Origin of the sequence: Desulfovibrio sp. MES5 (assembly GCF_002237645.1) — a bacterium.
Classification (GTDB): domain Bacteria; phylum Desulfobacterota; class Desulfovibrionia; order Desulfovibrionales; family Desulfovibrionaceae; genus Desulfovibrio.
The window spans coordinates 1-57,509 of the sequence record NZ_MJUZ01000011.1 but is presented as its reverse complement, the minus strand read 5'-3'; the positions used below and the strand labels follow the sequence as shown (position 1 = coordinate 57,509).

53 protein-coding genes and 2 tRNA genes (1 of these 55 running past the window's edge) are annotated in these 57,509 nt (G+C 53.6%); 32 read left to right on the top strand and 23 right to left on the bottom strand.

Annotated features, from left to right (window positions below):
• Together glpA and BCS36_RS03715 are read right to left on the bottom strand one after the other, a co-directional pair.
• Positions 1-1,207, bottom strand: the 5' portion of a protein-coding gene (gene glpA, locus BCS36_RS03720; RefSeq protein ID WP_291301567.1) for an anaerobic glycerol-3-phosphate dehydrogenase subunit GlpA. The gene continues 401 nt to the left of window position 1, outside the view; the window shows 1,207 of its 1,608 coding nt (coding positions 1-1,207); its start codon is at positions 1,205-1,207; its stop codon lies off the left edge, out of view.
• A gap of 279 nt (positions 1,208-1,486) precedes the next feature.
• Positions 1,487-2,596, bottom strand: coding sequence for a LacI family DNA-binding transcriptional regulator (locus BCS36_RS03715; RefSeq protein ID WP_291301566.1), 1,110 nt, complete (start codon positions 2,594-2,596; stop codon positions 1,487-1,489).
• A 601-nt stretch (positions 2,597-3,197) separates the two neighbouring features.
• On the opposite strand from BCS36_RS03715, the gene BCS36_RS03710 reads away from it, so the two are divergent.
• Both BCS36_RS03710 and BCS36_RS03705 read left to right on the top strand, forming a co-directional pair.
• Entirely contained in the window at positions 3,198-4,559 is a 1,362-nt protein-coding gene (locus tag BCS36_RS03710) for an MFS transporter (protein WP_291301565.1), read from the top strand.
• Between the two features lie 14 nt (positions 4,560-4,573).
• Complete coding sequence (locus BCS36_RS03705) at positions 4,574-5,404, top strand: phosphodiesterase (RefSeq protein ID WP_291301564.1); 831 nt, start codon at positions 4,574-4,576, stop codon at positions 5,402-5,404.
• A gap of 189 nt (positions 5,405-5,593) precedes the next feature.
• On the opposite strand, the gene BCS36_RS03700 is transcribed toward BCS36_RS03705, so the two are convergent.
• From BCS36_RS03700 to BCS36_RS03655, 10 genes are all read right to left on the bottom strand, one after another.
• Entirely contained in the window at positions 5,594-6,079 is a 486-nt protein-coding gene (locus BCS36_RS03700; protein ID WP_291301563.1) for a YbjN domain-containing protein, read from the bottom strand.
• A 569-nt stretch (positions 6,080-6,648) separates the two neighbouring features.
• On the bottom strand, positions 6,649-8,217 hold the full coding sequence (locus BCS36_RS03695) for an APC family permease (RefSeq protein WP_291301562.1): 1,569 nt from the start codon (positions 8,215-8,217) through the stop codon (positions 6,649-6,651).
• A 999-nt stretch (positions 8,218-9,216) separates the two neighbouring features.
• Positions 9,217-10,224, bottom strand: a complete 1,008-nt coding sequence (locus tag BCS36_RS03690) for a proline racemase family protein (RefSeq protein WP_291301561.1) — start codon at positions 10,222-10,224, stop codon at positions 9,217-9,219.
• A 71-nt stretch (positions 10,225-10,295) separates the two neighbouring features.
• Positions 10,296-11,798 (bottom strand): aldehyde dehydrogenase, encoded by a 1,503-nt coding sequence (locus BCS36_RS03685; protein ID WP_291301560.1) that lies wholly within the window; start codon positions 11,796-11,798, stop codon positions 10,296-10,298.
• Between the two features lie 304 nt (positions 11,799-12,102).
• A complete protein-coding gene (locus BCS36_RS03680) occupies positions 12,103-13,491 on the bottom strand; it encodes an FAD-dependent oxidoreductase (RefSeq protein ID WP_291301559.1) in 1,389 nt (462 codons plus the stop codon).
• Positions 13,484-13,795, bottom strand: a complete 312-nt coding sequence (locus BCS36_RS03675; RefSeq protein WP_291301558.1) for a (2Fe-2S)-binding protein — start codon at positions 13,793-13,795, stop codon at positions 13,484-13,486. The genes BCS36_RS03680 and BCS36_RS03675 overlap by 8 nt, the downstream gene beginning before the upstream one ends.
• 11 nt (positions 13,796-13,806) lie before the next feature.
• Positions 13,807-15,012: an FAD-binding oxidoreductase gene (locus BCS36_RS03670; protein ID WP_291301557.1), complete on the bottom strand. Its 1,206-nt coding sequence runs from the start codon at positions 15,010-15,012 to the stop codon at positions 13,807-13,809.
• Between the two features lie 73 nt (positions 15,013-15,085).
• Complete coding sequence (locus tag BCS36_RS03665; protein ID WP_291301556.1) at positions 15,086-15,973, bottom strand: dihydrodipicolinate synthase family protein; 888 nt, start codon at positions 15,971-15,973, stop codon at positions 15,086-15,088.
• 181 nt (positions 15,974-16,154) lie between these two features.
• Complete coding sequence (gene uhpC / locus BCS36_RS03660) at positions 16,155-17,465, bottom strand: MFS transporter family glucose-6-phosphate receptor UhpC (RefSeq protein WP_291301555.1); 1,311 nt, start codon at positions 17,463-17,465, stop codon at positions 16,155-16,157.
• A gap of 189 nt (positions 17,466-17,654) precedes the next feature.
• Positions 17,655-18,503, bottom strand: a complete 849-nt coding sequence (locus BCS36_RS03655) for an inositol monophosphatase family protein (protein WP_291301554.1) — start codon at positions 18,501-18,503, stop codon at positions 17,655-17,657.
• Positions 18,504-18,859: 356 nt separating this feature from the next.
• Between BCS36_RS03655 and BCS36_RS03650 the strand changes: the two genes are divergently transcribed.
• From BCS36_RS03650 to BCS36_RS03590, 13 genes are all read left to right on the top strand, one after another.
• On the top strand, positions 18,860-19,924 hold the full coding sequence (locus BCS36_RS03650) for a PAS domain-containing protein (RefSeq protein WP_291301553.1): 1,065 nt from the start codon (positions 18,860-18,862) through the stop codon (positions 19,922-19,924).
• Between the two features lie 12 nt (positions 19,925-19,936).
• Positions 19,937-20,929: a sigma-54 interaction domain-containing protein gene (locus BCS36_RS03645; protein WP_367209191.1), complete on the top strand. Its 993-nt coding sequence runs from the start codon at positions 19,937-19,939 to the stop codon at positions 20,927-20,929.
• Between the two features lie 568 nt (positions 20,930-21,497).
• The gene (locus BCS36_RS03640; RefSeq protein ID WP_291301552.1) at positions 21,498-22,271 is read left to right on the top strand and encodes a DeoR/GlpR family DNA-binding transcription regulator; all 774 of its coding nucleotides are present in this window, start codon (positions 21,498-21,500) and stop codon (positions 22,269-22,271) included.
• 70 nt (positions 22,272-22,341) lie between these two features.
• A complete protein-coding gene (locus BCS36_RS03635) occupies positions 22,342-23,673 on the top strand; it encodes a four-carbon acid sugar kinase family protein (protein WP_291301551.1) in 1,332 nt (443 codons plus the stop codon).
• A gap of 189 nt (positions 23,674-23,862) precedes the next feature.
• A complete protein-coding gene (pdxA, locus tag BCS36_RS03630) occupies positions 23,863-24,864 on the top strand; it encodes a 4-hydroxythreonine-4-phosphate dehydrogenase PdxA (RefSeq protein ID WP_291301550.1) in 1,002 nt (333 codons plus the stop codon).
• 101 nt (positions 24,865-24,965) lie between these two features.
• Positions 24,966-26,330 (top strand): gluconate:H+ symporter, encoded by a 1,365-nt coding sequence (locus BCS36_RS03625; RefSeq protein ID WP_291301549.1) that lies wholly within the window; start codon positions 24,966-24,968, stop codon positions 26,328-26,330.
• 123 nt (positions 26,331-26,453) lie between these two features.
• Complete coding sequence (locus tag BCS36_RS03620) at positions 26,454-27,617, top strand: glycerate kinase (protein ID WP_291301548.1); 1,164 nt, start codon at positions 26,454-26,456, stop codon at positions 27,615-27,617.
• Positions 27,618-27,920 (top strand): hypothetical protein, encoded by a 303-nt coding sequence (locus tag BCS36_RS03615; protein WP_291301547.1) that lies wholly within the window; start codon positions 27,618-27,620, stop codon positions 27,918-27,920.
• A 256-nt stretch (positions 27,921-28,176) separates the two neighbouring features.
• Positions 28,177-30,429 (top strand): DUF4401 domain-containing protein, encoded by a 2,253-nt coding sequence (locus BCS36_RS03610; RefSeq protein WP_291301546.1) that lies wholly within the window; start codon positions 28,177-28,179, stop codon positions 30,427-30,429.
• On the top strand, positions 30,422-30,967 hold the full coding sequence (locus BCS36_RS03605) for a GDYXXLXY domain-containing protein (protein ID WP_291301545.1): 546 nt from the start codon (positions 30,422-30,424) through the stop codon (positions 30,965-30,967). Before BCS36_RS03610 ends, BCS36_RS03605 begins: the two co-directional genes overlap by 8 nt.
• Positions 30,968-32,176: 1,209 nt before the next feature.
• Positions 32,177-32,812, top strand: a complete 636-nt coding sequence (locus BCS36_RS03600) for a peroxiredoxin (protein ID WP_291301544.1) — start codon at positions 32,177-32,179, stop codon at positions 32,810-32,812.
• Between the two features lie 44 nt (positions 32,813-32,856).
• Positions 32,857-33,381 (top strand): V4R domain-containing protein, encoded by a 525-nt coding sequence (locus BCS36_RS03595; RefSeq protein ID WP_291301543.1) that lies wholly within the window; start codon positions 32,857-32,859, stop codon positions 33,379-33,381.
• A 66-nt stretch (positions 33,382-33,447) separates the two neighbouring features.
• Positions 33,448-34,434: a GGDEF domain-containing protein gene (locus tag BCS36_RS03590; RefSeq protein WP_291301542.1), complete on the top strand. Its 987-nt coding sequence runs from the start codon at positions 33,448-33,450 to the stop codon at positions 34,432-34,434.
• Here BCS36_RS03590 and BCS36_RS03585 read toward each other — a convergent pair.
• Positions 34,418-34,558 carry a hypothetical protein gene (locus BCS36_RS03585; protein ID WP_291301541.1) on the bottom strand — a complete coding sequence of 47 codons (141 nt, stop codon included), beginning with the start codon at positions 34,556-34,558 and terminating at the stop codon, positions 34,418-34,420. The genes BCS36_RS03590 and BCS36_RS03585 overlap by 17 nt on opposite strands.
• Positions 34,559-35,104: 546 nt before the next feature.
• Here BCS36_RS03585 and BCS36_RS03580 point away from each other — a divergent pair.
• Together BCS36_RS03580 and BCS36_RS14145 are read left to right on the top strand one after the other, a co-directional pair.
• Positions 35,105-35,851, top strand: a complete 747-nt coding sequence (locus BCS36_RS03580; protein ID WP_291301540.1) for a DUF421 domain-containing protein — start codon at positions 35,105-35,107, stop codon at positions 35,849-35,851.
• 296 nt (positions 35,852-36,147) lie between these two features.
• Positions 36,148-36,693 (top strand): GlsB/YeaQ/YmgE family stress response membrane protein, encoded by a 546-nt coding sequence (locus tag BCS36_RS14145; RefSeq protein WP_367209154.1) that lies wholly within the window; start codon positions 36,148-36,150, stop codon positions 36,691-36,693.
• A gap of 153 nt (positions 36,694-36,846) precedes the next feature.
• Here BCS36_RS14145 and BCS36_RS03570 read toward each other — a convergent pair whose 3' ends face one another.
• Positions 36,847-38,373 carry a MiaB/RimO family radical SAM methylthiotransferase gene (locus tag BCS36_RS03570; RefSeq protein ID WP_291301539.1) on the bottom strand — a complete coding sequence of 509 codons (1,527 nt, stop codon included), beginning with the start codon at positions 38,371-38,373 and terminating at the stop codon, positions 36,847-36,849.
• A gap of 59 nt (positions 38,374-38,432) precedes the next feature.
• Between BCS36_RS03570 and BCS36_RS03565 the strand changes: the two genes are divergently transcribed.
• Positions 38,433-39,413, top strand: coding sequence for a M15 family metallopeptidase (locus BCS36_RS03565; RefSeq protein WP_291301538.1), 981 nt, complete (start codon positions 38,433-38,435; stop codon positions 39,411-39,413).
• A gap of 161 nt (positions 39,414-39,574) precedes the next feature.
• Here BCS36_RS03565 and BCS36_RS03560 read toward each other — a convergent pair whose 3' ends face one another.
• Genes BCS36_RS03560 through BCS36_RS03550 form a run of 3 tightly spaced genes read right to left on the bottom strand, consistent with a single transcriptional unit; the run spans position 39,575 to position 41,547 of the window.
• The gene (locus BCS36_RS03560; RefSeq protein WP_291301537.1) at positions 39,575-40,000 is read right to left on the bottom strand and encodes a universal stress protein; all 426 of its coding nucleotides are present in this window, start codon (positions 39,998-40,000) and stop codon (positions 39,575-39,577) included.
• 26 nt (positions 40,001-40,026) lie between these two features.
• The gene (locus BCS36_RS03555) at positions 40,027-40,422 is read right to left on the bottom strand and encodes a biotin/lipoyl-binding protein (protein ID WP_291301536.1); all 396 of its coding nucleotides are present in this window, start codon (positions 40,420-40,422) and stop codon (positions 40,027-40,029) included.
• Between the two features lie 15 nt (positions 40,423-40,437).
• Entirely contained in the window at positions 40,438-41,547 is a 1,110-nt protein-coding gene (locus tag BCS36_RS03550) for a putative sulfate exporter family transporter (protein WP_291301535.1), read from the bottom strand.
• 825 nt (positions 41,548-42,372) lie between these two features.
• Between BCS36_RS03550 and BCS36_RS03545 the strand changes: the two genes are divergently transcribed.
• The 12 genes from BCS36_RS03545 to BCS36_RS03490 all read left to right on the top strand — a co-directional run bounded on the left by BCS36_RS03545 (position 42,373) and on the right by BCS36_RS03490 (position 52,177).
• Positions 42,373-42,447: transfer RNA gene (locus tag BCS36_RS03545), tRNA-Gln, on the top strand.
• Between the two features lie 11 nt (positions 42,448-42,458).
• Positions 42,459-42,535: transfer RNA gene (locus tag BCS36_RS03540), tRNA-Glu, on the top strand.
• Positions 42,536-42,717: 182 nt separating this feature from the next.
• Positions 42,718-44,052, top strand: a complete 1,335-nt coding sequence (locus BCS36_RS03535) for a site-specific integrase (RefSeq protein WP_179981371.1) — start codon at positions 42,718-42,720, stop codon at positions 44,050-44,052.
• 27 nt (positions 44,053-44,079) lie between these two features.
• The gene (locus tag BCS36_RS03530) at positions 44,080-44,271 is read left to right on the top strand and encodes a hypothetical protein (RefSeq protein WP_179981372.1); all 192 of its coding nucleotides are present in this window, start codon (positions 44,080-44,082) and stop codon (positions 44,269-44,271) included.
• Positions 44,272-44,407: 136 nt separating this feature from the next.
• Positions 44,408-45,409, top strand: coding sequence for a hypothetical protein (locus tag BCS36_RS03525; protein WP_179981373.1), 1,002 nt, complete (start codon positions 44,408-44,410; stop codon positions 45,407-45,409).
• A 123-nt stretch (positions 45,410-45,532) separates the two neighbouring features.
• On the top strand, positions 45,533-45,751 hold the full coding sequence (locus BCS36_RS03520; protein ID WP_179981374.1) for an AlpA family transcriptional regulator: 219 nt from the start codon (positions 45,533-45,535) through the stop codon (positions 45,749-45,751).
• Positions 45,744-47,543, top strand: a complete 1,800-nt coding sequence (locus BCS36_RS03515) for an AAA family ATPase (RefSeq protein ID WP_232088370.1) — start codon at positions 45,744-45,746, stop codon at positions 47,541-47,543. Before BCS36_RS03520 ends, BCS36_RS03515 begins: the two co-directional genes overlap by 8 nt.
• 204 nt (positions 47,544-47,747) lie before the next feature.
• Positions 47,748-49,046 (top strand): MobV family relaxase, encoded by a 1,299-nt coding sequence (gene mobV, locus BCS36_RS03510; RefSeq protein WP_179981375.1) that lies wholly within the window; start codon positions 47,748-47,750, stop codon positions 49,044-49,046.
• Positions 49,047-49,183: 137 nt separating this feature from the next.
• Positions 49,184-49,570, top strand: coding sequence for a protein MobC (locus BCS36_RS03505; RefSeq protein ID WP_179981376.1), 387 nt, complete (start codon positions 49,184-49,186; stop codon positions 49,568-49,570).
• A 171-nt stretch (positions 49,571-49,741) separates the two neighbouring features.
• Positions 49,742-50,089, top strand: coding sequence for a hypothetical protein (locus tag BCS36_RS03500; protein WP_291301534.1), 348 nt, complete (start codon positions 49,742-49,744; stop codon positions 50,087-50,089).
• A gap of 35 nt (positions 50,090-50,124) precedes the next feature.
• Positions 50,125-51,516, top strand: coding sequence for a TrkH family potassium uptake protein (locus BCS36_RS03495; protein WP_291301533.1), 1,392 nt, complete (start codon positions 50,125-50,127; stop codon positions 51,514-51,516).
• Between the two features lie 4 nt (positions 51,517-51,520).
• Entirely contained in the window at positions 51,521-52,177 is a 657-nt protein-coding gene (locus BCS36_RS03490; RefSeq protein WP_179981436.1) for a TrkA family potassium uptake protein, read from the top strand.
• 128 nt (positions 52,178-52,305) lie between these two features.
• Here the strand turns inward: BCS36_RS03490 and BCS36_RS03485 are convergent, their stop codons facing one another.
• Positions 52,306-52,530 carry a hypothetical protein gene (locus tag BCS36_RS03485; RefSeq protein WP_179981380.1) on the bottom strand — a complete coding sequence of 75 codons (225 nt, stop codon included), beginning with the start codon at positions 52,528-52,530 and terminating at the stop codon, positions 52,306-52,308.
• Positions 52,531-52,533: 3 nt separating this feature from the next.
• Complete coding sequence (locus BCS36_RS03480; RefSeq protein WP_291301532.1) at positions 52,534-52,794, bottom strand: hypothetical protein; 261 nt, start codon at positions 52,792-52,794, stop codon at positions 52,534-52,536.
• A gap of 321 nt (positions 52,795-53,115) precedes the next feature.
• Here BCS36_RS03480 and BCS36_RS03475 point away from each other — a divergent pair, with 321 nt between their 5' ends.
• Entirely contained in the window at positions 53,116-54,360 is a 1,245-nt protein-coding gene (locus BCS36_RS03475; protein ID WP_179981382.1) for a DUF2254 domain-containing protein, read from the top strand.
• A gap of 35 nt (positions 54,361-54,395) precedes the next feature.
• On the opposite strand, the gene BCS36_RS03470 is transcribed toward BCS36_RS03475, so the two are convergent.
• The 4 genes from BCS36_RS03470 to BCS36_RS03455 all read right to left on the bottom strand — a co-directional run bounded on the left by BCS36_RS03470 (position 54,396) and on the right by BCS36_RS03455 (position 56,722).
• Complete coding sequence (locus BCS36_RS03470; RefSeq protein WP_179981383.1) at positions 54,396-54,686, bottom strand: thioredoxin family protein; 291 nt, start codon at positions 54,684-54,686, stop codon at positions 54,396-54,398.
• Between the two features lie 17 nt (positions 54,687-54,703).
• Positions 54,704-55,825, bottom strand: a complete 1,122-nt coding sequence (locus BCS36_RS03465; RefSeq protein WP_291301531.1) for a permease — start codon at positions 55,823-55,825, stop codon at positions 54,704-54,706.
• 66 nt (positions 55,826-55,891) lie between these two features.
• On the bottom strand, positions 55,892-56,245 hold the full coding sequence (locus BCS36_RS03460; protein ID WP_179981384.1) for a helix-turn-helix domain-containing protein: 354 nt from the start codon (positions 56,243-56,245) through the stop codon (positions 55,892-55,894).
• A 162-nt stretch (positions 56,246-56,407) separates the two neighbouring features.
• Positions 56,408-56,722, bottom strand: coding sequence for a hypothetical protein (locus tag BCS36_RS03455; RefSeq protein WP_179981385.1), 315 nt, complete (start codon positions 56,720-56,722; stop codon positions 56,408-56,410).
• A 103-nt stretch (positions 56,723-56,825) separates the two neighbouring features.
• Between BCS36_RS03455 and BCS36_RS03450 the strand changes: the two genes are divergently transcribed.
• Complete coding sequence (locus BCS36_RS03450) at positions 56,826-57,086, top strand: helix-turn-helix transcriptional regulator (protein ID WP_179981386.1); 261 nt, start codon at positions 56,826-56,828, stop codon at positions 57,084-57,086.
• Positions 57,087-57,509: the final 423 nt, after the last annotated feature.

Sequence of the window (57,509 nt, the reverse complement as noted above, 5' to 3'; positions counted from 1 at the left end):
CGGCCATAAGGCGCAAGCCCTGCATGGGAAAAAAGCGGGCCGCGCGTTTGAGAGTGCTTTCATCCACATCGTGTACCAATGGCCCATCGGCGGTTTTGCACGGCGCGCTGTGACCGAGCTTGGCGCAAACCCTGTCGGTGACGCGTTCGGCCATGAGGCGGTAGGTGGTGAGCTTGCCGCCAAAGATGCTGATGAAGCCCTCAAGCCCTTCATCAGCATGATCGACAATATGAAAATTGCGGCTGGCCTTGCGCCCCGATGCTCCGCCCGGCGTATACAGGGGGCGTGTTCCGGCGAAGGCGCGCAAAATGCGGTACTGGCGCACCTGCGGAAAAAGCGGTTCGCCAATGTCGAGCAGGCGCAGCACTTCCTTGGTGGTGGGCGTCGTATCATCGGGTCTGTCTGTGGGGGCGGATGTGGTGCCCAGAATGGTAATGGAACCGTGGGGCACAAAAATATCGCCATCGCCGCTTGGATGCAGCCGGTTGATTACCCTGGAGGTAAAGCGGTGGTTGAAGACAATCAGGGTGCCCCTGTCGGGCGAAAGGGAAACGTCAAGCCCCGCCATGCCCGCAATGTGCCCGGCCCATGAACCGGCGGCGTTGACCACGACCTGACAGGCTATTTCAACTCGTTCTCCGGTGTGGCGGTTAACCGCCGTAACGCCTTGCACCCGGCCATTGCTCAGTTGTATGCCCGTGGCTTCATGGTAGGTGAGTACCTGCCCGCCATGCCTTTGTGCAGACATGGCGTTATGCAGAACCAGACGAAAACCGTCAACGCACGAGTCCGGCACTCGAAAAACGCGGCGCACTTGGGGCGAGAGGTTCGGTTCAAGACGCAAAGCCTCGGCAACCTCGACCTCCTGCGCGCTGATGCCTGCCGTGCGGCAGCCTTCAAGGAATTTCTCAACATAGGCCGGGTCGTCCTGAGGGGTGAGCGCGAAAAAGCCTTCAGTTTCCTCAACGCACTGTCTGCCGATGCGGCGCACGATCATGTTTTCTTCAATACATTCACGGGCGGACTCGTTGTCATTGACGACATACCGCGCGCCGCTGTGCAGCAGACCGTGGAAGCGCGAGCTGGTGCCGTGGGCTATGCCCCCCTGTTCCAGAAGGATGGCGGGAATGCCGCGCATGCTCAGATCGCGCAGCGCGCCGATGCCTGTGGCTCCGCACCCGATAACTACGACGGTGGTTTCCAGCATGTTATATCCTGCTATGTTTCCATATTGCGTAAACGACCCTGCGCTGTAGCTGCGCGCTCTGCAGAGCCGCAGCAACCAGAGCGGATTGTCTTTGCCAATATGTATGTCCGATGTTTGAAGACGCCCGTTCTGGCGCGCGACAGCGCAAATACCCGGCTGTTACGCCATCACCCGAGCGACGGCCTGCGGACTGCCACGGCAATTTCAAGTCGAACAAGCTGGCCGCCTGTGCCGAACCGTATTCGGGGATAATGGCGTCAGCTGGCCTACGTTTTTTCGCTATATGGGGCGCGTCCGGGGCAACCCTGTGGACGAGCGCACAATGAGTTTGTGGCTGATCTCAACCCTGGTGATGTTGCGGCTTGAGATCTGCCCGCCGATTCTTGCATGCAGCAGATCCAGGGCGTTGTGCCCTTTATCCTGAATATAGTGTTCCACTGTGGTCAGGGCCACTTTGCTGAACTGCGACGGCAAAAGGTTGTCGAAACCGCAAACGCTGTAATCTCCTGGTATGCTGAAGCCCGCTTCGAGCACTGCGTCCATGACGCCATAGGCGACCATGTCGTTTACGGCTATAAAAGCGGTGATCTTCTTGTCCTCGAAGCAGCCGCGGGCAAGCTCATGGCCAACGCTGTGCTCAATGAGCAGGTTATCCAGTTCAACCTTTGGCGAGATGGTGCGGCTTTTGACCAGCAGGGTCCCTTCGGGGCAAAGCTGGCTGATGGTGGCCTGAAGGCCCTTGAGGCGCTGCATGCGGATAGGGTTGCAGGAGTCCAGCGTTGTGGAAATGTAGGCCATATGCTTATGGCCCAGTTCGCACATGTGCCGGGCAATGAGGCTGCCTGTATCATAGTTGTTCAGCTCAACCGTGTCCACGCTGAGGTCCACGCGCCTGTCGCCCATGACCACTATGGGCATCTTGCTCCCCACGCGGGAAAGAACTTCATCCGGGTGAGCCAGCATGGCGAAGATGATGCCCGCCATACCGGTGGATTGCGCCAGTTGGACTGCGGCAAGTTCACTTTCAAGACTGCGGTAGGTAGTGGATATGCAGGTGGCGTAATTTTTTTCAGCGGCGGCCTGCTGTACGGCCTGGATGATGGTGGCGTAGTAGGGATTGGTGACGTTGGGCACGACAATCAGTATGACAGGCCCGCCCTCAATGACCGCTTTGGCCCGGCGCTCGCGGCCATAGTTCAGCTTGGCGGCGGCGGCCATAACCCCTTTCACGGTTTCTTCCGCAAAGGATACGCCTTCACGCCCATTGAGTATCATTGAAACCGTCGCGGAGGATACGCCCGCCATACGGGCTACGTCCTTCAGCGTGGTTTTTTTGGCGATTCTCGGGTTTTCACCATCAGGAGTCATCTTCTCTTCCTTTGTTCCCACGGCGTGTTGTATTTTTGAAAGATATTATCAAATTTTATCAGCGTGTTGACACATTTTTTCACAGCGCTGCAAGCAGCGGAGCAGGCATGCTCGCGCCCCCGATATTCTGCCTGGCAGCGTGGAGCGCAGTGGCCCCGTCAGCGGTTCGGGCAGACGGTGTGGACAAAATGCTGCGGCAGGCACTGCGTGCAGGGGTTGCGACTCTGCCCGGTCGCAGTCGACCGCATGCTGTGGCCAGAGCAATGCCAGGGTACAGTCGCTGGTTACAGGACATTGCCGCCGCAGAGATGCCGCCACAGGGCCGGGCAGGAGCGAATCGGGAATGGCCGCAACTTTCTATTGCTGTAACTTCCCATGTTGACCTTGGCGAGTCAATAAAATAAATTAAAAACTTTAATAATGTTTCAATTGACATAAAAATCTGCAGCGTGGTATTGCGAGTGCAAAGCGCTTTTTTGTCTGAGTAGTTTAAGTTTTGAGCTAATATTTAATTTTTTTAGCTCAAAAATTTAATTGTTTTTTCTGAGAGTTATAAAAATTATTAAAACTTTTAATTACCGTGCGGTAGGGAAAGCCCCCTGCCCGCAGCAGTGGAGGGAGCATGCCCAACGCAGGAATGGATAAACATACCACCAGCAAAAAAGAAATGCGCAAGGTGGTTATTGCCAGTTTGCTTGGCGCCACCATTGAGTGGTACGACTTTTTCCTTTATGGGGTCGTTGCCGGCATCGTTTTCAACAAGCTCTATTTCCCCACCGCAGATCCGTTCATCGGAACCATTCTGGCGTACAGCACCTTTGCCATCGGCTATCTGGCGCGCCCGCTGGGCGGCTTCATCTTCGGCCACTATGGCGACAAGCTGGGCCGCAAGCGTATGCTTATCCTGACCATGCTTATCATGGGCATCGCCACCGTGGGCATAGGGCTTGTGCCTACCTATGCATCCATCGGCATAGCCGCTCCCATCCTGCTGCAAACACTGCGCTTGTGCCAGGGGCTTGGCCTTGGCGGCGAGTGGGGCGGGGCGGTTCTTATGACGTATGAATATGCCAATGAACGCGAAAAGGCTTTTTATGCCAGTATCCCGCAAATGGGCCTGGCTACGGGGCTTTGCCTTGCTTCCGGCGTGGTGGCCCTGCTTTCCTGGTTGCTGACCAACGAGCAGTTCATGCAGTGGGGCTGGCGGCTCGCCTTTATCCTCAGCATCGTGCTTATCGCCATTGCCCTCTATGTGCGTACCCACATCCTTGAAACTCCGGAATTCCGCAAGGCTCAGGACGAAGGGCACACTGAAAAAAAGGTCATGCCCATCGTTACGGTGTGCAAAAACTATCCTGGCAATATCGCCCTTGGCGTGGGAGCGCGCTGGATTGACGGCGTGTTCTTCAACGTGCTTGCCGTGTTTTCCATCAGCTATCTTGTGCAGTATATAAACGTCACGCGCACAGAGGCCCTGACGGCGGTCATGATCGCGGCGCTGCTGATGTGCCCCTTCATTCTTATCGCGGGACGCCTTGCCGACCGTTTCGGGCGGGGCCGCATTTACGGCCTGGCCAGCCTGGCCTGCGGCCTGACCATATTCCCGGCGTTCTGGCTCATGCAGGGCAGCGGCGGCAATATGTTCATCATCGGTCTGGCCATAGCCATTCCTCTCAGTATCTGCTATGCGGGTGTTTTCGGGCCGGAAGCCGCGCTCTTTTCTGATCTTTTTCCGGCAGAGGTGCGCTATACGGGCATTTCAATAGTGTATCAGTTCCCGGGCTTTCTTGTGGCTGGCATCGTGCCTGGCGTGTGCACGGCGCTTATGCAGTGGAATGACGGCAATCCGTTCTATATCTGCATCTTTGTGCTCATCGCGGCCGCAACCAGCGCATTTTCCGCCTTCACCATCCAACGCAGGCACAACAGGGCCGAGCGCCAGGCGCAGGCTTTCAACGGCGTCCAGGCCGGGGCAAAGCTGTAATATCAGGGGTGATCATGCGTATATTGCAATTATCTGACACGCATCTGCGCGGCGATAACAAGCTGTCATTCAGAGTCGTCGACACTCGCCGATGCCTGGACGCCACCGTGGCGCACCTGAAAAGCATGGCGCAAAAGCCTGACGTTATTGTCCTCAGCGGCGACCTGGCCGACAGCGGCGATCTGAACGCCTACCATATCCTGGTGGAGTCGTTCACGCCTCTGAACATTCCCATCTATGCGCTGCCCGGCAATCACGACAGGCGCGACAGGATGCAGACCGTATTGAAGGACTGGTGCCCCTCAGACCCCAACGTTGCTCCGCACATATGCTACACGGTTGAAATGGACGATCTGCGCCTGATCGTGCTGGACAGCATGCATCCCGGTTCCCACTCCGGTCATTTTTTTCCGACGGTGGAGACCTGGCTCACTGGCGAACTGCGCAAAAGGCCGCAGGTGCAGACCCTGCTTTTTATGCACCATCCGCCGTTCAGCACGGGGCTGGGCGTTATGGACGAACCGTTTGAAAATCAGCAAGAGTTTGCCGCTCTGGTCGCAGACAACCCGCAGTTGCGGCTGTGCTTTGGGCACATGCACCGGCCCATAATCACGCAGTGGCAGGGGCGGCTGTGCGTGACCGCGCCTTCGGCGGCCATGCAGATAGACCTGGATCTTTCGCCCCAAGGCGGAGACACGTTTGTTATGGAAGCGCCGGGATACCTTTTGCACCATTGGGAAAACCAGACCCTGAACACGCACGTCTGTCAGATTCCGACGAATGTGACCTTTGACGGGCCGTATCCTTTTGCGGGTTCCGTCAACCCGGTAGAGCCTTCTGCGTAGGGCCTGAACAGGGAGTGACGCGGACTTGAGAGCATGGCTGCGTATGTCGGCTGGCGCTGCCCGGTCGGACTGAGCGCGGCATGAAAGCAGCGCTCAAGACAGAAGCTTGCGCACTCCGCTCTTTAGACAGCCATAAAAAAACCGGCCACCTGGCCGGTTTTTTTTATGGCTGATTGCGTGAAGGTCGGCCTAGTTCGGCTGCGTCCCTTGAGAAAGCTGCTGAGAAAAATGCTTGAGCGACGTTTGCCACAGGTCAAACACTTCTTCCAGATTTTTTTTGGTCATGCCATAGCGCATGAAGACATCCATTTCCAGAATAAGGTCTCCGTCTTTGTCAATATAAGCCTTGGAATACATTTTTTGCGCATTCCAGGTATTGATCTTTTCTGACGAAAAATCCTTGATTTTCCACACGCCAAGAAACTGCAAAGCGCTGCAGCGTTTGCCGTCAGTGCAGCCGGAGAACCATATGGCGTACTTGGTGCCGTCCATACGGCCTTTGAGGACGGGCGTTCCCTTGCCTGTTGTGCTCAAATCTGCACTGCCAAAGCCTTTGGCGATCTCAAGTACCGCCTCCTGATCGGAGGTGGTGATAATATCATTGCTGGCCATGGCGCTGCTGGCAATAATGCATGTCAGACATACCCCCAGCGCAATGGTTAATAACTTGTTCATATGATCTCCTGAGCATTGTTTTTCAACATACGTTTAGTGTTGTGGTTCAAGTAGATACGAAAATGTATCGAAGGCGAAAGACAGTTCGGGTCCTGCCTGTGGAGCAGAGCAGCTTTGAAAATATCGCCATCAAAGCTTATGATTCGCCGCTTCACGGTATGGCAGCGATGATAAAACGCGCCAAATTTTTTATGGCGTGCGCCTGCTCCGCAGGCACGAGGCAAGTTCACGACGAAATTGCTAGGACATACTATATCATAACTTTATTTTTTGAAAAGTATCATGTTTGAATGGTTTTTTTAATGTAAAAAGTGTAATATAATATGTCATTAGGGTAAATTAAAGGTATGAGTGTCATACAAAAAGATATAAAACGTGCTGTATCTGTCAGGTTTGCGAATTTGTTTTAATGTTGCGTATGCAACATGCCTTCAATTAAGTTTTTTGTGTGCGGTATAATGCCGACTGTATGCCTTATGTTGTTTTGAATTATGCATCCTGTCGCACAAACAAAGACATGCGCCGGAGCGTTAAGCTCCGGCGCATGTGTTAAGGGTGGACGCAAAATATTAATCAGCGTCGGGAGCTTCGGTAATATTGGCCGTTGGCAGGCATGTTTTCATGGCCCAATAATAACAAACCAAAGCCACGAGACCCATGGCGACCACATCCCAGGGCGCGGTCAGAATCCCCTTGCCCCCGAAGGATCCAAGATAGGAAATGATCAAGGTCATTATATAGTAGCCCACAAGCCAGAGGGATGACTTGATTTGCTGCTGCAGGCTTACGTGCTGGGTGGGTACTTTTTGACTGGCAAGAATGTAGGCGACAAACAGCACTATTTCGATGGGGAACAGCCAGCAGATGACGCTCCATCCTGACCAGTACACGATAAGGGACGCAATGATGAAGGTCAGCGGCGATATGATTTCCAGTCCGCGTACACGGAAGGGACGGGGCAGATCAGGGGCGTTTATGCGCAGCGCGCCGCAGGCAATGGGGGCAAGCGCATAGCTGAGGCACAGAGCGCCGGAAACCACGTTGATAAGTTCCTTCCAGGAGGGGAAGGGCATGGTCCAGAATATGGAAAGAGCCAGCGTGAGCCAAAGCGCGGGACGGGGGATGCCCGATTTTTTGTCCACAGCGGAAAAGCGGTCAAAGAACGTGCCGCTCCGCGACCAGGCGTATATCACCCGTGGAGTGGCGACCATATATATATTGCCGGTGCCAGCGGGGGAGATGACCGCATCGGCCACCACAAGAATGCCCAGCCAGCCAAGACCCAGCAGTAAGGCGATGTCATGGTAGGGAAGCGAAAACTTTGCGGCTATGCTGCCCCAGCCTTCAGAAAGCATGTCCGGGGGAATGCTGCCCAGAAAAACCAGTTGCAGGACAATGTATATGATGGTGGAAAGCACGATGGACAGCAGCAGGGCAATGGGAATGGTGCGCTGGGGATTTTTTACCTCGCTGGCCACTGAAACCACTGGTGTCAGGCCAAGGTAGGCAAAGATGACGCCCCCGGCGGTCACCGCCATTTGCACGCCGTGGCTTCCAAAGGGTGCAAAACCATGCGACGTCAGGTTTTCCGGCTTGAAATAGTACATCAGAACAACCATCACCAGCGCGGGGACCACAAACTTGAAGAGACTGATGATGTTGTTGGCGATGGCAAAAGATTTGACGCCGTTATAGTTGATTACAAAGAAAAAGACCGTCAGCAAAAGTTGGGCTATCCAGCCCGCCAGGGTAGGTGAACCGGAGGCGTCCGCCGTGAGCCAGGGCAGCCAGGCTGCGGCATATTGGCGTGCAGCCACCACTTCTATGGCGATGAGGCTTGAAAAGGCAATGACGGTCAATGATGCAAGCAGATACCCGACAAGCTCCCCGTGAGAAAAAACAGGAAAGCGAATGATGCCGCCAGCCTTGGGCAAGGCCGCGCCAAGTTCACAGTACACAAGGCCAAGAAAGAATACTGTGATACCACCTATGATCCAAGAAAAGATCCCGGCAGGTCCCGCATATTGCGCGACATAACTTGCTCCAAACAACCACCCGGATCCAAAGATAGCCCCCAGTGCCACAAACGTGAGGTCTGTGGTATTCAATTCTTTTTTGAATTTCCCTTGTTCAGCCATAAAATCTTCCTCCCGCTGTCTATGGGTATCCGGTGTTATTTAAGCCAGTCGTGAACCTTTTCCCCACTCAAAAGCCACATTGAAATTAAAGCATCTGTGCTCGGGCGTTACCTGACGGCATCATTTTGCAAAAATGTTGCCATAACGAAACTGCCTGCAATAATTAAATTATAAAAATGCGCTCATAAGCATCAGATTATTGCAACGCAGCAAAATGCTACAAATGTACTTATTTGAAACAATGCTGTGTGGTGATACTATTTTGTATATGTTTTTGCGTAAGCACTCTTTGACATGACGCGCCACGCCCCGCGATGAGAGAAAAAATGGAGCAATCCACTTTGCAATTGCCCTGGCCGCCGCGCAAACATACGCTCGCCGTGTGGGCGTAGGCGCAGTTTGTCTGATCCAGAGCAGATTACCTTTGACCTGCTTCACACTTCAAAGTTTTCATACAGCCGATGAATCCACGCCACGTTGTGGCGCTCTGCACTTTCGTGCAGCGTTAGAGCAGGCGGCGCATCTTTTTCATTGTGTGCTGGCGGCGGACTGAATATTTGCGCATGTCGTCCTTCACGCATTGTCCTGCAGATCAAAATCTAGGGACGCGGCGCAGGACGAAAATGTTTGTACTGCACAGGCTTTGCGCCGGGGGAGTGGGAATGGCGCAAATTCTGGCGCAAAGCCTGTGTCAAAAACAAAGAGGTGCTCTGTCATGTCTGAAGGTGTTTGCGGATGGGCGCAGGCACAACGCTTTTCATTTTTCCTGCGGGGTTCATCCCTCAAAGCAGTGCAGGTTTTTCAAGGCGGCTCGCGGTCAGCGCAATCTCACGCTACATCTCTCCGGTCGCTCGCATAAACAGGCGGTGCCCTGAAGTGATCGCGCGGTTTGTTTCGCTGCTCGTCTACGCTGTTCGTCTACGCTGTTCGTCTGCGCTGTTCGTCAGCGTGACGGGCGTGGAGCAAACATTGGGTACGCCCGTCCAAAGGCCTTCTGCCCTAATCCAGCCTGAATCCCTTGGCAAGCGCGTCCGAAGGGTCAATAACAAACTTGTGGAAACCAGTAAGATAGGCGGTTCCACTGACCTCCGGCACGCCGCCCTTGCAGGGGCCCACTGTGGCTGGCTCCACAATTCTCGCCGTGAACTGGGTGCCGATGACGCTCTCATGCACGAATTCCTGGTTCAGGCCCAGTTCGCCCTTGGCAAAGAGTGAAGCCACGCGTGCGGAAGTGCCAGTGCCGCAAGGCGAGCGGTCGAGGGAGTCTGGCAAGAAAACCACTGTGTTACGGTACGTGGCCTTGGGATCGTCAGGTGTGGTGTAGAACATCACGTGGGTGATGACATTGATAAAGGGCTGTTCCGGATGTTTGAAGTCCACGGCCTTGCGCACGGCCCCACCAAATGCCTGGGCGGCTTTTTCAATGATGGATCGGTAGCCGGAGCGCAGGTTCAGGCCAGGAAAATATTTGGCGTCAGTAATGGCATATGTATTGCCGCCATAGGCCACGTCGTAGGGCACCTCGCCTATGCCGGGCACGTCGACCGTGCCGGAACAGAACAGAAAGGAGGGAACATTGCGAAAGGTTACGCGAGTTACCTTGCCGTCCTTCATTTCCGCTCTGGTTCGCACCAGACCGGCGGGGGTGTCGATATTGACGTTGCACACTTCGCCTTCAGGAATGATCGTTCCGCTTTCAAGCATGGCGGTGACGCAGCCTATGGTGCTGTGTCCGCACATCGGCATAAGTCCGCCAGCATCAATGAACAGTATGCCCATATGAGCTTCAGGATTGCAGGGGGGAACCCATATGGTGCCTGACATGTTGCTGTGCCCGCGCGGTTCGAGCATGAGAGAGCTTATGAGCCAGTCGAGGTGTTCTATGGCGTAGGCCATTTTCTCCTGCATGGTTGTTCCCTGAACGGCAGGGCAACCAGCCACCACATTGCGTGTGGGATTGCCAGCCGTATGGGTGTCAATAGTCTGGATCATGTGAGACAGTTTCATGGCGGCTCCTCTTGAGTTATGGCTTGGCCTGGCCAGTTCCGCATCCGGCGGACTGGCCAGGCCTGTCGTGGCTACCTGTCAAGATTTATGAATATTGTTTTCTGCTCGGTGTACTGGTCGTGAGACTCGCGCCCCTTGTCCTTGCCGCCGAAACCGGAAAGCTTGTATCCGCCAAAGGGCGTTGTATTGTCGCCTTCGCTGAAACAGTTGACGGACACGGTGCCCGCCTTGAGTTCACTGGCAAAGGCGTGCGCCTTGGTCAGCGATTCGGTGAAGATGGAGCCGTGCAGGCCGTAGCAGGTGTCGTTGGCCATGGCCAGCGCGTCTTCATCAGAAGTGGCTGTAAGGATGGCCGTAACAGGGCCGAATATCTCTTCGCGCACCACTGTGGCATCGCGCTTCACATTGTCAAAAATCGTGGGCTCGATGAAAAGGCCGCTGCCGATGGCGGCAGCTTTGCCACCCGTGACAATGCGCCCGCCTTCGGCTTTGCCCTTTTCAATATAGCCCATGACAGTCTTGAACTGCTGCTCGCTGACCATTGACCCCAGCGCATTGGCGGGATCAAGGGGGTTGCCCATCCGCCATTCACTGAGGCTAGCCACAAAAGCGTCCAAAAAGGCGTCTTTTTTACTCGCGGGCACGATAATGCGCGAATTGGCGGTGCAGTTTTCGCCCATATTCCAGAATGCGGCGGAGCAGGCATGGCTTGCGGCGAACTCGAAGTCCGTAAAGTCTTCAAGCAGCACAAAGGGGCTTTTGCCGCCGAGCTCCAGCACCACACGCTTGAGATTGCTTTCGGCGGAGTACTGCAGAAAGAGGCGGCCCACATCGGTGGAGCCGGTGAACGAGAGAACGTCGATATCCATGTGGCGGCCCAGGGCTTCGCCCACAAGGCCGCCGGGGCCGGGCAACACTTGAAGCACGCCTTCGGGAACCCCGGCCTCTGCCGCCAGTTCGGCCAGTCGCAGCGTTGAAAGGCAGGTGACGCTGGCGGGTTTTATGATGACGCTGTTGCCTTCGGAAAGAGCGGGGCCAAGCTTCCACCCGACCATCTGCAGGGGAAAGTTCCAGGGCAACACGCAGGCAACAACGCCTGCCGGTTCCCGTATGATAAGTCCGCGCTTGAGGTTGCCGGAAGGCGAGGTGCTGCCGTACTGCTTGTCGCTGAATTCGGCATGCCACTCCAGGCATTCGATGGTTTCAGGCAGGTCGGTGCACAGGTTTTCGCGGATGGGCTTGCCGCTGTCGATGCTTTCAAGCACAGCAAGCTCGACCATGTGTTTTTCCATCAGGCCGCAAAGTTTGAGAAATATTTTTTTACGTTCAGTGGGGTGCATCTTGGACCACACCCCGGAATCAAAGGTTTTGCGGGCCACAGCCACGGCCTTGTCCACGTCTTCTTTGCCGCAGCTTGCAACCTGAGCCAGTTCTTTGCCTGTGGCGGGGTTGATGGTGGCAAAGGTTTTGCCCGAAACGGCAGGAACAAATTTGCCGCCAATGAAGGCCAGGGTGGGATATTTCAGGTTGGCCGCCAGATTTTCGTACTCCTGGCAGGTAAGGAATTGAGACATTGGGTTTCTCCTCTTGTAAAAGCCTTTGCGGTTAGAGCAATTTCATTTCGAAATCACTGAGGCGGCTGCGTGAGCAGGCGCTGGCCGTGAAGGCGCACGCGCAGTTTGTCTGCGCTGTTAAGCGCTGTAGCGGGCGTGTCGAAAACGTTGCTGCTGCATGTTCTCGACAGCAATCCGCTCTAGAGCAGTTTACGAATGCAATGAGGTAACTGCTCTGCAAGGATTTTCCTGAAAATCCTTGCCACGAAATGCGAACAGGCAGGCTTTTGGCTGCCGTAAGCAAGCATTTCAAATGTTCAATGCTCTAGCTGAGGTCAGGGGGCATTGGCATGTCCGCCAACTCGCCCAGGTTCAGGGGAAAGAGCGGCGGTTGGGCCGTGTACTGCGGCAACTGATCCAGCGGCAGCCCCTGAGTATGGGCGATCATTTCGGCCACTGCCTGTCCGCACATGCGGCCCTGGCAGGTGCCCATGCCGGGACGGGCCTGGGCCTTGAGACCATCTGGCGAAAAGCACCCTTGTTTGATGGTCTGCTGAAGGTCCTGTGCTGTGAGTTCTTCGCAGCGGCAGACCACGGCATCATCAGCTGGCTGCAACAGAGATGGCGTAGGGGCGAAGTATTCATCAAGAAAGGGCTGCAAGGCCCGGCAACGCCTGACAATGCGCATATGGGAATCTGCAAGCCGGTTGCGTTCGTTCATGTTCAGGCGACCCAGTTCGTGGCAGACGTCCAGGCCGACCAGACGGCCTTCAGCCTGTGCGGCTGCCGCGCCACGCACACGGGCCACGTCGCCCGCCGTGCGAATGCCTGGCACGCTGGTCTGGCCCCATTCATCGGCACTTGCATGCCAGTAGCGCTGGCGTTCATCCCAGGTATGGCGGCATCGGGCCAGTCGGGTAATGCGGCTTTCGGAAATGACGCCCTCATGCAGCAGCACTGTTGCGGCCTGAAGGCTTTTTTTGCTGCCGCTCATGCTGGTGAACTTTATGTTCAGACGCTCTGTTTCAACCTGTTCTACACTGAGGTCGCGTGCGGCAAAGGTACATTTTTGCGAGAAAACGGTTTGTGCGGCCATGCCGATGCCGTGCAAAAAATACCCGGGACGGGCCAGGGCGCCGGTAATATGTTTCATGGCCCGCAGCAGGTTGCTGATCCTGCCCGTGAACAGCACGCCAGCCACCGGAACCTTGAAGTGGCGCATATGCACCGCAGCCTGAAGAATGAGCGGGCCGTTGCCGCACAGCACCACAGGGCCCTGGGGCAACAGCGCGGCTGACTTGAGCAGAATATCCGAAGCCCCGGAGCCCATAACTCCGGGCAGGGTCCAGCCTGGCAGTGGAACAGGGCGCTCCATAGCTCCTGTGGCGAGCACAACCTGCCGGGCAGTCATGCAGCGGCTTTGGCCCTGTACGCTGAAATATACCCTGTCCGGGGCTATGTCCCACACGTTTGCGCTTGGCAGAAACGTCGCGCCGCAGTTCTTGAATTCTTCCACCAGCGGCCGACCGGCAGAATAGTCTGAACCAAGACGGTTAACGAGGGCAGAGGAGCCGACACTTCTGAATATCTGACCGCCGGGTTCGCTTTGCCGGTCAAGCACCAGCGTGTGCAGCCCCTGGCGTGCTGTTTCGATGGCTGCGCACATGCCTGCGGGGCCAGCGCCGACAATAATTACGTCCCATGCGCTACGCATGATTGCAGCCCTCCTTGCCGAAGTCGGGAACCCCATTCTGGCGGTTCACCCGCATGCCCTCAGCCACAGGAACGAGGCAGGCCTGCTGGTTGGGGACGCCGTTAATGGTCATGAGGCATTCAAAGCAAACGCCCATCTGGCAATATGGACCACGCTTGTGGCCGCCATGTGTGGTGCGTGTCCAGCCGTGCGACGGACCAAGTACAGCGGCGGCTACGGATATGCCTTCTTCAACCTCAAGGGGTTGGCCTTCAAAATAAATGGTCACCTGCCTGCCCGCAGAAGGGGTGGTTTTGGCAAACACGATTGTCCTCCTCAGGCGGTGGTTGTTGTGGCAGAAAGTGCCGCAGCGCCAGAGCCGAATCTGTCGAGGCCCATGTAGCTGATGTCCATGAAAGGAGCCTGCCCGCGCACCATTTCTGAAATGAGTTTGCCCGTAATGAGTGAAAGGCCTATGCCGTTTCCCTCATGTCCGGTGGCCACAAAAAGCCCCTGAAGAGGTGTGGGCGAAATGATGGGCTTGGCGTCCGGGGTACAGGGGCGCAAGCCCGCATAACAGCGGATGACTCTCGTATCTGCCAGGGCAGGGTAGAAATGGCGGGCGCGTTGGGCGATAATGCGCATGACCCTGGGATCGGGGCGGATGTTCATGCCAACGTAGCGGCGGCTGCTGCCAAGCAGGATTGTTCCCGCGTGGGAGGGCTCAAGCACAAAGGCAACGCCAAAGTGCTCCATTTCTGGCGTGGCATTGCTGCGCGTCTTGCCGCCCTTTGCCAGAAGGTAGCCATATTCCGCATAGTTTTTGCCCACCAGATTGCGTACGCGCTCGGTCACGACAACATGCCCCTGCCGTGGTCTGACGGGAACGGCAAGGCCCACCATGTCGGCAAGCAGGGGCGTCCAGACGCCTGCGGCAAGAATGACGTTCTCTGTCTGGATGAGTCCCTTGTCCGTTTCAACAGTGGTGATCCGCCCCCCGTCGGTGCGCAGGCCAGTGACGCTGGTTCTGGTCATGAGGGTGGCGCCGTTGGCCTCCGCATGCAGGGCCAGCCCCTGACAAAGACGCATGGGATTAAGCTTGCAGTCGCCGTTGAAATTCAGGCAGGCCAGAATACTGTCGCCAATATTCGGCTCATGGTGGCGCAGATCGTCCCTGTCCCACAGGGTGACGTCAATGCCCTCATTTTTCTTGCCTTCATAGTTGGCGCGCACAGTGTCGAGATCCCGTTCGTCATCAACCAGCAGTCCGAGCCCTTCGGGCGAAAACTCGAAATCCACGGGCAGAAACTTTGCTGCATCATGAAACATGTCCTGCCCGTATTTGCAGAACTGGCTGTATGCGCCGGGCGGCGTGTCATAGGTGACCACATGCCCATCGCAACGGCGGCTGGATCCCCAGGCAAACTCGCCACGCTCAACAAGGGTCACATCAACCCCGTCCATGGCAAGATAGCAGGCCACAGCGGTACCTACCGCCCCCCCGCCGATGACAACGGCTCCGGCGGTGCGTTTGCTGCTCATGGTTGTTCCCTTTGCTTCAGTTTCTCTGATATGTGCATGAGGGGCTGACCGAAGCCGCCCCTCATGAAAAAGGCTAGCAAAAGTCGGCCTGTTTGAGAATTTTTTCAAGTTCAACGCGCACTTCTTCAGAAATGGGCTGCCGGGGCATGCGCAGAGTGCCTGTCCCGAATCCCTTGAGCGCAAGCGCGTGTTTGACCACCTGCCAGAGCTCGCCAGTGTCTTCAAGCAGACGCAGCAAGGGCAGCATCTGCCGGTATACCTGCCGGGCCTCGTCAAGTTTGTTTTCTTTGACAATAAGGTTGTACAGCTTGACGCACATGGCGGGGGCAATGTTGGCAAGCACGCAAACCCAGGCCTTGGCGCCCATGACAAAACTTTCATAGGCCAGGCTTTCGCATCCGCAGAAAACCACCAATTTGTCGCCCACCTCGTCCACAGAACGGGTCAGTCGCATGATGTCGCCGCTGGATTCTTTAAGAAAGCCCATGTTGGGCAATTGGGCGCACTTTACCAGAGTTTCAGGCGACACGGCCACGCCGCAGCTGCCGGGATTGTTGTAAACCATTACCGGCAGGGGACTTTTGCCGGAAATGTATTTGTAGAATTCATAAATTTCATGCTGGCTGGGATGCACGGCGGGAGGAGGAAGAATCATGACGCCCGCAGCGCCTATGGACCCCGCATGTTTTGACAGTTCAACCGAAACATCGACGTTGGGCGAAATGGCTCCCACAATCACCGGAACCTTGCCGTTTACTTCCTTCATGGTGAATTCGGCAACCTGCTTGCGTTCGTCGGTGGAAAGCGCCGGCCATTCGCCAGTGGCTCCCACGGGCATGATGCCGTGTACGCCGGATTTGAGCAGCCACTGGATATGTTTGGATATAGCGCCGTAGTCGATGCTGCCGTCCTGATTAAAGTGCGTCACCGTTACTGCGAAAATACCGTGAATGTTGTTCATGTATCCTCCATTGGATGTTTGTGCATCGGCTCTAGCAAAAAAGCTACCAACAGTAGATAAAATATAAGTACGTAGAAAATATGGCTGTTTTGGGTTGCTTTTTTGTCTGCGTGCGGCACGCTACAGATTTTGATGCGTCACAATACTACAGGTGTAGCCTTGTGCTACACCTTGTCAGAATCTATTTCTTTCCACCAATGATGGGCACAATAAGTATGGCCGAAAGCAGCGATGCTGCGGTCATGACGATGAAGAATCCGTTCCAGCTTGTGGTTTCAATGACCATTGCCAGCGGCAGACCGGTGCAGGCGGCTCCCAGATATCCGAAAAGTCCTACAAAGCCTGTGGCCGTGCCCGCGTATTCCTTGTGGCAGACTTCGGCGGCGGCCATGCCGGTGAGCATCTGAGGGCCAAAGATGAAAAAGCCGATCAGAAAAAATACGGAGCCAAGGGCAATTTTGGAACTCAGGGGCAGAAGCCAGAGCGCGCCCACAGAGCACATGATGCCCAGCATGAAAATGATGTTCATCGGGATGCGGTTGCCCTTGAACAGCTTGTCCGATCCCCATCCGGCGACGATGGTTCCGATGAAGCCGCCGATCTCAAGCATGGTGATGGCGCTGTTGGCCACAAGCAGATCAACGCCATGTTCCTTCACAAGGTACATGTTGGCCCAATCGTTGACGCCGATGCGCACGACGTACACAAGCACATAGGAGATGGCCAGAAGCCAGATGTATTTGTTGGTGAAGACGTAAAGGCGCAACACCTGCCATGTGGTGAGCGAGCTTTCGCTTTTCTTGACCTGTTCAAGCTCCAGCTGGTCCTTGCGCCATTCGCCCACCTTGGGCAATCCCATAGATTCCGGCCTGTCACGCATGACGATGCAAAGAATGACGCCCGCCACAATGCCTATGATGCCCGGGATGATCATGCCGTAGCGCCAGCCGTAGTGTATGGCCAGCCATCCCGCGAGCAACGGAATGATGGCTCCGCCCACGTTGTGCGAGGTGTTGCACACGGCCCACCAGAAGCCGCGTTCGTTGCGCGAGTACCATGTGGTGAGAATCTTGGTGCAGGGCGGCCAGCCCCAGCCCTGAAAGAAGGCGTTGAGTCCCCACAGAATGGCCAGCGCCAGCAGGGACGAACTCATGCCGAAGGCAATGTTGATGATGCCTGTGATGATGAGCCCAACGCCCATGAAATATCGGGGATTGGACTTGTCGCTTATGATGCCGCCCAGAAAGCGTGACGAGCCGTAAACAATATAGAAAATGGTGCTCAGGATGCCAACGTCCGAGAGCTGCCAGTCAAGATCCTTGAGCATGGCTGGCATGATGGACTTGTAACTGTTGCGGGTAAAGTAAAAAATGGCGTAACCAAGCCATATGGACGCCATCATGTGTATGCGCCAATAGGCATAGTCTTTGTCTATTTCTTCTGAACTCTTGGTAACCGGGCGCGCAGGTGAGGCCTTAAAGAAGTCTAACATGGCGTATCCTTGTGCAAGATGGGCGGGTACGCTATCGAATGGCTAGAGCAACGTCACATAAAGATTGCTCTGGCGATTGCGTAAGCTGACGCCCGCCGTGAAGCGGTGAACGCCGCTTGCCTGCGCTGTCAAGCGCGGGGCTGGCGTGTGCAAAGCTTTGCGGATGTATGTTCTCAAAGGGAATCCGCTCTAGCGATGTGCCTTGATTTCACGCAAAACCTGTTCATGCAGCCTGTGGTCGCCGCATGCCAGAACCTGCATGCCGGAGTGCATGGTCAGAGGGTTGCCATCCCAGTCGGACATGACGCCCCCCGCGCCTTCAATGATGGGCACAAGAGCGCAATAATCCACTTCACGCATGATGCCGCTGTCAAAGCAGAGGTCTATTTTGCCTGCCGCAAGGCTCATGTAGCCATAGCAAGCGCCGCCGTAGACGCGCCATTTGGTGGACGCAATGAGGTGATTGTAGGCTGCCCTGTCTGAATCAAAGACGAATTCGGTATTGCTGGAAGCCACCAGGGCGGTGGCAAGGTCAGTATGGGGGCGGGTTTGTATGGGCAGGCCGTTGACTGTGGATTGTCGACCCTTTACGCCCACCCAGCGTTCAGCCATGACGGGCATTTCCACAACGCCAAGCACGGGTATGCCGTTGCGGCACAGGGCAATGAGCGTGCCGTAAAATGGATAGCCCACAATGAACTGCCGTGTGCCGTCGATGGGGTCGATCACCCATACGTATTCGGCGGTGGCGGCGTTGGCCCCGTATTCCTCGCCAAGCATGCCGTGCTCCGGGAAAGCGCCAGAAATGATCGAGCGTATCTCACGCTCCACGCGCTCATCGGTTTCCGTCACCGGGCTTGCGTCGTTTTTTGTTTTGAAATCATAGTTTCCACGCAGGTATTTCTGTCTGTGCTCAGTGAGTATCTGGCGTGAAACGTCCGCAGCCCGCATGGCTATATCTAAAAATGCTTCATATTCTGGCATGGCATTGTCTCCGTCGGTAAAGGTGGAAAGGATGCAGACCGGCAGATTCTGCAAAGGCGTTCACTGCCGTTTTGCAGCAGGCATTTGTGCCTGATTGTTTCGTGGGCATGCGTAAATGTAATTCTCTATAAAAAATATTCATATTTCATCTTTTTGAGGATAATTAATTTGAAAATATAATATGTAAAAGTTTTTCGCAAAAAAATAAGATGTGTTTATGGCTGGCAGTGATCTATTTTATTATTGAATAGCAAAAAATCTGCCAATGTTGCACAGAAGTACAAAAAATACTGATGCCATCAGGATAGCCTGTGTTGCACAAAATTTTTTAGATTGGTAATATAAAGATAATTGTAGCGTAACGCTACAGTCGTGTTTGCTTCCGCTACACGATCAGGAGGAATGGCGACATGAGGTGTCTTCCGGTCGATTTCACACCACAAAATCCCGTGTATCAGCAGACGGTTCACGAAGCCTGGAAGGATTTCATTGATGGCCATGAAATCCGGGGGCGTGTGCCTGATCACATCCTGGATGGCTGGTTGCTTAGTCGCAATGCCTGCATCGACCCTGTGCGGGTTCCCGAAGTGCCGGTGCTGGAAAGGGTGCCCTTTGACGACTTGTGCAGCCAGTCCGCCATGTTGCTCAACGCGGCGGCTCCGGTGCTTGAGATGCTTGATTCGAGCATTAGCGGCACCGGCCACATGGCAATTCTTACGGGTTCGTCCGGGCACATTCTTGCTACCGTGGGCGACAAGGATCTGCTGAATGTGGCCCGCACCCAATACAACATGCCGGGCGCTGACAGGAATATCGACAAGGTTGGCGCTTCAGCCATAGGCATGGCGCTGCAACGGCGTTGTCCGGTGCAGATATGCGGCTATGAGCATTACAATGCCGGTCTGCATTCGTGGCGCTGCGCTTCTGCTCCCATTCTGGCCGATGCCTCGGGCGTTCTGGCAGTGCTGACCATTTCGGGCAATATTGCCAGCCCCGAGATAATGGCCCTCGCCCTGGTGACGACTTTTGCCAACTATATAGGCATGCGCGTGCGCCAGCAGACCATAGAAACCACCGGGCAGAAGCTTGAGGCTTTATTGCGGAATGCCCACGATTCCCTGACCTACCCGTTGCTGGTGCTTGATGGCAATGGGGGCATCACCCACGCTAACAAACATGCGTCAACATTGTTCACGTCTGGCGAACTTGAACTTCCTGGCAGAAGCGCGGTTTCTCTGGTGAGTTCTCTTGATGTTCAAAGGCTGCAAAGGGCTCTGGCCGGGCAACGACAAGGGCAGGACACTCTGACGTTCCTCACAGGCCAGGGGCCGCAACGCATCGCCTGCACATTTTCGCCTGTGGAACTGAGCGCGGGAAAATCCGTGGGCATGGCCCTTGCCCTGAATCCAGACATGACTGCCACAGGCGGACGAAACAGGGGCAGAACTGCCAGCGGGCCGCCGCCGACCTCCTGAACGGCTGTTCCGCTGACCCGTGAGGTCACGCCGGTTCACACAGCAACGTACCAGTTCACAGACATACTTGGGGCAAGCCCCGCGTTGCGGCAGGCTATCGACCTGGCCCGGCGCGCTTCGCGCATGGCCTCGCGTATCGTTATTTTTGGCGAAAGCGGTACTGGCAAAGAGCTTTTTGCCCAGGCGATTCACAATGCCGGAGATGAGCCCGAACGGCCCTTTGTCGGCATTTCCTGCGCAGCCATTCCCAATGACCTTATCGAAGCCGAACTATTCGGCTATGAAGAGGGCGCTTTTACCGGAGCGCGAAAGGGCGGGCAGAAGGGCCGACTTGAAGCCGCCAATGGCGGGACGCTTTTTCTGGATGAGGTGAACAGTCTGCCATTGGCAGTGCAGGCAAAATTTTTGCGCGTACTTCAGGAAATGGCTTTTTCACCTCTTGGCGGCAATCGCCTCGTTCGTCTTGACCTTCGTGTGATCGCCGCAGGCAATGTAAATCTGGCGGATGAGGTGCGGGCGGGAACTTTTCGGTCTGATCTCTATTACCGCCTCAATGTCTTGGAAATTGAACTGCCTCCCCTGCGCGAGCGTAAAGGGGACGTGGAATTGCTGGCAAAAACATTCTGGCGCAAGCTTTGCGCGCGGCTGAACCTGCCCATGGTGACCGTTGAGCCTGCCGTGGTGGAAATGCTCAAGGCCTATCCCTGGCCGGGCAACGTGCGCGAGTTGCAGAACGTGTGCGAAAGAGCCCTGGTGCTTTCTGACGGGGCCTCCATCAGGCTTGACTGCCTGCCTCGCCATATTTCAGGGAAAAATGTGACGGGTCTGGCTGCCGGGCAGCCAGAGATTGCGCCGGGGCATGCCTCCATGGACGATTTGTGTGAAAATATGGTTCGTAAAACACTGGAAGCGGCCGGGGGAAACATCAGCAAGGCTGCTGAGACTCTGGGCATCGCCAGAACGACTCTTTACAGAAAAATGAAGAAATATGGCCTGGGGCAGTAGTTCTTTATCTGGCAGAACTGCACAGGATTAATAATGCCAATCACGTATCCGGCCTTTCAGGCTGGCGCAGTTGGCAGACGTTGTGTGGACTTTGGTTTGGGGGTGCAGGTTTGCGGCCCATGTCGTTTCCTGCTCTGTTGCGGCGCGTGCCTCTTGGAGCAGATTAACTTTGAGAATATACATTTTCAAAGTTTAAGGCACGCTCACTTCAGCGTTTAACCGCCAGATAAACTGCGCTTACGCCTCCGTAGCGAACGTCTGCTCACGCAGCCGTCGGAGCAATTTAAAAGTTAAATTGCTCTGATCGCGCAGTCAGAGATCAAGGCAGGGCAAAGCGCAGCGTGTCGCTGGGCGTCAACAAACCTGACTCAGGTCAGGAGGAAATGAGTGCAGGGTAACAAAAAGTAACAAAGCATAAAAAAATATATAGAAATATCAAAGCCCCGGAAAAGAGTTCTGGGGCTTTTTCCGTTTGACGTCTTGACGATTTAATCATATGCGAGCATAACAAAAAATAACAAAATTGACTAAAAAGCAACATCAAACTGTCACAGAAGCAGGGTTTGTCATGCTGCCAGTCGAACGCCGTAGAAAGATGGCCCGGCTTATCAAGAGTCAGGGCGCGGTCAACAGCCGGGAGCTTGCAAAGGCTCTGGGCATTTCTGTTATGACGGTACGCCGCGACCTCAAGGTGCTGGAAGAGCAAAAGCAGCTTGAAATTACCTGGGGCGGGGCTGTCCCCGTGGGGTTTGAGGCGCACGACATTCCCCGGTCCCACAAGGCGGGCAGCATGCTGGAGGCAAAGGTTGCCATAGCGCGTGCCGCATGCGAGTTTATACAGGATGACTCGTTCATCGGCCTTGACGCGGGCACGACCACCCTTGAGCTGGCGCGCCTGTTGCCTTCACTGCCATTCAAGAATCTGTCCGTGGTTACGCCGGATCTTGAAATCGCGCTGCTTCTTTCCGGCCATCCCCATATTGAGGTTTTTCTTACCGGGGGGCGGATAGACCCCATCAGCCGGGCTTGCAACGATACTGACTCTGTGGCGTATCTGCGCCGCATACGCACCACCGTGGCCTTTGTGGGCATCAACGTGTGGGGGGCCCAGCACGGCGTGACCACCAGCTCTTCGGAGAAGATGCACCGCAAGATTCAGCTTATGGCCAGCGCGGACAAAAGCATTCTTCTGGCCGATTCTTCAAAATACGCGAAATTCAGCCCCTGGCGTGTGGCCGGAGTGGAAGATTTTTATCGCGTCATTACCGATGAAGGCCTCAATCATGACGCCCGGCAAGCCCTTGAAGGCGTCGGGGCCCGCTTGCTTTATGCCGGAGCCTGATCAGGGCTATCCGTTTTTCAAACCTTTGTACCGGTCTGGCCAAACGCCGCGAGGACCAAAAGAGTTTGCCATGAATATAGCTGTAATTGCAGACGACTTTACAGGAGCCAACGCCAATGGGGCGCTGCTCACCGCCAAGGGGTTTTCCAGCGCCACCTGCCTTGGGCTGGACAAATGGGATCCCCAGTATTTTTCGGCTTTCACCGCGGTTTCACTGAATGCGGAAAGCCGCCTGCTTTCTCGCCAGAAAGCGTGGGACGCCGTGTATGCGGCAGTAAAGATGTTCTGCGCCGAAAAGCCCGCGCTGGTTTCCAAGCGTGTTGACTCCACCCTGCGCGGCAACGTGGGCGCGGAGATTGAGGCCGCCATCAAGGCTATGGACGACAGCTACGGCCATGAACAGTCGCTTGCCGTCCTGGTGCCGTCCTATCCGTCCTCCGGGCGTATCTGCGTGGGCGGTTATCAGATCGTGCACGGCGTGCCGCTGGAGCGCTCGCCCATTGCACAGGATGCGGCCACGCCCGTTAAGGACACGTCCGTCCTCAGGATTTTTGCCGGGCAGAGCGCCATGAAGTGCGGATTTGTTCCCCTTGAAAAAGTTTTGGGAGGCGCTGCAATCGTGCGCCAGGCCATTGAAGAACTGCGTGGGGAAGGGTGCCGGGTTGTGGTGTGCGACGCTGTGGCTGATGAAGATATTACCACCATCGCGCAGTCTCTGGCCGATGCTCCGTATCCGCTCGTGTCGGTTGATCCCGGCCCCTTCACTGCCGAGCTGGCGGCCGTGCGCGTGCAGGCCCCTCGCTCGCAGTATGAAAACCGCGTGTTTCTTGCCATTGGCAGCACCAGCGAGCTTACCCGTGTTCAGATGGAAGCCCTGCATCTGGCGCATCCCTGCCATCTGGTGCCCATGAACGTACACAAGATTTTGGCCGGAAAGGACGAAGCCGCCAGCGAGTGCGCGCGGGTGCTTGATGCCGTGGCTACGCCGCCGAGCGGCGTCACCGTGCTTGGCGTCTGCACTGCCGCCAGCAAGGAAGACGTTTTTTCTCTGGACGAGATGTCGCGCAAGATGAACATCACGCACTCGGAGATTTCGCAGCGCATAAACGAAGCCATTGCCAGCGTGACCGATGCGGCGCTGCGCCGCGAAGACCTGCGCATTGGCGGCCTGTACACTTCGGGCGGCGAAGTCACGGTGTCTGTTATCCGCACGCTGAAAGCGGGCGGGTTTACGGTGCGCGACCAGGTTCTTCCCCTGGCTGTGTACGGACACATTATCGGCGGCGTTCAGGCCGATTTGCCGATGATAACCAAGGGCGGCTTTGTCGGCGACAAGGGCAGTCTGGTGGAATGCGTGGAGTACCTTTTCACCAAGATTTCCACGCGCAAGCGCCCGGCCTAGAACAGCTAACCAATGAAATGAGTTAACTGCTCTGCAAGGATTTTCCTGAAAATCCTTGCCGCGAAATGCGAGAAGGCAGGCTTTTGCCTGCCGTAAGCGAGCATTTGAAGTGTTAAATGCTCTAGTGTGGGGCGTTTGGCGTTGCCGGTGAAGTCCAGCTCCTGAAATACAAAAATAAGGATATTGAATATGAAACCGTTGATTTGCGCCCCCATGGGCGATCCGGCCGGTGTCGGGCCGGAAATTCTGGCGGCGTCTCTGGTGGACCCCGTTGTGACCGATGTGGCCCGTGTGCTTGTGGTGGGCAATACCGAGATCATGAAGCGCGCCTCCGCCATCATGAACGTTAGCCCCGACTTCAATGAAGTGGGCGAGAATCTTGAAGGTTGGCGCGATGGCGCGGCCAACATCCTGAATCTGGACAATGTGGACCTGGCCGGGTTTGCCTATGGCAAGGTGCAGGCGCACTGCGGCAAGGCTGCATTCGAGTATATCAAAAAATCCGTTGAGCTGACCATGGCAGGCAAGACCGACGCCCTGGCCACCACGCCCATCAACAAGGAATCCCTCAAGGCAGGGGGAGTGCCCTACATCGGGCACACAGAAATTCTGGGCGACCTTACGGGTACAAAAGACCCCCTGACCATGTTTCAGGTGCACAGCCTGCGCGTGTTTTTCCTCACCCGCCATCTTTCCCTCATGGACGCCTGCCGCGCCGTGAAGAAAGACCGCGTGCTCGACTACATTGCCCGCTGTTCCGAAGCCATGCGCCTGCTGGGCATTGATAATCCCAGTATCGTGGTGGCTGGCCTGAACCCCCACTGCGGCGAGCACGGCCTGTTCGGCAACGAGGAAGACGTGGAGATTGTGCCCGCCATTGAAGAAGCCAAGAAGCGTGGCTTCAACGTGCACGGCCCCAATCCGGCGGACTCCGTTTTCCACTTTGCCCTCAAGGGCGCGTGGGACTCGGTGCTTTCACTGTATCACGACCAGGGGCACATCGCCACCAAGATGGTGGATTTTGAGCGCACCATCTCGCTCACTCTGGGCATGCCCATACTGCGCACCTCGGTCGACCATGGCACTGCCTTTGACATTGCCGGAAAGGGCAAGGCCAGTCCCGTAAGCATGGTGGAGGCCATCCGCCTTGCAGCGCTGTACGCATATAGCTTTAAAAGGGCCAATGTCTGAGGATTGTTCCGTAAAAAGAGCCCCTTGAGGGTTGGGGGCTCTTTGGGAGTTTTTGAGGCCGGTTGCTCCGGCTTTTCACCGTAACACCTGTCTGGAGACTGATGATGGGAACCGCCCAAGCCTTTGGTATTGGCTATTCAATGACAATGCTGGCCATTGCCATTGCCATAGTTATTGTGCTGTGTATCTGGTTCAAAATTCATGCATTTGTTTCCCTTACAACCGCAAGCCTGTTCCTCGCGCTGACGCACAATATGGAATTGGCGAAAATTGTCGTGGCCTTTGAAGGCGGCCTTGGAAAAACCCTGGGTTTTCTTGCGCCGATTCTTGCCCTTGGGGCCATCCTCGGCAAGCTTATGGAAGTTTCGGGCGCAGCCGAAAGGCTGGCGCGGACGCTCATTCGCATTCTTGGGCAGTCCAGGGCGCACTGGGCCATGATGATTGTCGGTTACGTGTGCGGCATCCCTGTGTTTCTTCAGGTGGGCATCATTCTGCTGACGCCTCTCATGTTCTCCATTGTCAAGGAATCCAAGCTGCCCCTCATCCAGGTGGGCATGGCGCTTGTGGTGGCCCTGACCACGGTTCACTGCATCGTGCCGCCGCACCCTGCGGCCATGGCGGTCACCGACCTGCTCAAGGCTGATGTGGGCAAGGTCATCTTCTTTGGCCTTCTTGTGGGGCTGCCCGCCGCCTGCGTTGCCGGGCCCATGTATGGCAAGTTCATTGCCAAGCGCCTGCCCGCCGTTCCCCTGACCGGCGCGTACGCCGGCACCGAACCCCGCAAAGAATCGGAACTGCCGCCCTTCGGCAGAACCCTCTTCGTGGTGTTGCTGCCCCTGCTGCTCATGATCGCCAAAACCGTCGTGGAACTGAGCATCGACAAGCAGAATCCGCCTTCCTACATGACCTATGTGAACTTTATCGGCACGCCCATGATCGCCCTGTTTATCTCGGCGGTGGTGGCCTACTTTGTGTTGGGCCTTGGCCGTGGTTTCACCTGGGATCAGCTGGGACGTTTCAGCGAAGCCGGTATGGCTCCCCTGGCCTCCATCATGCTCGTCATCGGCGCGGCTGGCGCGCTTAACCAGATCATCACCGACAGCGGCGTGGGGCTTGTGCTCAAGCAGGTGCTTACCAGCATCCACATCAGCCCCCTGATCCTCGCCTGGGTTATCGCCATCACCTTGCGCTTTGCCCTGGGCAGCGCCACTGTGGCCATGATGACCGCGGCGGGGCTTATCCTGCCTGTGCTCGGCGCCAATCCCAGCCTTGATCCGGCCCTTATGGCCATTGTTATCGGCGCTGGCGCCATCGGCGCTTCGCACGTGACGGACTCCGGCTTCTGGTTCGTCAAGGAGTCGCTTGGCATCCCCATGGGCTCGATGTATGCGACCTATACGGCCGGTACCACCATTGCGGCTGTGCTTGGTCTTGGCGGCACGCTTCTGCTGCAAATGTTCCTTTAGCCTTTGCGGCAGTCCGGGCCGGGGAGCTTGCCTTCCCGGCCCGGAGCCGTTACCCCCATTTCTATATTGTTCTGACGTACTGAATCCTGGCTGAACGTCAGCGTCATCCACAAGGAGCATTTCATGAAAATTGTCATTGCGCCGGACTCGTACAAGGAGTGCCTGTCAGCCCTGCAGGTAGCCACGTTCATTGAGTTGGGCTTTCGAGAAGTGTTTCCGCATGCAGACTACGTCAAGGTTCCTGTGGCCGACGGCGGCGAGGGCACAGTGGAGGCCATGGTCGAGGCCACTGGCGGCCAGCGTGTCGCCGTGACGGTCAAAGGCCCCCTCGGCGAACCGGTAGAGGCCTTTTACGGTCTTACGGGCGACGGCAGCACGGCTGTCATCGAAATGGCCACTGCCAGCGGACTGGGCCTTGTGCCGCCAGAAAAACGCAACCCCTTGAAAACCACAAGCTACGGCACGGGCGAGCTTATCCGCGCCGCTCTCGACGCCGGAGCCCGCAAATTTATTCTTGGCATTGGCGGCAGCGCCACCAACGAAGGCGGAGCCGGCATGCTTCAGGCCCTTGGCGTACGGCTGCTGGATGCCGACGGGCAGGAAATCGAAGCCACAGGGCTCGGTCTTGGCAGACTGGCCCGCATCGATATGTCTACTTTTGACGAGCGGCTGAAAGACTGCGTCATTGACGTGGCCTGCGATGTGGACAATCCCCTGTGCGGCCCGCGCGGCGCGTCGGCCATCTTTGGCCCGCAAAAAGGCGCAACGCCGGAACTGGTGCAGCAGCTTGACGGCTACCTCAGAAATTTTGCCGAAATCACGCTTCGCGACCTCGGCGTGGATATGTCCGAAATACCTGGCGCTGGCGCTGCCGGGGGCATGGGCGGCGGCATGTACGCCTTTCTTGGGGGGCGTTTGCGCCCTGGAAGCGAAATTGTGACCGAGGCTGTGGGGCTAGACGCTGTAGTGCGTGACGCTGATCTCGTCATAACCGGCGAAGGCCGGATCGACGGGCAAACGGCCTTTGGCAAGGCCCCTGTAGGCGTCGCCCGCGTTGCCAAGCTCCACGGCAAGCCTGTCATCGCCATCGGCGGTTCGTTGCGTCATGATGCTGCTGTTGTGCATGGGCACGGCATTGACGCGGTGTTCAGCATTCTTTCCAGCCCGTGCACCATTGCCGAAGCTCTGGAGGCAGGGGAGAACAACCTGCGCACTGCGGCCCGTAACATCGCCGCGAGCATTGCCATCGGAAGCCAGCTTGGCCCTGTGGCCAATACGGGAAAATAGATGATAGCTGACTATCTTGAATGCTGGAGAAAGCAGCCACGCTTTAACGCGCTCTTTCTCAGCGCTATGGCCCTAGCCTGGGGCGTCTATGCGCTCATCGGGCTTGCGGGCATCGCATGGGGGTCGCAGGAGGCCAACATTCTGGTTTTCGCCATTGCCGCCATCTGTTTTATCTTCATCTTTGTTTTGCCGAAATATTCGTTCCGCATTGTGGCCATACACTATTTTATCATGGTTGTTACCCTGTTGCCCTCACTCGCCAACGGCCAGGAGCTTATGCGCCAGAGCGGCTATTTCAGCTGACGTATGTCATGATGACATTACAAAAAAGCGGGGTTCAGGCCCCGCTTTTTTGCTTTTAAACGGCGCGTTGTTTTTTTATTCCAATATATGTACGTATATTTGTATAGTTGATTGGCTGTGCTGAATATGCTCGCCATTTGCCCATATTATGCTATAAAATAGGCGAAAAACCAGCATGCGCAACAGGTTTATCAAGGATTTTATCAATGAAAGAGAATAGATAATGAACAAAACAGACGCTTCTTCATACGCGGATATGAATATACAATCCCCAGAACACGCCTCCAGCTCCAAAGACTCCTTACCGCCTCTGTCACGCAATTCCCTGAGTCATTTATGTGATTCGGGCCGCATTTCACCTGCAGCTTGGTCTCAGGCTCTTGATTTTTGCGGTTTCCGGCCAGACGGCAGGGCTTGGCTGACCTACTGGCGTCAGGTGTTTCTGCTTGGTGGAGTGCTTTTTTTTCTGGCGGGAATCATCTGCTTCATCGCCTGGAACTGGGACGACATGCAGCCCTTTGCGCGCATGACGCTTGTGGGGGTGATTGTGGCTGGCGCGGGCATCGGGGCTGTGGCCGTGGGGCCGGATTCGCGCCCGGGACAGGCTTTATTGCTGGCCTGTGGCGTGGCAATGGGGCCATTGCTGGCCGTATTCGGTCAGACCTACCAGACGGGAGCGGAACTCTGGGAACTGTTCAGGGTATGGACGGTGTTGCTGGTTGCGCTTGCGATCGCTGGCAAACAGGCTGGCCTGTGGTTTGCCGCCTGGCTTTCGGGCAATGTATTTGCCGCGTTGTGGCTTGGGCGTAACCTTACATCACCCTTTGACGCCTTCAGCCATTTTTTTGCGATTCCTGAATGGCTGGTGGCCATTGCGTGCGCCATACTTCTTTGGGAATGGGCGGCACAAAGGGCAGGGCAAAAAGACGCGCAGAGCTGGTTGCGGTCGCGGTGGCTCCCCAGGCTGCTTTTTCTTGACTTAGCAGCCCGAACGGCATGCTACCTGATTGCAGGCATTTTTGAGTCATACAACTGGACAGATGCGTGGCAATTGTGGCTGCCGCACCAGATTGTCCCCTATTTTGCCGTGGCAATGGCCGGGTTTGCCTGGTGGTGGTACCGGAAAAAAGAGCCCGACCTCTTTATGCTGGCGACACTGCTCGGGGCAGGGACGGCTGTTTTGCTTGCTGTCCTGGCCGAGGCCGGGTTGTTTTTTGATCTTGGGGTTGTTACCGCTTTTTTGTTCTGGGGCCTGTTTGTTACAGGCCTTACGGCAGGGCTGGCGAAGATTTTACTGCACCTGCAAAAAGCCATGTCGACGGAAGAAGGCAAAAAAGCCTCGCGTATCATCCAGTTGCCATCGTTTTTGGGGCGTGCCCGCCCCGGCGTTTCATGGCAGATGCTGTGGGAGAATCTTCAGGCTTATGGCGAGGCGCTGCGCGACGATCCCATAGCTGACGCGAAAGAACCGTACTCGCCCTGGTATATCAAGCTGTTGCTGGCCTTGGGCGGTTGGCTGGCAGCCGTTCTTTTTATGTGCTTTTTGGGATTGTTGCTGTTCGAAACGCTGAATATCAGTTCACATGAAGAATTGACCATCTTTATTGTTTCTGTGCCGGTGCTGCTTTTGGGGCGAACCATGCTGGCTGGCAACACGCTGTTTTCACGGCATTTTGGCTTCGCGCTGGCAATCGCGGGTACGTCTGGAATCGCCATCGCGCTGTTTCTCAGCCTCAACAGTGTGATGCTTGCTTGTTTTGTGCTTGCTGCGGCGCTTGCCGTCATCAGCGTTTTTATGCGCAACGTCGCGTACACGTTTTTGTCGGCCATCGGCATTGTGGGCTGCGTGGCCCAGGGCATTTCATATTTTATTTATACAAGCGCGAGGGGCGGTTTTGCGGACTCAGCAAGGCTTGATATCGCTCTCTTGTTGCCTCGGGTTTGGTGGATTTTGTTGTGCCTGGGCCTTGTATATTTTTGCCTGCAAGAAAAACGATGGCGCGGCAGTATGCGCGGGCAAACTGCTGACGCATGGTTTTTTGGCGCATATACGGGCATGCTTATGATCCAGATATGGAGCCTTGGCTTGTCCTACGGTCTCGGTGGTCTTTTGGATCTGCCGCTCTGGGGATCAGGGGGCATGGGCTTGGGAGCAGCCGCAGGGGTGACGGTTCTGATCTTTTTTTTAACAAGAAAGCAGAGCTTGACCGCACGAGTGGCGGGCATGGCCAGTGTGCCCTTGCTTTTTGTGCTTGGGTGGTATTTGCCGGGGGCGGCTTTAGCGCTTCTTGGGCTCGTTATGGCCAGGCAGATGGGCAATGTTGTCATGCAGGGAGCAGTGTTGGTGTACTTTTTTGCGTACATGATTTTTTATTATTACAATCTTGCGGTTCCTTTTTCCGCCAAGTCCACCTATCTCGTTGTATCAGGACTTGTTTTGCTGCTGCTTGCCCTGGTTCTGCGGGTCTGGCAGACAAAATCATCCATAGAGGAGGCGGGCCGTGCGTAAGCTCTATATCCTGCTTGTACTGGGGCTGTTTTTTGCTGGTTACGCCGTGTCTGTTCAGCGGATGGAAACAGTTCTTGCTGAGGGCAAAACAATCCTGCTGCCTCTTGCGCCTGTTGACCCGCGTGCCTTGCTCATGGGTGACTATATGGACCTCAGGTATACGGTGAATGATCGCATTCGCAATGCGCTGCATGAGGCGAAAGCTGCGCCCGGCAGGGTGGATGACGGGGCTGAAGGCCTTGCTGTGCTGCGGGTGCGCAGTGAGCCTGTGCCGCAGGTGGCGGACTTTGTCAGACTGGACGATGGCAGCCCCTTGCGGGACGATGAACTCTATCTGGCCTACAAGCTTCGCGGGCGCAGGGTCATAACTGCGGCCACTGCCTATTATTTTCAGGAAGGATCCGCGCGACGTTATGAAAATGCCCGCTTCGGCCAGTTCAAGATAGCCATGAATGGAAAAACGGTTCTGGTCGGGCTTTGCAATAATGAGGGAAAACTGATCCAGCCTCAGAGCAGTGGCGAGAAAAAAAGTCAGTGATTATTGCTGAATATGAAATTTATCAATATGCCCTGATGCATATATGCAAAAATTGCTTTAAGCTGAAGTACATTTGAGAATATATATGCTCAAGGCATACGACATGCCTGTTATGTGCGCGGCCTTGGCGTGCGGCAGCACAGACAGGATGTACTTGTAATATTACGGCGGCTGTCTGCGTGCAGACGTTGTGCGGCTTCATAGTAAAACAGCGTCAGAAAACCCCAGTTTTTTGCGTGTGGGCGCTGCACGCTGTAATGCAATAAGATAAGCATATCGGTTGCTAAGGCTTGCCGCGTGCTGGCTTGGCCGTGCGCTAAGTGTTTGGCGGCAGAATGCCTGCCGTAGGGTATTTGACCATACCTGCTTCTTACGGTGGTTGTTTTGGTTGCGGCGCGCGGCGAGCAGAGGATTGCTGCAATTTTTTATATAGATTTACTTGTAATTATGTATGGTGTGATTATCTGAATGGTAAGTGCGCAAGAGCTTGGGAACGGCTGGTGCGCAATAAGGAAGGTAGGCCGCCTGGCGTAAGCCGCGCCGACTGCGAGGCTGGCCTTTAGCTTAAGGATGCCTTGCAGAACTTTTTCAACCCATAAAAAGATATGTTAAAAAATAGCTTGTTGCGTCAGCCAGTTGCTATCTTTGAGTATTATTGGGCTCTTTTAAAATACTCGTTCAGCTTGTAAAATGTTTGTTGCGGTTGCAGGCGCTTACTGCGCTTAAAAAATAAACCGGCATGCTGTTTGCCCTCTGGCCAAATTTGCTGCAATCGTTGCAACACCCAATGACTCCCTCAAAAATGGTCCGTCATAAATTTTGTAGAGCCAAAGAGTTTGTCAAAAGCAGTATCAATTTTCTATTGAACATCGCGAGTGCCTGCTCCGGAGTATGCGGTATTTCTCGCTGTGATTGCGGTTTGTTACGAATTGCTTGTTGCTTTGGCAACAAGTGTGACTATTAGATTGTTTTTATCGTCATATCTGTAGTATGATAATATTGCGTTGTGCAGGGGATTTTGTTCCACTAACAAAACAATCTGTTTAAGGGCAACCCCATGCGCTGCGCGTTTTTCTGGCGCTTTAATGCCTTTGTAAAAATGTCATCTGCCGAATATGAACGGTAATCTGTGCGGATACCACGCATGGTTTCTGTTTTTTACGCAGACCGGTTGCAACGACTAACGGATTGTAAGTGAGGAATCATCTGATGCAAGAAACCAATGATAATAAAAGCTTGTGTTCAGCCAGACTGGGTCAGAAAATAAAAGATTTTACCTTTTCTACGTATAACCCGGAAACTGACAGCTTTGAAGAACACAGTTTTTCTGAATATAGCCAGCTGCGCAAATGGGTAATTATTTATTTTTACCCTGCTGACTTCACCTTTGTCTGCCCCACAGAGTTGGCTGACATTGGAAAATATTACACGCGGCTCAAAGATATGGGTGTTGAAATTATTTCCATCTCGACGGACTCAAAATTTACGCATCTGGCATGGTGCAAGGCCGAGCGGCTGCTCAGCGGCGTCAATTTTCAAATGGCTTCTGACACAACCGGTGAGATAGCTGAATTTTTTGGCGTCTACGACCACGAAGCAGGAACTGCCTTGCGCGGCACGTTTATCATTAATCCCGAGTCCGTATTAGTTGGTTCAGAGATCAACTTTTACAATGTTGGACGAAACGCGGCTGAACTCATGAGAAAAATGCAGGCCTATGTGTATGTTGAAAAGCATCCTCATCAGGCATGCCCCGCCGCCTGGAAAGAAGGCGAGGAGGTGTTGACCCCCTCTGAAGACCTGGTCGGGCGGGTCGGAGATTTTTTGACAAATAAGCAGGATTGACCGTTACCACGTGAAAATCCGCGATGCTATAGGGATGACAACCAATGACGACTGAAAGAAAATATACCTTTTCCTGGAGCACTATTGGCGAAAAGCTGGCCATTGCGCGGCCAAGCCTTGGACCAACAACACGCATTGAAGTTTACAGGTTGCTGCAATACACGTTGCGTGATGTCCTTGAAGAAGAATTTGGGCACCAAAGGACAGATGAAATGTTCCGTAAGGCAGGGGCCATTGCCGGAAGGGAATTTTTCAACAAATTCTGTCTGGAGGCCGAAGATATTTCCTGCCTGGTAAAGACCATTGAAGAAAAGTTTAAAGAACTGGGCATCGGCATTTTTCGAGTTGAATCCATCAACCTGGAAGATATGACCTTTACCTTGAATGTTGAAGAAGACCTTGACTGCTCTGGCCTCCCTGACACAAGCGAACAGATTTGTGTGTATGATGAAGGTTTTATTCAGGGTATTCTTGAAAGTTATACAGGTAAAAAATTTAAAGTGCGCGAGGTTGACTGCTGGTGCACAGGCGCGCGAACCTGCCGGTTCAGTGCCAACGCTGTGGGCTAACCTTGCAAGATATTTACCGGGATAGAGCTTGTTATGAGCGATACTGATCGCATCAAAATTGCCCACATGGTTCTTGAGCATGCCGAAAAACTGCTCGATGCGATGGATCCTCCGCCAATTCCAGAGGATTTCGCTGGGGATGAGGTGTTTATTCAGTTTCAGGAAAAGATCCTGGCCCTGCGCGAAATAATGGCTTCTTTTGCTTGCGGCGACCTCTCGCAACAGATTGAGATGCGAGGGGTTGTCGCAGGTTCCTGCAAGGCTTTGCAGGCCAACCTGCGGCATATGGCCTGGAAGGTGCAGCAGATTGAAAAGGGCGACTACACCCAGCGTATGGATTTTATGGGTGATTTTTCATCATCGTTCAACAAGATGGTGGTGCAGCTTGAATCCACCATCGAGGCTTTGCAGCAAAAAGAAGAAGCTCTGACAAGCCTTGCCGTTTCCCTTCAGGAGGAAGTGAAGCGGCGTAGTGCTACGCTGCTGAAACTGAAAAAAAGTGAAGCTGAATTCAAGTATCTTGCACAGCATGATCCGCTTACTGGTGTCTTTAACCGCCGTTCTTTTTTTGCGCTCACGCAGGAGAGCCTGGTTGGTTCCATCGGCCTGAAAAAGGATTGCTGCTTCTGCTTGCTGGACATCGACTATTTTAAGGTCTTCAATGATACCCATGGCCACATAGAGGGCGACAAGGCCTTGAAATTCGTGGCTGACATGGCTCAAAGCAGCCTGCGTCAATCAGATATTATGGGGCGCTACGGCGGCGAAGAGTTTATCTTTTTCTTTTCTAATGCCGATCTCACACAAGGGTACGCCGCAGCAGAGAGAATCAGGGCTGCCATAGAAAACACTCCCCTGGCCCTTGACGATGGCAAAACTGTGCATTTGCACGCCAGCCTTGGGGTGGCGGGATTGCTTGCCGCGTGGGCGCGGACGCACAGCTGCAGCGCTTTGCAGGCGCATGTCATCAGGCTCGCAGATGAGGCATTGTATCAGGCAAAAAAAGAAGGAAGAAATCGGGTATGTATCGCTGAGCTCAAAGAGCTTTGCTGATACAGGCGATTTTTCGGGGCAGGTTCACTTTGCCCGAGGTCTGGCGGCCGCGCGAGCTGGGTTTGGCGGTGCTGGTACGCGCCGTGGCGCTCATGCCGTAAACCCTGCGGAGGCGTACCCTCATAGATACTCCGCCAAGTCATAGTCCTCAGGCATGACAGGTGCGCCTGCTGGGTGACGCCACCGCATGAGGCAATTATTAGAGCATGTTACTTTTTAAGAAGTAACATGCTCTAATGCTGCACGGGGTGTGCTGCGCGCCGCAACATGGCGTGAATTCTGCCGATGCCCGCATTTTTCGGCAGAATGGCAAACTGAGAGGTGAAGCATTTCAAGGTTACTCTGATCTGGCTGCTGTCTCCTGGCCTTGCTGTGGATTCGCGGATGCGCAGGCGGCTTGTGCCATTATCCGCCATGCCGCCAGTAGCCGAATTGAAGCGTTTCTGCCGATGAGAAGCAGTTGTGCCAGCGTATGCCCCCGCCAGGGACAAAAGTACAAATTGGATGGTTGTGCACAAAAGTGACCTGACAACGCAGCATGCTGCGTTGTCGTGCCTGTCAGTTGCAATTACTGTCTGCATTCGATAATCTTGCCCTAGGGTAAGAATTCCCGCCCTCCCGCCTGCTTTTTTTTCCCTCCCGCTCAACCTCCTTTCTCCAGGAGTCTGCTATGGACCAAGCTTTCTGGCAGTCAGCCCAGCTCTACGGCAACATTGCCGTCAAACTCGCCGTGGGTCTTGCCACCTTCATCTTTGTTTTTCGCACCACAAATCGTTGCCAGCTTGCGCAAATGACGTCGGTTGACCTTATTGGCAACTTTGTCATGGGCGGAATTATAGGTGGCGTAATATACAATCCAGCTATTGGCATCGCACAGTTCATTCTTGTTCTCGTCATATGGCAAATTCTGATCGTTGCAGTAAATTCTTTACGCATGCGGACAGAATCAGGCCGAAAAATGATAGTGGGATCACCCATCCCCATTGTCATCAAGGGGAAGTTTCTTCAGGATAAATTTAGTGACGCAGGGCTCGATATTGGCGATTTCGCAACGCTCATAAGAATGCAGGGCATTCATTCTATGAAAGATATCTGGAATGCCCAGATAGAACCCAATGGGCAGCTTACAGTGCAAAAAAGGGAAGATCCCCATATTTCCAATGTGGTGCTCAACAATGGGGCAGTTCTTGAGCCCGCCCTTGAAGTGATCGACAAGGATGAGGCGTGGCTGAAAGCCGAACTGCACAAACAAGGGTACGATTCATACGAAAACATTTTTTTTGCGGAATGGAATGAGCAACGGGATAAATCTGGGAAACTTGCCGGAAATCTTTATGTTGTAAGACTTGATGATAAAAAAGATAGCAAGGACACCAGCGCGCCCATTCCGCCCGAGCAAAGCCGACAACCGGCCTGACATCGCGCGTTTCTGCCGCGCAGACGCCACATACGCTTTCATGCGTGTCGTCAGGGCACCCGAGCATTACACTGCTCAGTGGGGGAGGCCCCTTTGCAAAAGGGTCTCCTCCTTCACGCCCGACCCGCTAAAATCTTTATTGTCTTTTAGAGCATTGCGCTCTGAAAAAGTTACATGCTCTAACGCTGCACGAGAGTGCCGCGTTCCGCAACGTGACGTGTATTCTGTAGAAAAGAAAATTTTCGGAAGAAGGACACTTTGAAATGCTGCATATTTCAAAGTTCATCTGATCTAGTATGGTGCAAGGGATGTTCTGCTCTGAAGGGGCAGAGAAACGCCTTTCAGGCATCACACCAACACAAGGGTTATCTTTTCTGATTTCTGCAATGGTTGACGTCACTCATACGATGCCAGAGACGCTCAAGGCTGCCGCACCGTGCCCGCTGAGCATTACATGCTCCGGCGTGGCGGCGGGCGGTGGTGCCCCCCGGGAATGTCTGCCTTCTGGGAAACTCTGCTTCAGGAGCCAAAATAGTCAGCTGTTGCTGCGCTTGCAGGCCCACAACATGGGCAAACAACAAAAAGAGGACAGTATGGGCATAATTTTGTGGATAATCTTCGGAGTAATCGCGGGCGCCATAGCCAGGTTCATCATGCCCGGTCGGATGGAAGACGGGTTTATCATGACTTCCCTTCTTGGCATTGTGGGGGCCTGTGTGGGCGGTTTTGTGGGTACTTCGCTGGGTTTTGGAAAAGTCACCGGCTTCAATTTGCCCAGCTTCTTTATTGCCGTGCTTGGAGCCATGATTGTTCTGATTATTTACGGCAGGTTTAGACGCTGATGGGCGCATGAGCCGTCGCAACGCATAGGGCACGTTGCACGGACGCATGCCCATTCCAGCCTGGAGCAGCTCATAACAGTGCTGATTGCGCGCGAGCCTTCACGGCGGGCCCACGTTCATTGCTGTTATAGAGCACTTTAAAATGAAAAAGCCCTATGCCGTCTGGTCATTGGGAAAGGGCAGTTCTTCCACAAGCAAGCCCTTATCCGTTACGGCCACAGGGCGGACAGCCAGCAAGCCAGAGCAAGGTTGCGCGCCAGCGGAGCGTATGTTTTCATTCATTACCTGTGGCGTACGGGGCATAAAGCAGGCTGCGTAGTACTCATTGACGCCCTTGAGGGTCTTTGCAGCGCCGTTTTCGGCCCTGTTCAGGGCAGTGCCAGAAACATCCGCAACGTCCGCAGCCAGCAGCATGTGCGGGAGCCGTAGCTGCGCCTCAAGAAAGGCGCGTTGCTTTTGCGTGACGGCCTGGCGGATTCTGGCGGCGCGTTCCAGCTTGAGCGCATGGGGCACCTGCTTGTCAAAGCGCTCGGCAGCGGTGCCCGGACGACGAGAGTAGGGGAATACATGAGCGTACGTCAGGGGCAGGCGCTCGATAAGCGCCAGCAGTTCCTGTACGTCTTCTTCGGTTTCACCGGGAAATCCGGCGATAATATCTGCGCCCAGTCCCATGACAGGCCAATGTGCGCCCAGCAAAGTTACGGCTTTTTCCAGCATGGCGGCATTGTAATGCCCGCGGCCCATGCGTTTTAGTACGCTCTGACTGCCGTGCTGCAGAGAAATATGCAGGTGTGGGCACAGCAAGCGACAGCCGAGCAGGGTGTCCAGCCCGCGTTCGTTGAGTTGCCCAGGCTCCAGAGAACTGATGCGAAAACGCGCCTGACCGGCGAATTCAGGCGCCAGCGCCGCATCCACCGTGCGTAAAAGATTCCAGAAGTCCCCCATGTGCTCGTTGCCACGGCCATACTGGCCAAGATTGATGCCGGAAATCATGACTTCAACATGTCCGGCTTCAAGCAGTCGCCGGGCTTCGGCAATGATATCATCCGCCGGGCGGCTGTGGGGCCGCCCTCGTGTCAGGGGCACGATACAGTAGGTGCACCGGTGGGCGCAGCCGTCCTGCACCTTGAGCACGGGACGGGCGCGTTTGAAGGTGGAAATGGCAAATGGCGGAAATGCCTGTGGCTGCGCAGGCTGGCTGGTTTTTCCCTCAGTGACGGGGGCAGGAGCTGGAATCACCGAGGCGGGCTTAGTATCCGCTCCTGTGGGGGAGGCGTCATCCGGGCGCTCCACATGCGGCGTCAGGCTGTGCAGCCCGACAGGAGGGGTAACCCACGGCCCTTGCAGCAGGACGTCTTTATGCTCCTGCGCGATGAGAAGGTCAGGGGCTGCCCATGTCGCTCCGGGGCGCGGTTTGTAATCGGCAAACAGGCGCGCCGCGCAGCCTGTAAGAATAAGGCGGGCCTTCGGCGCTTCGCGCCGCAGACGAAAAACGGCATTGCGGGCGTCTCTCTCACCCTTGGATGTGATGGCGCAGCTGTTGACGCAGACAACTTCAGCCTCGGCCGGGGTGGAGCATTCCACGCCGCCAAGGTTTTGCCATGCCTCACGCAGGGCTTGGGTTTCGTACTGATTGACCTTGCAGCCGAACGTGACCAAAAAAAATTTCCAGGTAGGCATGGCGCAGATGTACGCAAAAGCGCTTGCCTTGACAAGCGCGGCGCGAGTAGGTTGTGGACATGATACGTACCGTAATGCAAACCTTGGTCTTTTTTTTGTGCCTGAGCCTGACGTTGTTTGAAGCTTCACCTGTTGCCGCAGGCGAGGGCTCCGGGAGTCCCGGCCATTTTCCCACTCCGGCCGACGGCAGCGCCGTCGTAATGCCCGAGGCTGTCGCGCCTCCGGTTGGCAGCCGCGCATTGTGCGACAGTGGCCCTGTCCCGAAAACAGAAGTGTCGGATGATCTGGACAATCTGGACGCGAACACTCGCCTGGACATACAGTGCCTGAAAGCTTCTTATCCGCAGATTACCGGGCTGGTTGTCGATGCCGAAGGCCTGTGGCTGCTGGTTGGGGACAAGGTTCGGGTTCTTTATTCCCGGCATGGTTCCCTTGAGGGTATGACCACTGTGGCGGAAACGGCTGATGGCTGGGTGGTGGACGTTCGCGCCAGCATGGCGGACCCGTATCCCCTTGACCCCGAGCGGCCAGATACTCCCCTTGGCGTATCACCCGGCAGAAAGCGTTCGTATGATCTTTTGACTGCCCTCTATGGGAGCACACCCGCGCAGGTGGGCAAGCAGCTTGTGCCCGTACAGCTCCTTGGGCAGCCTCTGCGTCTTTCAGCCCCAGCGGGAAAGGCTCTGGCTGCGGCTGATCTTGCGCTTGTTGAAGCTGTGCGTGAGGATCCACAGTTGAAGGCTTTTCTTAAAATGGATGGCGGCTTCATGTGGCGTCGCATAGCGGGGGAGTCGCGTTTAAGCCCGCATGCGTTTGGCATTGCGGTGGATTTGAGTTCGCGCATCGCTCCTTACTGGCGTTGGAGCAAGATGCGCCCGCATCCTCTTCAGTTCAGCTATCCTTCAGCCATTGTCAGCAGGATGGAGGGGGCGGGATTCATCTGGGGCGGTAAATGGCACGAGTATGACATCATGCATTTCGAGTATCGACCTGAAATTATCTGCAAGGCCAGGGCCGTGCGCGACAAGGCTTTACAATGAAGTAGCTTGCCTGCGGCGCGTTCATGACGCAGGTATGTCTTGCAGGCGCATACGCAACCCCCGGCATGCTGTTGCCCCCAGATCGACTGGAGGACAGGCATCATGCCGGGGGTTTGGCTTTGGCGCTGCCTCACCGTAATGCGGCGGGGCGTGCCGGTGTATCAAATGTCCGCTGGTACAAGCAGTATCCGGCAAGGCGCATTATCGCAGAGCGCGGCAATATTGCCACGGATCCGCTCAAGCCCCCGCTGTAAAGGGTTGGAGGCCACAAGAAGGTCATAGCCTTTATCCATTTCGTGCCTGGCCTCGTCCACCACATTGCCGGCCTTGATGATGCACTGGATTTCCATCTCTTCGCCAGCGAGGTTTCTAAGGCGTGAAAAGGCTTTGACTGAGCTTCTCTCTTCTTCCTGCTGCACGTAGTCGATGAAATCGGCCCGCGAGCCGCTGCCAGAAAGCCAGTCATGCCCGACATAATCGTTCCAGGTGGCGTCCAGCACAAAAAGTGCGGTCAGCCGGGCGGAACTTGCCTCAGCAATACGTACGGCTTCAGCTGCGGCGGGGCTGTCCTCATCAAGGAGCAGCAAGATATTTTGAGGGGTTGCTGTCATCATTAAGGTAACGTGCCCTTTTCATGGTCCAGTACGATGATGGTATCTTTACCTTTTTTTACCGCAGAACCAGGTTTTCCCGGCACCTCAAGCACCTTGCCATTGGCTTTTACGCTCACGTCGCGGGTGACCACCTTTTCTTCCATCACGTTGTCTTTCCATTTTTTTTCAACAACTTCGAGGGTGTATATGGTGTCTCCCTTTTTGACTTGAGCGCCTTTTTCTACCGCTACGGAAATGAGCTTTCCATCCTGGCTGGCTTTCACCTTCACCGTTGGCACAATAAAGGCCATGTAGCCAAGCACGAAAAGTACCACAAGTCCGGCGAAAATGATGGAAGCGACATCTTCATGTCGGTCATTTTTAAATACTGTCATTTTCTGCTTTTCGTTACTCATTGTATGTTCCTTTGACTAGAATGCGCCGGTTTTGGGCATGAACAACAAAATAACGACAAGAGCCAACACATATTTTGCCATACCCGCTGTCAGGCCAAGGCGCAAAGGCTTGCCGCCTGCGGCTTTGATCTCGCGAAAGTCAATGTACGCCCCCTGTCCCACAAGACCGATACCGAAGATCCACTGCATGCAGTCACGCAGAAAATGCAGCGTCTCAGACCCTTCGGCACCGAGCATCCCCAAAGAGGACAGGGCAGTCATGCCGAAAAAGCCCAGAACGAAGATGGGGAACTTGGAGACAAGGATTTCTTTGAGGCTGATATGCTCGGCCTCGCCTTCGCCCTTCCAGTACCAGACGGTGATGGCAAACACCACGAAGGGAATGCTGATGACGCGTACCACGTTCCACACTTCGCCGTAGGCAACGGCTGTTCCCGGAGCGATCACGGGGTTGAAGGCAAGGCATGTGGCAAGCACCTGGCCTGAATTCAGAATACCTGTGCCCACCCATGCGCCGTATTGCAGGTCTGACAGGTTAAGAGCTTTGCCAATAAAGGGGCTGATGAACATGGTCACAATGCCGAAACCGAGGATGGTGGCTATGGCAAGCGCCAGATCGACCGGTCGGGCGCGCACGCCCGGGGCTGCAGCCACAGCGGCGGAAACGCCGCACCCGCCGCAGGCCGCGGCCATAACCGCCGCCACGGAGCGGTCAACTTTCCATAATTTGCTCAGAAACATGATGAGGAAGACTGTGCCAAACACAAAGGCCATGATCAGCAGCGCAGCGCTGACGCCAAGCTTGAGAAGGCTTTGAATAGTGTACAGGGAACCCAACATGATAACGCCTGTTTTGATGAACAGGCGGGTTGTGCGAAAGCCGGCATCAGCCCAGTTGGGAATTTTGCCGCCAAAAAGCACGTTGCGGAACAGCATGCCCGCAATGATGGAAAGCAGGATATAGTTAAGGCTCAACACCTGAACGGGCCAACCCTTAATGCCAAAAAGCGTTATGCCGCCCAACCAGGGAACCACATACATGCGCAGTAACGCCAATGTGCCGACCATGAGTGCAAGGCCGGGGATAATGGCTATGATTTTACCCAGCAGTCCTTTGTCTTCCATTGTCTTCCTCCGACATTGTGTAGATGTTAGGTGATAAACATTTTTTTCACAAATTCTTATGGGTTAGAGGTTAGTTGTTTAGTATGGGTAGCATGAGAAAACTGATAGCGCAAGTATCTTTGTGCTCTTGGGGTGAGTGTTCCAGATGATTTTTATCCGGAATTAATACGTCTCAGGGTATAGATTATTTTATTTATAGTATTAGACGTTTCTATCCTGCATCACATATCATTGTATTTTAGTGGGTTGTTTGGAGTTTGCGTTGTGGTGAGGCTGGGCATAGCCGTCCATATGTTGATCTGACAATTTCAGAGCGAAATGCCTGGCGGCTACGTGCAAAAGTGCGCGCTGTAAAGACGTAATTACAGCTTATTCCATGTGTTACATGGTATAAACCCGAGCCTCACATTGCTGGCAAGGTATGATCGCAAAGATGACCTGCTCTAAAGGAGCACAAGTGGGGCTCAGTTGACTGCCGCCCTGATGGGTTGTGAAAGAATGGGTATGAAGTCGATAGTAGTCCATCAGGCAGACACGTCTGTGAGCCTGATGGTTTGGAGCCGAGGGAGTTGTAGAAGCAGTTGGGCCACACCCTTGGTCAGGGGGCTGTTGTTTAACAATGGGCCAGTTTTTAGAAGACTTGCACCGGAGGCTACTGGCAGCGCACGCTTTTTTTCCGCACGGAAGGTTTTTTTCATCTTATGGTAGGCCATGCCGGAAGGGTAGGCGGAGTTATGCTGGCTCACCAAGTAGACAAGAAAAATTAGTTTTTTAAAATTCTTGCTTGACAGTCGAGCGGCCATCACATATACACACTCTTCGTGTTGGGCTGTCGTTCAATTGGCAGGACGACGGATTCTGACTCCGTTAATCAAGGTTCGAGTCCTTGCAGCCCAGCCAAAACATAGTGCGTCCCCATCGTCTAGCCGGCCCAGGACAACGGCCTTTCACGCCGTCGACAGGGGTTCAAATCCCCTTGGGGACGCCAAAACTTTTATCACAGAGGTTCGAGGAAGTTTTTTAAGTCGCTGTAATAGCAATACTTTGAAGCCAAAAATGTGTGAGTAGGTCCGCATTTATCCGCTTCAGTCCAGCGCCGATGTGAGTTGAAATGTGAGTAGGAATTTGCTACAAAGCAAATACCTACTCACGTTTTTTTTGGAGCTTCACATGGGAAAACTCACTGTCAAATTCGTTGAGGGAGTAAAGGCTACCGACAAAAAAGCAGCCTACGGCGACGGCGAAGCCCTGGAGCTTCACGTCGAACCGTCCGTAAGGAAGGGTTGCACGAAAAAATGGATTGCCCGCTTCCGTTGGGAAGGCAAGGCCAACAATAAAACGCTCGGCGCTTTTCCCGATACCTCTCTGGCGGAAGCAAGGCAATTAAACGCCGCCTTCCGCGCCCATCTCGACCAGGGGCTTCACCCCGCCCTCTTTGTTCCGCCTCAAATGGCGCGAAAAGCCAAAGCTCAAAAAAGAAACCCCGATACCCCCGCGCCACCCGATTCGCCGCAACACTGGACAGTAAAGCAGTATGTCGAAAAGTGGCTCAAAAGCGACCCCAACTGGTCAAAAAATACCATCAAGACCAAGAGCGACAGGGCGCAGAAATATATTGTCAAACCTTACGGCCACATGAAACTTAGGGATATAACCCATGCCGTGATCGAAGACTGCATACGCTTGCTCACCGAATCGGAAAAACATGCCCAGGCGAAAAAAGTTGCGGGTGTCTGGAAGCAGCTCTACGAATACGCGGAGCTGCACGACAAAAGCCTCCCGAATGTCGCGCAAAATTTGGGCAGATACCGCAAGAAGCGGGTAAAGGCCAAGCACCACGCCACCCTTGTGGAACCAGCGGCCATCGGTGATTTTGTTGTGCGCCTGGAAGATTACAAGCCCAAGTACAAGGGAACGAAAGCCCTTCCGTACACCATCCACGGCTTATGGCTGGTTTTATACACTATGAAGCGGCCTCACGAAGTCTGCGAGGGCAAATGGACCGAGATTGACTTTGAGCAGAAACTTTGGCGAAAAGATGCGGAAAACACCAAAACCGGCCTTGAAAACGATGAATGTCCATTGAGTGAACAGGCGTTGAAGGTTTTGACCGAGCTTCACAAAATCACCGGCGACTTTGAATATATGTTTCCCGGCGGAGCGGGCAACCTCCATATAGTTCCTGAAACGCTACGCAAGCTGATTCTTGAAGGTTTGGGCTACTCCGTGGGCGAACTGACCACACACGGGCTTAGAGGCATGTTCTCAACGACCGGCAACGAGCTTGGTTACAATTTTGAGGCCGTTGAAAAGCAGCTTTCCCATAATATCGGCAATGAAGTGTCACAAGCCTATAACCACGCCAAGTATCTTAGAATGAGAAGGCAAGTGGTACAAAAATACGCAGACTGGCTGCATGTTCAGGCAAACAAGGCCCGGAAAAGAAAAAAGCAAGTATCCAGTGAGCATGACAGCACTGAACAAGTGGATTGCATAGCCGTTTGACGGCAGAACAGTGATACAGGAGGAAATATGTTTGAATACCAACTTGATACAATAGAATATGATTCTGCCGAAACAAACGAACTCACCGTTTCCATTGGGGAAATACCGGAAAATGCTCAAATCACCGTCAAAGATACCGGCTGGAGCGAAGAAGAAAAAGAGCATATGAAACAATTCGGCTACGATGGCCTTGATATGGTCAGGGCGTGGTATAGCTAATCGAGCAAACACAAGCTGACCCACCAGGGCGGCACGGATTTTTGCAGCGCGGCACTTCTTTGGGGTGCCGCTCACAAAAACCGCGCCGCCCTTCTGCTTATTGCCCATCTGTGGCCTTTGTTGTACTGATAAATCCATGTTTGAGCCGCAAAAAATACCTTTGTTCAGAGTCAAACAGGCATACGGCCTGGGCGAATATGAACCTCAAGAACTCCTGGACTACCTATCCCCTGATGGCGTCTTTCCCTATGAACTGTGGCAAAAGGCGTATTCCTCTTATTGGAAATATCCCGCCGCTGAATGCTCCCGGCTTTACAAGGTAGAGAATCCGCCTTTCCCTGAAACCCACCAGATACCGGAAAAATACTTCCCAACAGAAACATATGCAAAATGGATAGTCGATTTTTTCTATGAAATGGCACGGCGCATATCTTTCAAGGATTTAGAAAGTGGTTTCGATTACATAGTCGAGACAACGTATGACAGTAAATCCGCTGTAAATGATTCTGACAGAACATTTCTCTTTTATCATCTTGAGTTGGTGGAGAAAAATATTGCCAGCATCACCAGGGTAGAAGGGGTGAAAAACATTGACCTGAAACTTTCTGCTCCCCATGTTCTGTTAAATATATTCCCCGATACGGTTGCCGTGAATAATCTATCGGCCATTCACTACTGGTCTGTTATTCGGGGCTTCCCTTTCGTCAAGGAAGTAAAAGGCATCACGGAAAAGATGGTCGAGTTTGTTATCAAAAGGGCTGCACAAAAAATGCCGCCAGTTCCCGAACCCGAACAATCAGATATAATTACCGAAACGCATATTCCGTCGTCCGTTGGGGAGGAAGCGCCCCCGAATACCCTGCCCGAAGTTGCGGAGCATGGACAAAAAGAGGGTATGATTCTCATTCCCCGCTCTTTATGGGAAGGAAAGACAGGGCAACAAGTCTGTAACGATATGCGGATTGCCGGGTATAAGGAAGATGCTCCAATCGCCTATGCTCTCCACTATTGGGTGGGCATCAAAAGCATAACAGAAATCGGAACTATTTTGCGCGGAGAAGGCATTACAGACAGCGCCAGAGCTAAACACGCCCGGAAGCATTTGGAACTGGCAGAAGGACGCTACTACACAGAATAATTTTGCCAACATTCCCGGTTTTTCCCGGATTTTCCCGATATTTCCCAGCCTACACTCCCGGTTTTTCAGTGTTTTTAGTGCTTTAGTGCCTCCTAAGTTCAATAAAAACTTAGGAGGCTTTTTATGTCACAGAAACAAGTTGAATCATCCATTAAGCGGCTACTCCGTATTAAAGAGGTTCTGGCTCGCCTTTCCATCAGCAGAAGCTCATTTTTGGAGGGGTGCCGCACCGGACGCTTTCCCCAACCCATCAAGATCGGCCCCCGCACTACTGTCTGGAAAGCCGAGGACATCGACGCGTTTATAGAGAACCTTGGCAAGCAGGGGGCAGACAATGAGTAACGCCCTGCAAACTTTCCGTGATGTTCTGAACGGCAAAGGGCTGATACCGGCTGAAATCATTGCGGACGGCAAACTGCACCGTTGCCCCACCCAAGCCAAGCCCAACAAGCAGAACGGCGCGTATATCGCCCATCTGGACACCCCTGCGACACTCTGGTGGTGCAACTGGGAGAGCGTAGAGCAAGGAACGTTCACCGATACCGAGGAAAGAACATTTTCCCAAGCGGAAAAGGAGGCATTACGGCAGCGGCAAGCTATCGTAAAACAGCAACGTGAGGATGAATTTGCACGGCGACAGGCAGCGGCGGCGCAAAAAGCGCAGAGCGAGCTAAACGCTTCCATTCCCTGCTCCCCGGAGCATCCATACTTGCAGCGTAAAGGCATCCCGCCACTTGGGGCTGTGCGACAAGCCCCAAATGGCACTTTGCTTATTCCCGTACAAGACGCTTCCGGCAACGTGCAAACGCTGCAACGCATAGCGCCGGATGGGGAAAAGCGTTTCCTTACTGGCGGCAAAGTTCACGGCGGGCATTTTGTCATTCAGGGCAAGCCGGAAAAGGCTGTTGCCGTTTGCGAAGGTTACGCCACCGGAGCCAGCATTCACCTTGCTTGTGGTTACACCGTGTATGTGGCGTTTTCTGCAAACAATCTCCCAATCGTGGCTGGCGCTGTGCGTAATGCGTTTCCAGACAAATCCATACTCATCTGCGGTGACAATGATGAAGCGGGCAGCAACAAAGGGCAAGAGGCCGCTCAAGCGGCGCTGGCCCGGCTCGTTCTTCCATTCTTTGCCTTGGGAATCGGAACGGACTTCAACGATTTGCACGAAAGCGATGGCCTACAGGAAGTCCGCCGTCAGTTGGAAGCGTCTGAAAACCATCCCGCCGCAGTCGGCAGCGCCCCCGCCCTGGTGTCTCTGGATATGGGGGAGTTTCTTTCCATGTCCATTCCTGAACGGGGGTTACTTCTGTCGCCCGTTCTCCCGGTACAAGGCATAGGCATTTTGTATGCCCCGCGTGGCATCGGCAAAACCTTTGTGGCCTTGAGCGTTGCCGTGGCCGTGGCATCCGGCGGGGCTGTTTTCGACTGGCGTGCTCCCACCCCCAAACGGACGCTGTATGTGGATGGAGAAATGCCCGCTACAGCGATGCAGAGCCGTCTTGCCGCTCTTATCAGCGGCATGGCGGTTCCGCCCCATGCCTTAAAAAATCTGACGCTCATCACGCCGGATTTACAGCCCTGCCCCATGCCGGATTTATCCACCATGAGCGGACAACTAGCGTTGGAACCGTATCTGAAAGGCGTGGACATGGTTGTGCTGGATAATATCGCAACCCTGTGCCGCACAGGGAAAGAAAATGAGGCGCAATCCTGGCAAGTCATGCAGTCGTGGCTGCTGGACTTGCGCCGCAGAGGGATAACCGTGCTCCTTATTCACCATGCCGGAAAATCCGGCGACCAGCGCGGCACCAGCGCCAGGGAGGATATTATGGACACGGTAATCAGTCTACGGAGGCCCAGAGAATACAGCATGGCCGAGGGCGCACGATTTGAAGTCCATCTGACAAAAGCGCGGAGCGTATTGGGCGATGATGCCAAGCCCTTTGAGGCCAATCTGGTGACGGAGGGCAATGCCCTGCACTGGCAGATAAAAGTGCTGGAAGACGTGGAACTGGAAACACTCAAGCGTCTTTTGAGCGAGGGTTACAGCATCCGCGACTGCGCCGAGGAAATGGGCAAGTCCAAGGGCGCAATCCAGCGGTTGAAAAAGAAACTGGACGGAGGAAATTGACCCGCCGTTTTCAGGTGTATCGCTGTATCACCCCCTAAGGGGCGGTACAGCGGTACATCGGCAATATTCCTCGTATTAGTAATCCAATGAAGTGCAACTATGTCCAGCGAAGTTTGCAACTGCTGTACCACAAAAAATGAAAAAATGTACCGCTTTCCCGCCGCATAAAGAGCGAGAGAGCGAGTGATACAAGGAAGTCCAACTATGTCCTATCTCGTTTTACACATGGATAAATTCAAAAAAGAAGCTGTGCGCGGCATCCAGAGCCACAACAACCGGGAGCGAGAAAGTCATTCCAACCCGGATATTGATTATGAGCGCAGCGGCCACAACTACGATCTGCACGAATCCGCCTCTGGAAACTACGCCGAGGCCATCCAGAATCGCATTGACGACCTCTTATTGGTGAAGGCCGTGCGGAAAGACGCCGTGCATATGTGCGGCCTCATCGTGTCCTCTGACAGCGCGTTTTTTGAAAAGCTCCCCCCGGAAGAAACCAGGCGTTTTTTTGAGGAAAGCAAAGCCTTCCTTACGGAGTTTGTCGGCGCGGAAAACGTCATTTCCGCAATGGTCCACATGGATGAAAAAACGCCGCACATGCACTTCCTGCATGTTCCGGTGACGCCGGACGGCCGACTGAACGCTAAGGAAATCTACACACGGGAAAGTCTGAAAAAGCTGCAAACCGAGTTGCCCCGGCATCTGCAAAGCAGTGGGTTTGATTTGCAGCGCGGCGTCGAGCAGGAGCCGGGAGCGAAGAAAAAACATCTGAACACTCGTGAATTCAAACAGCAGCAGGAGGCGCTTCATAGTCTGGAAAAAGAAACCCAGGCCGTGAACGCTGAACTGGTACAGCGCCAGCGGGAGGAGTCCGCATTGCAGGAGCGTTTGCAGTCCATTGAACGGCAAGCCCAGGAAGCGGAAAAAATGCTCTCCGAGCAAACGGACATTCCCAAGGCGTCAATGCTCAATTTCAAATCCGTGCTGGAAGCTGCCCAAGGGATAATCGAACACCAGAAAAAGGCATTGGCGGCAAAGGGCATCGTGGACGCGCAGAATGAAAAGCTGAAAGCCGATAACGAGAAATTGCAAGCCCAAGCCAAGGAGCTACACGACAAAGTTCTTGGCATTGAACTGCAGCATGCCGAAGAACGCCAGAAAATCAACGCGAGCATCCGAAGTTTGAACAACACCAATCAGAACCTTCTCGCCCGCCTGGAAGAAACCGAGAAGTTTTTCCGCTGGAATACAGACGCCAGTATGATGCGCGATGAATACGAGCGGGAGCAGCGGCAGGAAGCGCAACGGAAAGCGGCAGAGCAAAAACGGCTGCTCGAAGAAATCAAACAGCAGGAGCGCCAGCAGCAAGCGGATAAAGAGCGCCAAGCTAAAGAGCTTGAGCAGCAAAAAGCCGCAGAGCTTGAGCGGCAGCGGGCAGAACGCGAACAGCAGAGAGCGCAGTCATTGGAACGGAGGCCGCGCGGTATGGGCATGGGCCGTTGAGTCCGCGCTGAATCTTTGCGGGGAGCAGAAGTATAGCCCACTATACTTCACTCCGCGAAGTGTGGGCGAACGTGCCGCTCGACCGCCAAAAGCAAAATCCGGGGTATGGCCCCGCCACAATAAAGGAGAGAAAAAGCATGAATATCACCGCAGCCCAGGTCAAGGAAATCGGATTGGAGCTTGCCAGGATGAAGCCCGCCAAAGTCACTCTGGACGGCAACCGCAGCCTGACCGTGAAAGAAACAATCTTCGCCCTGGCCCCGACACTGGAACGGATGAAAAAACGCGGCTTCGATACCCAAGAGATTGCCGAAAAACTCCATGAGAAAGGCATTGAGATAAAGCCGCCCACACTGGCAAAATACCTGAACGAGTTCAGACGCGGTAAGGACAAGAAAAAAGACACACCCCCGCCGCCCGTGCAGACGGAAAAGGCCGCGCCCATGTCGCAACCGGAGAAGTCCGCCAGGGTGAGTAGCGGACAATTCACCGTTACACCGGACATGCCGCTGGATGAATTGTAGCGGCATTCCGCTCTTTTTCCGACAACGACAGACACGGCCCTTGGACATTCCAGGGGCCGTGTCTGTCGTTACACTGTCACGACAATTGGTTGAATCACAGATTGAACCCCGCCAAATTTTGCCCTCACAGACTATAGAAAATATCCGGTCACCGCGTTATACCTTTCGGACATGAGCACCAATGTCCAACACGAAAAACGGCGTTACTTACGCCTTTTCACGCCATCTACAAGGCCCGCAAGCTGTCGGCCTACGCCTATGGCCGCGACAGGCTGGTACCTTCGCGTCTTCGGACATCCGGAATTACCCGCCGCGCAATTCGCTCTGCGCTCTTCCTACCTGAAAGGCGTCATTCTTTGTGACGAAGGTTCGCTCGGCAAAACCTACGAGGCGCTGCTGGCTGTCACCCAGCTTTGGTACGAAGGGAAGAACAACATTTTGCTGGTCAAGCCGACGCCTCTGCTTGAACCCCATAGACTACCGGCCCCACGGCCCAACAAGCCACATGCAACAGAATAAATAAGACACTAATTTTATTATACAATTACAAAGATATGCAACAGTACTTTAAACGTCATTATCTCACTCCATTTGTTTTGCCAATAATCGCTTTTTTATTGGCCATTCTGATAGGGGGTACCTTGCTGAGCCTGGAGGCTTTTTCAGCAAACAAGCCTGTCAGCATTGTTGACGCTTTTTTTGTCGCGACCTCTGCCGTATGTGTCACGGGATTATCGCCAATTGACGTTTTTTCAGAATTTACTATTGCCGGGCAATGGATAATTATTGCTCTAATGCAGCTTGGATGCCTTGGCATAATAACTTACACCACGCTCATTTTTTATATTATCGGTAAGAATATATCGTTGAGAGACAGGCTTGCTGTGCAGCAATCCATCGTCTGCAGCAACGTATTCAGCTTACGAAAGTTCATAAAAAGAATCGTATTTTTTGTTTTTGCTTTTGAATGTATCGGCTTTATTTTTCTCTTATTGCTTTCTCCCAAAGGAGTGACGGCGTTTGACGCGCTTTTTTTGGCGGTTTCAGCTTTTTGCAATGCGGGATTTGCCCCATGGCCCGATAGTTTGATACCATTACGCCACTGTTGGAGTTTTCAGATCGTCATAATGCTTCTTATTGTCATAGGCGGGCTTGGTTTCTTTGTCATAAATGAGATAGTGGAAAAAGTGCAGCATAGCTGCAAAAAAAGCGGATACTATAATCTTTTTTCCACAGCAGAAAGCAAAAAGTTGAGCTTCTATAGCAAGGTAGTTATAACAACGACCATAGGAATGCTCGCTTCCGGCAGCATATTTATATTTCTGTCCGAGCTTGGCAATACAATATGGAGCGATGCCTCACTTGGAGAACGCTTTCTTACTGCATGCTTTCAAACAGTAACCAGCCGAACGGCCGGGTTTGCAACTACGGATCTGGTAGGGTTTACAGATATAACGCTGCTTATGACTGTATTTTTAATGTTCATTGGCGGATCACCGAGTTCGGCAGCTGGCGGAATTAAAACCACGACGTTTCGTGTCCTTTTGGCGAGCTTGGCTGCACAGCTCAAAGGAAGAAAGCAAGCCGTTATCCAAAACAGGGCTATGAACAGCCAGATACGCAATAATGCGATGTTGCTGTTTTACTATGCAATATTAACAATTCTCATGGGAACATTTCTCCTGGCTATTACGGAAAACGGGCTGACGCATCATGGCGCCGCACGTATTCCTCTTTTCAGTTTATTTTTTGAAGTAGTTTCGGCGTTCAGTACAACAGGATTATCGCTCAATATTACCCCCTTGTTGACTGACTGGGGAAAAATTGTTCTTTGTCTTGTTATGTTCATAGGCAAGCTCGGCCCGGTGTGGCTGATAACGACCATTCAGCAATTCCATACAGAAATCGCTTATGCCTATCCTGAAGAATCAATCCCAATAGGGTAATTACATGAAAAAGACATTGGAAGTCGGGATTATCGGCCTGGGAAAATTTGGCAGGCAACTGGGCATCGTGCTTACAGAGTTGGGTCATAATGTACTAGGAGTAGATATTGATCCTCAACGTGTGCATGCCGTCCAGGATATTTTTCCACAGACTTATGTGGCGGATGCTACCGACAAAACAGCTCTGGACCAGTTGAAGCTTCAATCCTGTGACACTGTTGCGGTATCTGTAGGGAGCACAATGGATTCTTCCATTTTGATCACCTTGAACCTTCAAGAGATAGGAGCAAAAGATATTTTGGTAAAAGCGGTAAGCGCGGCTCACCGTAAAGTTCTTAGCAAACTAGGCGTAGGACGGGTGCTTGAGCCGGAAATAGACGTAGCCACCCAAGTGGCATATCGCCTGAACACCCCTGGGATGCTGGACCTGCTTCCAATTGGTACCGGAGTGCTCATCCAGGAACTTATTGTAGACAAATGGACAGGGAAGTCTTTGGCGGAGCTTAAATTGAGAGACACAAACGGTCTTTTGGTGGCTGCAATCTGTCCAGCAAACGCAGCTGAGTACGTTTTTGTGCCAGACCCGCATCAACCGCTCGCGCGAGGCGATAAGCTGCTGCTCATTGGGTACCAAAAGGCGTTATCGGGCATTGTCCCATAACCCCAAACCAAACTTGTGCCGAAATGGCTTACCTCCCCAACCCCGGCCCACGGCTGCGTTGGCTCCCCTGTGCCCGCAATCGTTCTATTTGGCGTTCAACAAGGCGCTCAAACGCGACAAGAGCGGTTTCAAGTTCGCATGTATATCGCTAACGCGTTGCAAGTGCCGCACTGATTCCTGTTGTTCGACTCGGAACTGGCCACGTTCTCCTGTAGCTGACGAATGGTTTGGGCGTGGCTCTCCAAGCTGCGCTGGTGGTTGACCAGGGATGTGCCGTGCATTTTCTGGGTGGCATTCAATTCCTGTTCCAAGGTGAGCAAGGTGTTTTTGAGAGTGCGCTCCAGTTCGGTCATGGTCTATTTCCTCACTATTCTCCAGGCTTTCTGTTTGCCGAGCGTTCCTCCGTGGGTGATTGTCCAGCCCTCCGGTGTCAGCAGATAGTCCTTGCCCTCCGACTGATACGGCTCCAGCCCCTTGAAAGTGGCCCATAGCGGGGCGCTCTGGGCTTCCATGGAATCTTTCCGTTCTGACAGCGCGGTTATTTCCCGGTGCAAAGTCGTGATTTTCTTCTCGGCCAGGGTCAACAGGCCCCAGCCGTTGAATATCGCGCCCGTCACGATGCACAGGGTTATGACCAGGGCTTGCAGGCATTTCCAACCAAAGGCGGCGCTCTTCGCGAACTACCTCAAAAAATTTCTCCAACGTGCCAACTTCCGGGCATGGCGAATAACCGGGCAAGAGAGCTGACTCACCAGGGCAGCACGGATTTTTGCAACGCGGCACTTCTTTGGGGTATCGCGCACAAAACTGGACAGAAAACCGAACGAGCGGATATAAGAACTAATAGACAACCAGTTATTTAATAGCAAAAATTGACTATGCAGTTCCTCCGAATATACGTTCTCCACAATCCGAATTGGCGACAGGAATAATGCCGTATGACGAACGTAAAATTTACCATTCTGGCCTTGGCAAAAAAAATATGGCCCAAGGTTTCCGCCTACGCCCTGCTTGGTGTTCTGAGCGCCTTGGTAGCGGTGATTTTTAAAAGCTATATTCCCGAAGAGCTCAGTAAAATTGTCGGCTCTGAAACTGCCGGGAATATTTTGACTATACTGGCCTCAAGCATGCTGGCAGTGACTACGTTTTCCTTATCCACGATGGTTTCTGCCTATGGCGCGGCAACATCAAATGTAACACCCCGCGCCACAAGGCTTATCACAGAAGACAAAACAACCCAGAATGCCCTTAGCACCTTTCTAGGAACCTTCCTGTTCAGTCTGGTCGGGATTATCGCCTTGAACATGGGTTTGTATGAGGGCGGCGGAAGGTTTATCCTGTTCGTCTTTACCATCGTTACAGTCATCTTCATCGTGGTGACGTTCATCCGCTGGGTAGACAGGCTGACCACTCTGGGCAGGGTGAATGAAACCAACGGTCTTATTGAAAAAGCCGCTACCGATGCAATCAAGCGGCGCGCGCATAAACCAACCTATGGATGCAATCGGTTTGAAACTTTCCCTGATGTTTTACCGGAATGGACTGACTTACAAGCGGAATCCAGTGGCTATTTACAATATTTCGACGCCAAAAAAATTTCTCAACTCGCGGAGGAACATGAGGTCGATGTGTACGTTGCTAGCACGCCGGGCAAATATGTTACAAAAGGCACGCTGCTCGCTCTGTTCACCAAGAAACTTACATCTGAATCATATCGCGAATTCTGCAAATGTTTCACCATTGCAGACCAGCGCACCTTTGAACAAGACCCGCGCTTCGGCCTATGCGTCCTGGCGGAAGTAGCCTCACGGGCCATGTCTCCGGCAGTCAATGACCAGGGCACGGCTATTGACATTGTTGTCAGAGCAGGTCGTGTACTTGAAGTGTACACAGTTGAAAGGAAAGATGAAGCAGCTGAATTCAAGCGCCTTTGGGTACCCGAACTTTGCATTGACGATCTTTTTCAAGACGCTTTCAATCCGGTGATTCGGGATGCAGCCGCTTCTTACGAGGTTCAGGTACGGCTCCAGAAAACCCTTGTCCATCTTGGCAGCCTCGGGAAAGATTATAGGGAGTCAGCAATAAAATATTCCCGGATAGCGCTCCAATATGGCGAGGCAAAGCTGTTTCTGGAAGAAGAAAAAGCAGAACTCAGGCGCATTGCCAGTGCATTGGGCCTATAAAAAAACGGCTTGCTAAATTCCCCGCCGCTTCCTTTTCAGCACTTACCACCGCAGCAGCAACCACCGGATGCACCGGGAGCAGCCGAACCGCCAGCGCCGTCAATCCAAGCCGCGATTTCTTCTTTGCTTGGAATTTTTCCCGTTGATTTCACCACGCCATCAACAGTCACAGCCGGGGTAGACATCACGCCCGCCGCCATCATTTCTTTCAGGTCGGACACTTTTTGCACTGTGATATTGCCGCCCTTGGCCGCAGCCACTTCTTTCACCAGATTTTCCGTTTCCGTGCAGCGGGCGCAGCCGGGGCCGAATACTTTTATTTCCATTGTCTCTCTCCTGTTGATTAATCTATGTACGGGCCAAGAATGTTGAACAGCCAACCCACCAGTGTAAAAATCACCCATAAATAGCCGATGAAAGCCGCTTGCAGTTTGATGGTCATAATCTGTCGCAGCATCATCACTTCCGGGATGCTGGCTGCTACGGCACTCATGCAGAAAGCCATTGTCGTACCAATAGGCAAGCCCTTGACCAGCAGACTTTCCATAACCGGCACAATTCCCGTCACATTTGAATAAAGAGGAATCGCCACCAATACGGCCACGGGAACCGACCACCATTCACCGGCTCCAAGATTTTCCGCAAACCAGTTTTCCGGCACAAAACCGTGCAGCGCCGCACCGATGCCCACACCGATAATGACCCACTTCCAGACGCGCTTGAAGATAGAAGTCATTTCTCCATAAGCGAATACATGCCGCTGCCTGACAGTCAGTTTTTGCACTTCGCCGCTCTCGCTGACATACTGATGCGCGGGGGCGTTGTTCATGGCTTCAATTATGAACGGTTGCAGCCAGCGTTCCGCCCTGATGTTGTTCATAAAAAAGCCGCCGATGATTCCCGCCGCCATGCCTACAAGCACATAAATTACCGTGAATTTCCAGCCGAGCAGCCCCCACAGCAACACAACGGCGATTTCGTTGATAAGCGGCGAAGTAATCAGGAATGACATGGTGATGCCAATAGGGATTCGTGCCGTAGTGAAACCGAGAAAGAGCGGAATACTGGAACAGGAGCAAAACGGTGTGACCGACCCGAACAGAGCACCGAGGAAATACCCAAGGCCGCGCCGTTTTCCGGCAAGATAATCGCGCACACGTTCCACATTCAGCGAGGCGCGTATCCAGGCAATGCCGTAAATCAGCGCCACCAGTAGCAGAAGAATTTTCACCGTATCGTAGATGAAAAATTCCAAGGAAGCGCCGAGATGCGATTCAGGATTCATACCGAACAGCCCGAAAACCAGCCAGTGTGAAGCCGGGAGAATATAGCTGTAAGCCAGCCACCAGAGCACGGCCAGCGACGCTATCATTGCCAAATATTTCCGATTCCAGCCTTCTGAGCTTGCCACAGGGGTCGGGGTCTGCCCGGAACAGCAACAACCCATCTTTTCAGTATCCATCATGGTTTCCCGTTCTCATGTCAACATATGTTGACCAGTTGATATTTAGGTGAAAAAAAATTGCTCCTATCAATCAACACGCTTGGGCAGGATGCCACTCACCGGGCTTGCATCCCTGAACCTTTGGCAAGCCTCCGGGTTGCCGGAACAGCATTCTTCCGTCAGATAGCCCACAATATCCAGCATCAGCGGGATATTGGCCTTGTAACGCATAAACCGACCTTCCCGTTCCACGTCCACCAGTCCGCTATGCACAATGGCCTTGAGGTGAAAGGAAAGATTGGTCGAAGGAATATCAAGCTCTTTGGCAATATCGCCTTGCACAAGGCCGTCAGGCGCGTGTTTGACCAGTAGCCTGAATAAGTCCAGGCGCACGTCGGAAGAAAGCGCCTCAAAGATTTTGGTTGCTTGTTTCGTTTGCATAGATTGATAGTTCAACATTATTTGATATGTGTCAAGTAAGTTCATACTCTGCCAACTCAAAAATTGTAACAGCCTTTCATATCCGCCGCCATTCCCAAGGGGCTACTGGTTCGTAATCAACCCAGAAAGCCCTTACTTACCGTCAGCAAAAATAAAAGCGGTTTATTGGATCCTTTGGCTTTGCGGACTATCAAGCTCCCACCCCTCCCACTTTGGCTTGCCTCTGCCATGCAAGACCCATTGCGGCGTATATTCGCTTTTCAGAAACACTAACCGTCGCAACCATTTCACAGGCACAATCTGATACTTTCGACAGAAGTTGAGCCACGAAACCCGCGCCCCAAGGTAGTTAGCCAAGTCTGTTTTATTTGTGGTTCCCGTTGCAATTTTGAAACGGGCGTACACATCATCCCACTCAATATCTTTGCACAAATCCCGGCCTAACTGGTGATACCCTTCCGGCTCCCAAAAATTCATAATTTCACCTCCACAACGGCAATCCTGACCTTCTTGCCTATAGACTAGTTTTTCTAGTCTGTAGGCTAGAAACAAAAAACATGCAAACGCCTATTATAAGAGAATGAAAAATCCTCTTAATTCAGCAGCACGACTAAATTTTCAGCATGTTTTACGCCGGTATCGGCTAGCGGCAGGGCTGACACAAGAACAGTTATCCGAAAAAATGGGCATAAGTCTTGGCTACCTTTGCACACTGGAAGTCGGCAGGAAATGGCCCCATCTCGACATGCTTTTCATCATTGCGAAAGCGTTGAATGTTCGTCCGTCCGAATTGATAGCCGCCCTGGAAGATGAGTTGGGCTTTAACGTCACGAAATCCTAAAAATAGGGCTGCACTTGTATCCGACCTGTTTAGGGAGCATATGAGGGAGCGGTTCAATTCCCCCAATGAGGGATTGCCGCCGTTATGCCGATGTGTATTAGCTTTCGCGTAGAAAATAAAAATTTCTAAAAACAATCAATAATATTGTAGACTTATATAGAATATTCAAAACCCCTTGGGGACGCCAAATGATTCCAAGAGGTTATAACAAAAACCTCACCAGATACCCACAGGGGGTTAGTCCCGGGGGTTAGTTTTGAAAAAAGGCTGCATGAAAATGCAGCCTTTTTTCGTTTTCAAAAACGAAGTCTGAAGCATGTTCTTCTACTCCGTACCTGTTGGGATGAGTTTATCGGATGTTCGCCCGCAATTGCGGCGAACCACAACTGCCTTTGCCACTCCCCCCTGCTTCTCTTCCTTTTT

What these genes read in the sequence shown, in the direction of transcription:
- BCS36_RS03670 (WP_291301557.1), bottom strand. Translation starts at nt 15,012, where the DNA reads ATGAGCAGCAAACGCACCGCCGGAGCCGTTGTCATCGGCGGGGGGGCG.
- BCS36_RS03590 (WP_291301542.1), top strand. Translation starts at nt 33,448, where the DNA reads ATGGTTCTTGAGCATGCCGAAAAACTGCTCGATGCGATGGATCCTCCG.
- BCS36_RS03680 (WP_291301559.1), bottom strand. Translation starts at nt 13,491, where the DNA reads ATGCGTAGCGCATGGGACGTAATTATTGTCGGCGCTGGCCCCGCAGGC.
- BCS36_RS03610 (WP_291301546.1), top strand. Translation starts at nt 28,177, where the DNA reads ATGAATATACAATCCCCAGAACACGCCTCCAGCTCCAAAGACTCCTTA.
- BCS36_RS03485 (WP_179981380.1), bottom strand. Translation starts at nt 52,530, where the DNA reads ATGACCGAACTGGAGCGCACTCTCAAAAACACCTTGCTCACCTTGGAA.
- BCS36_RS03710 (WP_291301565.1), top strand. Translation starts at nt 3,198, where the DNA reads ATGCCCAACGCAGGAATGGATAAACATACCACCAGCAAAAAAGAAATG.
- BCS36_RS03490 (WP_179981436.1), top strand. Translation starts at nt 51,521, where the DNA reads ATGAAAAAGACATTGGAAGTCGGGATTATCGGCCTGGGAAAATTTGGC.
- uhpC (WP_291301555.1), bottom strand. Translation starts at nt 17,465, where the DNA reads ATGTTAGACTTCTTTAAGGCCTCACCTGCGCGCCCGGTTACCAAGAGT.
- BCS36_RS03595 (WP_291301543.1), top strand. Translation starts at nt 32,857, where the DNA reads ATGACGACTGAAAGAAAATATACCTTTTCCTGGAGCACTATTGGCGAA.
- BCS36_RS03625 (WP_291301549.1), top strand. Translation starts at nt 24,966, where the DNA reads ATGATGGGAACCGCCCAAGCCTTTGGTATTGGCTATTCAATGACAATG.
- BCS36_RS03520 (WP_179981374.1), top strand. Translation starts at nt 45,533, where the DNA reads ATGTCACAGAAACAAGTTGAATCATCCATTAAGCGGCTACTCCGTATT.
- BCS36_RS03635 (WP_291301551.1), top strand. Translation starts at nt 22,342, where the DNA reads ATGAATATAGCTGTAATTGCAGACGACTTTACAGGAGCCAACGCCAAT.
- BCS36_RS03465 (WP_291301531.1), bottom strand. Translation starts at nt 55,825, where the DNA reads ATGATGGATACTGAAAAGATGGGTTGTTGCTGTTCCGGGCAGACCCCG.
- BCS36_RS03500 (WP_291301534.1), top strand. Translation starts at nt 49,742, where the DNA reads ATGAGCACCAATGTCCAACACGAAAAACGGCGTTACTTACGCCTTTTC.
- BCS36_RS03505 (WP_179981376.1), top strand. Translation starts at nt 49,184, where the DNA reads ATGAATATCACCGCAGCCCAGGTCAAGGAAATCGGATTGGAGCTTGCC.
- BCS36_RS03615 (WP_291301547.1), top strand. Translation starts at nt 27,618, where the DNA reads ATGATAGCTGACTATCTTGAATGCTGGAGAAAGCAGCCACGCTTTAAC.
- BCS36_RS03530 (WP_179981372.1), top strand. Translation starts at nt 44,080, where the DNA reads ATGTTTGAATACCAACTTGATACAATAGAATATGATTCTGCCGAAACA.
- BCS36_RS03565 (WP_291301538.1), top strand. Translation starts at nt 38,433, where the DNA reads ATGATACGTACCGTAATGCAAACCTTGGTCTTTTTTTTGTGCCTGAGC.
- pdxA (WP_291301550.1), top strand. Translation starts at nt 23,863, where the DNA reads ATGAAACCGTTGATTTGCGCCCCCATGGGCGATCCGGCCGGTGTCGGG.
- BCS36_RS03705 (WP_291301564.1), top strand. Translation starts at nt 4,574, where the DNA reads ATGCGTATATTGCAATTATCTGACACGCATCTGCGCGGCGATAACAAG.
- BCS36_RS03640 (WP_291301552.1), top strand. Translation starts at nt 21,498, where the DNA reads ATGCTGCCAGTCGAACGCCGTAGAAAGATGGCCCGGCTTATCAAGAGT.
- BCS36_RS03700 (WP_291301563.1), bottom strand. Translation starts at nt 6,079, where the DNA reads ATGAACAAGTTATTAACCATTGCGCTGGGGGTATGTCTGACATGCATT.
- BCS36_RS03570 (WP_291301539.1), bottom strand. Translation starts at nt 38,373, where the DNA reads ATGCCTACCTGGAAATTTTTTTTGGTCACGTTCGGCTGCAAGGTCAAT.
- BCS36_RS03580 (WP_291301540.1), top strand. Translation starts at nt 35,105, where the DNA reads ATGGACCAAGCTTTCTGGCAGTCAGCCCAGCTCTACGGCAACATTGCC.
- BCS36_RS03585 (WP_291301541.1), bottom strand. Translation starts at nt 34,558, where the DNA reads ATGAGGGTACGCCTCCGCAGGGTTTACGGCATGAGCGCCACGGCGCGT.
- BCS36_RS03535 (WP_179981371.1), top strand. Translation starts at nt 42,718, where the DNA reads ATGGGAAAACTCACTGTCAAATTCGTTGAGGGAGTAAAGGCTACCGAC.
- BCS36_RS03515 (WP_232088370.1), top strand. Translation starts at nt 45,744, where the DNA reads ATGAGTAACGCCCTGCAAACTTTCCGTGATGTTCTGAACGGCAAAGGG.
- BCS36_RS03685 (WP_291301560.1), bottom strand. Translation starts at nt 11,798, where the DNA reads ATGTCTCAATTCCTTACCTGCCAGGAGTACGAAAATCTGGCGGCCAAC.
- BCS36_RS03470 (WP_179981383.1), bottom strand. Translation starts at nt 54,686, where the DNA reads ATGGAAATAAAAGTATTCGGCCCCGGCTGCGCCCGCTGCACGGAAACG.
- BCS36_RS03525 (WP_179981373.1), top strand. Translation starts at nt 44,408, where the DNA reads ATGTTTGAGCCGCAAAAAATACCTTTGTTCAGAGTCAAACAGGCATAC.
- BCS36_RS03695 (WP_291301562.1), bottom strand. Translation starts at nt 8,217, where the DNA reads ATGGCTGAACAAGGGAAATTCAAAAAAGAATTGAATACCACAGACCTC.
- BCS36_RS03460 (WP_179981384.1), bottom strand. Translation starts at nt 56,245, where the DNA reads ATGCAAACGAAACAAGCAACCAAAATCTTTGAGGCGCTTTCTTCCGAC.
- BCS36_RS03650 (WP_291301553.1), top strand. Translation starts at nt 18,860, where the DNA reads ATGAGGTGTCTTCCGGTCGATTTCACACCACAAAATCCCGTGTATCAG.
- BCS36_RS03495 (WP_291301533.1), top strand. Translation starts at nt 50,125, where the DNA reads ATGCAACAGTACTTTAAACGTCATTATCTCACTCCATTTGTTTTGCCA.
- BCS36_RS03600 (WP_291301544.1), top strand. Translation starts at nt 32,177, where the DNA reads ATGCAAGAAACCAATGATAATAAAAGCTTGTGTTCAGCCAGACTGGGT.
- BCS36_RS03475 (WP_179981382.1), top strand. Translation starts at nt 53,116, where the DNA reads ATGACGAACGTAAAATTTACCATTCTGGCCTTGGCAAAAAAAATATGG.
- BCS36_RS03620 (WP_291301548.1), top strand. Translation starts at nt 26,454, where the DNA reads ATGAAAATTGTCATTGCGCCGGACTCGTACAAGGAGTGCCTGTCAGCC.
- BCS36_RS03550 (WP_291301535.1), bottom strand. Translation starts at nt 41,547, where the DNA reads ATGGAAGACAAAGGACTGCTGGGTAAAATCATAGCCATTATCCCCGGC.
- BCS36_RS03455 (WP_179981385.1), bottom strand. Translation starts at nt 56,722, where the DNA reads ATGAATTTTTGGGAGCCGGAAGGGTATCACCAGTTAGGCCGGGATTTG.
- BCS36_RS14145 (WP_367209154.1), top strand. Translation starts at nt 36,148, where the DNA reads ATGGTGCAAGGGATGTTCTGCTCTGAAGGGGCAGAGAAACGCCTTTCA.
- BCS36_RS03450 (WP_179981386.1), top strand. Translation starts at nt 56,826, where the DNA reads ATGAAAAATCCTCTTAATTCAGCAGCACGACTAAATTTTCAGCATGTT.
- BCS36_RS03555 (WP_291301536.1), bottom strand. Translation starts at nt 40,422, where the DNA reads ATGAGTAACGAAAAGCAGAAAATGACAGTATTTAAAAATGACCGACAT.
- mobV (WP_179981375.1), top strand. Translation starts at nt 47,748, where the DNA reads ATGTCCTATCTCGTTTTACACATGGATAAATTCAAAAAAGAAGCTGTG.
- BCS36_RS03665 (WP_291301556.1), bottom strand. Translation starts at nt 15,973, where the DNA reads ATGAACAACATTCACGGTATTTTCGCAGTAACGGTGACGCACTTTAAT.
- BCS36_RS03690 (WP_291301561.1), bottom strand. Translation starts at nt 10,224, where the DNA reads ATGAAACTGTCTCACATGATCCAGACTATTGACACCCATACGGCTGGC.